The organism is Lacticaseibacillus thailandensis DSM 22698 = JCM 13996, from assembly GCF_001312865.1.
Taxonomy (GTDB): Bacteria; Bacillota; Bacilli; order Lactobacillales; family Lactobacillaceae; genus Lacticaseibacillus; species Lacticaseibacillus thailandensis.
In genome coordinates, this window is record NZ_BBER01000004.1 from 1 (window position 1) to 57,671 (window position 57,671).

The following is a 57,671-nucleotide window of genomic DNA, read 5'->3' on the forward strand; positions in this document are numbered from 1 at the left end:
CTTGAAGTACACAATCGTCGCCCCTGAGCCACCTGCATTCGCCGGGGCGTACCCAAAGCGCGCTACGTTACGGTTCTTCTTGAGGTACTCCGTAACCCCGTTGCGGATCGCACCCGTACCTAAACCATGAATAATCGTGACCGTCGGATAATTGGCCAGGAGTGCCGCGTCAATGTACTTATCAAGGTTGGTCATTGCCTCCGCGTACCGTTGTCCACGCAGATCCAGCGTGGTCGACGGGCCACTCCCCGCGCCCTGGACGTGCGTCCGGGCCGTGTGCGGCTGCTCCGTAGCCGGCGTGGCCACCTTTTCCAAGCCAGACTCAGGCACTGCCATCTTCATGATGCCGACCTGCACCTGCCATTCATGGTTACCCTGTTGCTTCAATAGGGTCCCCGTCTGGCCGTACTGCAGCACCTTCACCGTATCGCCAGCGCGTAACGTTGCATGGTTGCGCGCCTTTTTGAGTACCTTATTACGCGCCAACGGCGTATCCTGATGCAGCTGGTGCAGCCGCGTCTGGGCGTCAATCACTCCCGCGTCATTGACCGTCGCACCGCGCTGCATCTTGCGCAGCGACTTGATGATCTTGTCCGCCTCAGCCTGGGTGTCCGCAACCATCCGGTTAGCTTTGTCCCGGGCGGCCTGCAATTCCTTATCTTGCCGCATCTTCAAATCAGAGTACGCCGCCTGCAGCTGTGAGTGCAGCTTGGTGGCTTCATCCAGTTGCTTTTGCAGGTCCGAATCGGTCATCGCCGCCGCCTGCCGTTCCTTCTCCAGGTCCGCAATCATGTTGTTCAGGTCGTGCTCATCATCACTGATCAGCAGCTTGGCCCGGTCCACAATAGCCTGGTCTAAACCCAGCCGGGTAGAAATTTCAAAGGCGTTACTACGACCCGGAATACCGATCTGCAACCGGTACGTCGGCTGCAACGTGTCCATATCAAACGCCATCGATGCGTTCGTGGTACCAGGGGTGTTGTAACCGTACAATTTCAGCTCGGGGTAGTGCGTCGTGTCCACCACGTACGCCCCAATGCGCCCAACCTCGTCCAAAATGGAGATGGCCAAGGCCGCCCCTTCCTGGGGGTCGGTCCCTGCACCCAGTTCGTCAAATAGCGCCAGGCTATCCTTGTCAAGTTCACCGAGAATCGCCACAACGTTGGTCATGTGCGACGAAAAGGTACTGAGATTCTGTTCAATTGACTGCTCGTCACCGATGTCCGCAAAGACGTTACTGAAAACCTTCACCGTGCTGTGTTCAGCGGCCGGGATAAATAATCCCGCCTGCGCCATCAGGGACAGGAGCCCCAAAGTCTTCAGGGTAACGGTCTTCCCGCCAGTGTTGGGCCCGGTAATAACAATACTCTGATAGTCACCACCCAGCGTAATGTCGTTCGGCACGACTTTGTCCGCATCAATCAGTGGGTGTCGCGCCTGCCGCAAGTCCACAATGCCTTCATCGCTAATCGTGGGCTCCGTGGCCTTGATTAACGCAGCGTACTTCGCCTTAGCGTTGATGAGGTCCAAATGGCCCAACACGCTGGCATCAGCGCGTAAGCCGTCCGTCTCCGGCGCCACCTTAGCCGTTAAGTCAGTCAGAACGCGCATAACCTCTTGGCGTTCTGCCACCTGGGTTTCACGCATCCGGTTGTTCAAGTCCACAACTGCTTGCGGTTCAATGAACAACGTTTGGCCGGTGGCGCTTTGATCATGCACCACCCCACCAAAGCGACTGCGGTTCTCCGCTTTGACCGGAATCACGTACCGGTCATCACGAATCGTGATGATGGGCTCGCTGAGGTACTGCGCCGAATTACCACGGGTGTAGCCTCCATGCGTTCGCGAATATCGCGTTCCATGGCTTGCATTCGCCGCCGAATTCCGTGTAACTCCGGGCTGGCCTCGTCGGTTACATTACCATCTTCATCGATGGCCTGTTGCAAGTCACGCAACAATCCCGGCAATAACGTGAGTTGTTCCTGCATCTGATAGACACGACGTAACTCCACGTTTTCCCGTAAATCCGTCAAAAAAATCATCTAACGCCGTCACCGTTCGCAGCACGCGCACGATGCCAGCAAATTCGGAGCCGTCAAGGACGCCCCCAATTTCGGCGCGCTTTAACGCCGTCGTAATATCCGGGACGGCCGCGACCGGGAGGCCACCACGGAGCCGTAAAATGGTCGCCCCATCAGCGGTTTCGTCGAGGCGTTGTTGCACCTTGGCGGGATCACTACTGGGACGCATCCGTCCGGCTAGCTTTTGCCCAAGGGCAGTGACGGCCTCGGCCCGCACGGCTTCCTGGATGCGGTCAAATTCCAGTTGTCCTAATATTTTGTGCTTCATTACAAAACCTTTCTCTTCGTTAAACCATTAAATAATGTCATTGACCGATCCACCAACTGTGGAGCAACCACGAGAAAATTGGTGTGTGCGGCACCATGACTTTGGCCAGTAAGGAATGGCCCAGCGCGGCCTGCAAACCGTCAACCGGCACCATGGCCGCCAAGTACAGTACCATCACTACAAACAAGTAGGCGCCCACGCCGCCGAGAATGCCACCAATCCAGTGGCTACGCTTAGCTGACATTGGGTAATAAGCCAAATCTTGTACTAACAAGCAGGCAATACGCACCAACACCCAGCCAATCGCAAACACGAACATGAACGAAAAGGCTAGGTAGAACTTATCGTCCAGCCGGAGCCTAGTGCCTGGCTAAAGAAAGCAAAGTGGCTCGACATGGTCGCTGACGGGTACGGAATCCACAACTCGAAGGCCGGCTTAAATACCCCCGCTAATAGTTTGGCCAGTAGGAAAACCACCACGTAACCAATAAACATTACACCCTGGAGCATGGCCCCCTTGCGTGCGCCAGCATAAACGCTGTACGCGATAAACAGTAAAATTATCAGTGTTAACATATTTTCCCCATCCGTGATTGCCCGCAGGCATATAATATCGTTCCTAATTCTACCACACCGCCACGGGGTGCCTATGCAAAAGTGCGTGGTTAGTGCGCTGGGACGCTCCGGTTTGATGAAACTTCTGGGTGTTAGTACGGAACCCCCAGCTACCCGGGACATGCTAGCCACGCAGCGATGACAACCACACAAAACTGTACAGACAGACAAAGGCCGGAACGCGTTTGCGCTCCGGCCCGGTTAGTCGACAGACTACTACATGTCTTCATCAGCCAAGAAGGTGTTTAAAACCTCCTCGACCATGTTCCATTCGTCATCATCTTCGATGGGGAACAGGTCACCGGCACTGGCATCCCCGTTCTCATCTGGTGTGAAGGAAAACGCCTCAATCTGGACGTCATCGTCATCGTCGTCGATGCCTTCTGGGTACAGCAATACGTAGCTCTTCCCATAATCATCAGAATCAAACGTGAACAGCACGTTGTACAATTCTTCATTACCATTGTCATCAATCAGCGTAATCTGCTGGTCGTCCGCGCCTGGGCGAATGTCGTCTTTTTTTATCTGCCATTGTGGCCTCCATTCCGGCGTAAGCTAATCCTGTTGGGTTAACTTACCCCGTGCGTCAAGATAGTTCTGCAAAATAAATTGTGCCGCCATCTTGTCGATAACTTGCTTCTGTTCACGACGCGACACATCCGCCTCGTCGATCAACACCCGGTAAGCCGAAACTGTAGTCAAGCGCTCGTCGATAAAATCAACTGGTAGGTGAAACTTCTTGACCAACCGTTCCGCGTACGCCTTGGTCTGCGTGACCCGCGGGCCTGCGGTATTGTTCATGTTTTTGGGTAGTCCCAGCACAAAGCCGTCCGGCTGATACTTAGCCACCAGCTGTTTGAGCCGCCCCATGCCCAAATTACCGTGTTCCTCGTCGATGGGAATGATCTCTAACCCTTGGGCCGTCCAGCCCAACAGATCGGATACCGCTACCCCCACCGTTTTAGAACCGACATCTAAACCGAGTAACCGCATTATTTCTCCTTACCCAGGTAGTGACGGACTAACTCTTCAATAATCTCATCGCGTTCATGCTTACGAATCAAGTTCCGAGCGTCATTGTAGCGAGGAATATAGGCCGGGTCCCCCGAAAGCAGGTAGCCCACAATCTGATTAATCGGGTCGTAACCCTGTGCTTCCAGCGCATCGTAGACCGTCTTTAATGTGTCCTCGACGTTCTTCGGGTGGTTGTCCCGGAAGTTGAAGTGAACCGTTTCGTCTAATGAACTCATACCCAACACCTCTATTCGTTTCGTCTAACCCAATTCTACTTGATGGTTTGCCAAAGTACAAACCCTTTGCGCCAAAAAGTTTAGCGTTTTCAATCGCAACAGGTCAACTATTTGGCCGCAAGCCAATCATGCGCCTGCTTCAGTGCATCATCGATTCCCGCCGGCTTTTTCCCACCAGCTTGGGCCATATCGGGACGACCACCGCCGCCACCACCAACAGCCGGCGCAATGGCCTTAATCAGTCACCAGCTTCACGCCTTGGGCAATGGCGTCCTTGCTGGCCGCAGCCAGCAGGTTAACCTTTCCGCCAACCGTTGTGGCCAAAACCAGTACGTCGGAGCTACCCTTATCGTGCCACTGGTCGCCCAGCTCGCGCAGTTCCTTCATGCCCGCGACCTTCACGGCTTGAGCAATGATGGTGAAGTTGCCCGCCTGGTCGACCCGGTCAAAGATACCAGCGGCTGCTTGGCTGGCCAACTTACTCTGCAGGGATTCGATCTGCTTTTGCGCATCCTTGAGTTCCTGCTGCAAAGCGGACACTTTAGCAACCGTATCTCCATCCTTGGTGACTTTCAGTTGGTTGTTAATGGCACCCAACTGGTCAGCCTGGTGGGTCAGGTACTCAAACGCTTCTTTGGACGTGACCGCCTCCACCCGGCGGGTACCGGCACCGATGCCGCTTTCGCTGGTGATCTTAAACAGCCCCAACTCGGCGGTGTTCTGCGGGTGCGTCCCACCGTCAAATTCCTGGTTAAAGTCACCGATGGAAACGACCCGGACCACATCACCGTACTTATTATCAAAGACGGCAATGGCACCGAGTTTCTTCGCTTCCTCAATCGGCATTTGCTTGGCCGTAATTGGCAGGGCCCGCCAGATCTGTTCGTTGACCATCCGCTCAACCTGCCGCAACTGGTCCTGGGTCACTTCGCCAAAGTTGGTGAAGTCAAAGCGCAGGTAGTTAGGCTCCACCAGGGAACCGGCCTGGTGGGTGTGCTCACCCAACACGTTACGTAACGACTGGTCCAACAGGTGGGTCGCCGTGTGGTTTAGTGACACCTTGTGGCGTCGCTGGGTATCGACAGCCAACGTGTAACTGGCCCCCTGACGCAATTCACCCTCAACACGCACCCGGTGCAAGTTCTGCCCGTTCGGCGCGTGCTGAACGTCAGTAACACGACCAACTTCATTACCCTGGCGTCGCTGATGGTCCCCCAGTCGGCGACCTGGCCCCCCATTTCGGCGTAGAACGGCGTCTTATCAAAGACTAACTGGGCCACCCCAGAACCAACCACCTTCACGGCCTGGTCATCCTGGATAATATCCGTCAGTACCGCGTTGTCTTCGTGCACGCTAGTCCAACCGGTAAAGTGGGAATCAGTCTTGATGTCCATCAGTACCGTATCCTGGCTACCCATAGACTGGGCGTTACTCCGGGCCTTCCGGGCACGCTCCCGCTGCGCCTCCATGTTGGCCTTGAACCCATCCATGTCGACCGTCAAGCCGTTATCCGCCGCGATTTCACCCGTCATTTCTACGGGGAAACCATAGGTATCAAATAGCAAGAACGCGTCATCGCCACTGATCTGCTTACCGTGCGCAGCTTTGACTTTGGCCATCACACCGTCCAGCATGTTGATGCCGGCATCCAAACTCTGACGGAAACGGGCTTCCTCCGACCGGATCACTTTCTGAATGAAGTCCTTGTTCTGCAATACTTCCGGGTAGTACGACTGCATGATTTTACCCACCGTTGGTACCAGTAGGTACAGGAAGTCGTGGTCAATGCCCAACCGCTTGCCGTTCACCACGGCGCGGCGAATCAACCGCCGGAGCACGTAGCCACGACCTTCATTACTTGGCAACGCCCCGTCACCAATCGCAAAGGTGACCGCCCGGGCATGGTCCGCAATAATCTTGAACGCCACGTCGTCCGTAGCGTTAGCGCCGTAGTGTTTACCAGCAGACAACTCCTCCGTCTGCTTGATCAACGGCAAGAACAAGTCGGTTTCAAAGTTGGTCGGTGCGTTTTGCACCACGGACACAACCCGTTCCAGACCCATCCCCGTATCAATGTTCTTGTGGGGCTGGTCCACGATGCGACCGTCTGGTAAGTGGTTGAATTGAGAGAAGACGATGTTCCAAATTTCCAGGTAGCGTTCGTTTTCCCCACCAGGATAGTTTTCGGGGTCATCCTCGGACACGTTATTTAAGCTCTGTCCACGGTCGTAGAAAACTTCGGAATCGGGGCCACACGGACCACCACCAATATCCCAGAAGTTGTCTTCAACTTTGTAAATGTGGTCGGCAGGCACACCCGCCTTTTCCCACAGTTCGAGGGCATCAGTATCCTTAGGGTAAACCGTGATGTACAGCTTATCCTTGTCTAGTCCCAGCCATTTGTCGCTGGTCAAAAATTCCCACGCCCACGGGATGACTTCCTTCTTGAAGTAATCGCCCACGGAAAAGTTACCGAGCATTTCAAAGAACGTGTGGTGCCGGGCGGTTTTACCGACGTTTTCAATATCGTTGGTGCGAATAGACTTTTGCGCGTTGACGATCCGTGGGTTGGCCGGGATCACGGACCCGTCAAAGTATTTCTTCAGCGTGGCAACCCCGGAGTTGATCCACAGCAAGGTAGGATCATCCTTGGGGATCAGGCTCGCACTGGGCTCCACGTCGTGCCCCTTACTCTTAAAGAAATCAAGGAACATTTGCCGTACTTGTGCACTACTGAGTTGCTTCATGACTACTCTCCTGTCCCGCCGGCCTTTCTGGTCGACGTGCCGTATTGATATTACCCATTGCCAGCTGATTGGCAACAAAAAAAACATCCTTACAAATCCGAGGACGCCTACGCGCGGTACCACCTCGGTTGCAACGATGTTGTCGTTAACCACTTCATTAATTGATTATATTCAGCTCGCATCAGGGAGCACCACGGCGACGGGCTCGGGTCTTCGCAGTTACCGACCCTTCCTGAATGGGCACCATTCGTCCGTGGCATATCCTAACTGTTTCATTATAGTGACGCTATGGGGGCGTGTCAACGCTGGCTACTATGCCTTGTCCAAACCCTTGGCCTTATTCTTACGTTTAGCGTTCCGCCGAGCGTTACGCTTCTCTACCCGGTTGTTGAACCACGCTTCCTTCTCAGCCGCCTTGCGCACCTTCTTCTTGTAGCCAGGCATATGCTTCTTCTGCTCCTTCTTGAGCATGCCGTAGATGTTGCCAGAGAGCCGTTCGTTCTTCTTGGTGCGGGTAGCGCGCCGGTTCCACTCACGCCCGGGGACGATTTCACCCCGGACGATGGCTTTGGGTTCAAAGTGGATGCCCATGTGTTCCAGTTCGGCCAACTTGTGTTCTTCACCCGGTTTGTACAGCGTGATCGCAATCCCGCTCATCCCGTTACGTCCAGTCCGGCCAACGCGGTGAATGAAGAATTCATTGTCGGTCGGAATTTCGGCGTTGATGACGTGGGACACACCCTCAATATCAATACCACGGGCGGCCAAGTCCGTTGCTACCACAAACTGGTACTTCTGCTGGGCAACGGCCTTCATCACCCGCCGCCGCTCGCGGGGTTCAACGCCACCATGGATCTTGGCGGCCTTGATTCCTTGCGCCTTCAAGAACGCGTGAATTTCGTCCACCCGCTCCTTGGTGTTGGCAAAGATCAGGACCAAGTATGGTTCGCCAATTGTGAGCAACTGGTAAATGATCCGGTTGGGATCCTGACCCTTAGTACTGATCACCCAGTTGGACACAGAATCGGCAATTACCGTCTTGGGCTTCAACTCGATCATCAATGGATTGTGCATATATTTTTTTCAGGAATGGCTGTAGCTTTTGCGGAATCGTCGCCGAGAACACCATCATCTGGAGGTGTTCCGGGAAGGTACCCGCAATCTGGTCCACCACGTTCAAAAAGCCCATGTCCAAGGTCATGTCGGCTTCGTCCACAACGAACGTCTTGACCGTAAAGCCGGTCAACGCGCCGCTACGCAAGAGGTCCAAAATCCGGCCAGGCGTCCCGATTGCGAGGTGCACCGCGTGGTGTTCGAGTTTACGCAACTGCTTCTGCTTGTCGGTCCCACCGACAAACCGGCCGACCCGTACTGGACTGTCGTCCGCCAGTAGGTCCGTGGCCGTCTTGTAAATCTGGTTAGCCAGCTCCCGACTTGGCGCCGTGATCACAGCCTGTAGGGTATCTTCATCGGAATCAATGTTGTTGAGGATAGGCAACAAGAACGCCAACGTCTTGCCAGACCCGGTCTGGGATTGACCCACAATGGACTTACCCCGCAACGCCTTCGGAATCACTTGCTCCTGAATCGGCGTTGGTTGCACAAAACCATCCCGGTTCAGTGCGGCAATCAAATCATCTTTGATTGCGTATTGTTGAAATTTGTTTTCCATGCATTACTCACTTTCTGATGGTGCCTTGGGCGTTGCCGCCAGCAAGGCATCCAGTTCGTCATAAATCTGGTCAATTTCGGCCCGGTCGGCGGCTTTGGCCCCACTAGCCAGTGGGTGGCCACCCCCATTGTGGGCCCGCGCGATGTCGTTGATCACGGCACCCTTGGAGCGCAGACTAACGCGGTAGTTACCTTCGGGTTGTTCAGTACACATGGCCCAAGCCCGGACTTCGTTCAAGCGGCCGGCAGAACCAACGGCAGCCTGATACTGATCCGCAGCAATACCCAGGTGCTGCAGGTCGGCCTGACTGATGACCACCACGGCGGCGCCATGCGCACTGATGCGCATGTGCTGCTCATCAATGGCTAATCCCTGTAACCTGGCTTGGCCTAGCGTGACTTCATTCATCTTTTGGTTCACCGCGGATGGGTCAAAGTCGAAGCCATACAATAATGCTACGTCCCGCAACGTGTGGGCGGTGGTGTTGTTGTACATAAACCGGCCAGTGTCCCCAACAATGCCGGCGTATAGCAAGCGGGCCGCGGTATTGTCCAACTTGAGTTGCCCGTCACCGTGCGTGACTAGGTCCACCAATAACTCACTCGTACTGGAGGCGTCTGGTGCCACCCAGGCCAAGTCACCATAGGGATCGTCATTGGGATGATGATCAATTTTGATCAGCTGCTTGCCCTGGTTAAAGCGGTCGTCATCGATGCGCGGCGTATCCGCAGTGTCGACCACGATCACCAGTGCGTTCTGGTAATCGGCATCCTCGACATGGTCCATGGTTGCCAACCACGCCAAACTGGGACTGTCAGCCCCCGTCACCTGGACCCGCTTGTCGGGAAAGCTAGCCTTGATAATGGCCGCCAACCCACACTGGGAACCAAAAGCGTCCGGATCAGGCCGCTGGTGGCGATGGATAATAACGTGGTCTGCAGCCGCAATGGCCGCAACAATATCTTCTTGAATCATGATTGCCTCCGTACTCGTAAATTCACCACCTATGATTATACCATGCCCGCCGTGACGCCGCTCGTTTAGCGAATTATGGGCGGTTTCCGACTCACTAGTTATACCAGTAGCCATAAATCACTCACCACTAATGCAACGGTAAATCAACATTTTCAAACGACAACGGTGCCAGGCCCGTCACGGTAATCCCCACTAATCGCAATGACGCGCTGGTGTCAGTTTCTTCATTATAAAGTGTCCAGGCTGCCGCTAGGATGTCGTCAGCCTCCACGAAGTAACGTTCACGGGTGGTGCGCCGTGTCTGCGTATTGAAATCGACGTCGCGCACTTTCAACACAACCGTCGTTCCGTGCCGTTGCTTCTGGCGTAGCGTGGCACTCACCTTAGCTGCCAGCATCGTCAACTCCTGGCGTACCGCCGCCGCACTTTGTAACGGTGGGTTGTAGGTCCGCTCCTTGCCGATGGACTTCCGCTCTTTGACCTCGATGGGGTGGTTATCAATACCCCGAGCGTGCAGTGCCAACATGAAGCCAGCTTTACCTAACTCCCGCTGCAACATACCGGGATCCGCTGCCAACAAATCAGCGCCGTTCTCAATACCCAATGCCTCCAACCGCGGCAACGTCTTCTTGCCAACACCGCGGAACTTCCCAATCGGTTGCGGGGCCAAAAAGGCTTGCGCCATTCCCGGAGTAACGACCGTCCGCCCACCGGGCTTATTGAATTCCGACGCCATCTTGGCTAAAAACCGATTGTACGACACGCCAATAGCGCATGTAAGCCGCGTTTCACGCTCAATGGTCTGCTGCAACCACAAGGCCAAGGCGATGGTTGTCGGAAAGCGATGGTTATCCGTCACGTCGAGGTAAGCTTCGTCGAGGGCAATGGGTTCGATCCGGTCGGTGACCTGGTGGAAAATAGCATGGATCTGGTCGGACACCGCCCGGTATTTTTCAAAGTCGGGGTCCTTAAACACCAACAAACGGCGTGGTACTTTACGCACCGCTTCAATGGCGGGCATGGCCGAGTTGACCCCATACTGGCGCGCCACATAATTGGCCGTGGTGATGACCCCTTTGCCCCCTGTTTGCCGGGGGTCATGGGCAATCACCAGTGCACGGCTACGCAAAGACGGATCATCACGCATTTCGATGGACGCGTAGAAGGCGTCCATGTCGACGTGAATAATTTTGCGACTCGTATCGTTGGGTATTTGTAACCGAAATAATGGCGCCAACATGCACACCTCCCTTACCGAACATATTTTCGCACATGTCCCCGACACTGGCAATTACCGCCCGCTGTTCCTGGGCAATACTAGCACCAGTCAAGGGCTTGTCCCGTATCGGCATACCTGCTCGAGCAAACTACCATGGGCGCCTAAACACAAAAAAAAGCGCCGCTAACGACGCTCATTCGATACTATGCCAAACTATGCCAACATCACGCACGCTTTAGGCGCGTTCACGGTTGAAATGCCGCTCGCCCACGTGCAAAACCTGCGTCAAACCAAACGTCAGGACGAAGTAAATACATGCCGTCACGATCAGCGGTAGGAACGCCTCAAACGACGCGCCTTGCACCACCGAAGTCTGGAAGGTCAATTCGCCGACCCCAATCACCGAGACCACGGACCCTTCCTTAATGACGGACACAAACTCGTTGCCCAGTGCCGGCAGAATGGTCCGCAGCGCCTGGGGCAAAACCACTAGTTGCATCGTTAGCTGCCGCGATAACCCTAGGGAGCGTGCCGCTTCGCCTTGCCCAACCGGGACCGCGTTTAACCCCGACCGAATAATTTCGGCCACGTAAGCCCCGGAGTTGAGAAACATCGCAATGGCCCCCGAAACAAACCCCGATACGTTCAACCCAATAATTTGGGTGCCAAAATACACGATAAATACCTGGATCAGCAAAGGCGTACCGCGCACAAACTCTACGTAAATATTACCAATGGCTTTGATGATCCATACCCGTGACCGTTTCATCATGGCCAGTAAGGTACCCAAAACAAAGCCGACCGTTACGCCAATTACCGCGAGTGCCAAGGTGTATTCCGTCCCCTTGACAAAGTATGGCGCGTACTGCTGGTAAAATGATTTCTTTTGCACCATTTGCTTCATGGCCGCATTCCGCCACTTGGTGATTGGTTTGCCAATGACCTCGCGGTGCAAAATGCGGTTCAACTTGGCTTTCAGTACGGGTGAATTTTTCGGCAACACGATGGCCGACTCACCCCCACCACCAGGAATTTTAACCGGCGCAGTGGCGAACTTGTCGGACTGCATCTCGTACGACTTGGCCGTGGTGGTAGGCACCACGATGCCATCCAGTTTACCCTGACTCAACTGCGCGGCCTCATCCGTCACCTTTTTCAGTGACGTGACCGTGGCACCATGCAGATACTTTTTTTGCTTGGCCCTCCTGGATGGTGGTGATTTGGGCCCCAATCTTGGCCCCGTGAAAGTCATTGAGTGAGCGATACTTGTTGCGATCCTGCTTCTGCACCAGTACCACGTTGGGGTCATTGAAATAAACGTCCGTAAAGTCGACCTTTTTCTCCCGCTCAGCGGTTGGCGTGATGCCCGAAACCACCAAGTCAACTTTACCCGACTCCAACGCCGACAATAACGCATCGTTACTCATCTCCACCAGCTTCAACTTCACACCCAAGCGCTGCGCAAGCAGTTTATCCATGGTCACGTCAAAGCCAATGATGTGGTCCTTACCGCCAATGGTGGAATGAAATTCGTAGGGGGCATAATCGGGCGATAACCCGACCCGCATGACCCCTGTCCGTTTAATCTTGGCCCAAGTTGCGTCCGCCGTCGCTGCGTGTAGGTTGTGCACGGGCGCCATCCACGCGTCCACCACCACACACAGCGTAATGATGGCGGCCCACAGCCAGCCTTTGCCTTTAATCCACGGTTGTCCCTGCATACGCATCCCCCAATAGCTGTTTACCAGTCGCCACTTGTTGTCGCACAGAATCAAAACCAGTACCACCAAGTGACTGCCGTCGTTCCACGGCCATGACCGGATCGAGGTCGTGGTACACATCAGCGGTGATTAACGGGCTGGCCGCCTGCAATGTGGCGAGGGGCATGTCTTGCAAGGGTGTGTTGGTCTGAATACCCATGAGTACCAGTTGCCCAACGATGGCGTGCGCCTGGCGGAAGGGTAGCCCCTTAGCTGCCAAGTAATCGGCCAGCTCGGTAGCGTTACTAAAGTCAGCTTTGACCGCGTCGCCCATACGGTCCGCTTTAATGTGGAGAGTGGTCAACATCCCGGTCATCACGTGCAGTGAACCCATGATGGTGGTGGTAGCGTCGAACACACCCTCCTTGTCCTCCTGCATGTCCTTGTTGTAAGCCAGCGGCAACCCCTTCATCACCGTCAGCAACCCCGTCAGGTCACCGTACACGCGACCAACTTTGCCCCGGATCAGCTCGGCGTAGTCCGGATTCTTCTTCTGCGGCATGATCGATGATCCGGTCGCGTAAGCGTCGTCCATCTCTACATATTGATATTCATAGCTACTCCAAAGCACCAGCTCTTCACACAGCCGCGATAGGTGCATCATCAACATGCTCGCGTTGGCGAGGTACTCAATGGCAAAGTCGCGGTCGGACACCGCATCTAACGAATTGGTATAAACGTGCTGAAAGCCCAACAACTCCGCCGTTTCTTGCCGGTCAATGGGAAAAGTTGTCCCGGCTAACGCTGCCGCGCCTAATGGTGAAATGCTGGTGTGCTGTTGATTGAAGTCAAAGCGCTCCACGTCACGCTGCAACATATTGAAGTAAGCCATAAAATAATGTCCCAGGGAAATCGGCTGGGCGTGCTGCAAGTGTGTCGTGCCCGGAAGAATGGTCTCCACGTGTTGCTCGGCTTGGTGCACTAACACCACCTGGAGCTTCTTCAAACTGGCAATTACTTCTGGCAGCCGGTGCTGGACCCACAAATGGAAATCAGTCGCAACTTGGTCATTCCGCGACCGCGCGGTGTGCAACTTGCCGGCTAACGGACCAATTTTAGCCGTGAGGAGTGCCTCGATGTTCATGTGGATATCTTCGTTGGCCACGGTCAGTTCCAGTCCGCCTTGGGTTAGTTCCTCGCTGAGTTCCTGAAGGCCGTGCTTAATGGTTGCCGCCTCGTCCTGACTGAGGATACCCGTATCCCCCAGCATGGTGACGTGGGCGATGGAACCCTCAATATCCTCAGCGGCCATAGCCTGATCAAAGTCGATAGACGCACCAAATTCCTGTGCAAACTCAGGGCTCACGGCGTTAAACCGGCCACCCCACATTTTCTTAACGGCCATTTCTGGTCCTTCCCTTCAATAATGTCTGTGCGTGCACGCTATGCCATTACGCTTCCTGCGGTTTCTTGGCGGTTTTGCCGTTGACCTGGCTGTACACCGTGGTTGGTAGGCTCCACAACTTGATGAAACCAGCGGCGGCTGCTTGATCAAAGGAGTCAGCCGACGTGTATGTCGCCAGGTCCTCGTCATACAGCGAGTTGGCCGACTTACGGGCCACCGCTACGGCGGCACCCTTGTACAGCTTCATCTTGACCACGCCGTTCACCACCTGCTGCGAATTATCGATAAAGGCATTCAGGGCATCACATAGTGGTGAGAACCACAACCCGTTGTAAATCATGTTCGTCAGTTGCTGTTCAACAATCGGCTTAAAGTGAGCCAGGTCCCGTTCAAACGTCAGGTCCTCCAAGTCCTTGTGGGCGGTCATGATAACCGCTGCAGCCGGTGCTTCGTAAATTTCACGGGACTTAATGCCCACCAGACGGTTTTCAATGTGGTCGATGCGGCCGATTCCATGCGCCCCCGCAACCTTATTTAGTTGCAAAATCAACTTAAATAATGGTAATTCTTCACCGTTGATGGCAACTGGTAACCCGTGGGCAAAGGTTAGGTCCAAGTACTCCGCTTCGTTGGGCGCATCCTCCGGGGCCACCGTCAAGGCGTAGGCATCAGCTGGCGCCTGGTTCCACGGATTTTCCAGAATGCCACACTCGTTCGCACGCCCCCACAAGTTTTGGTCGATGGAGTACGGCGAATCCAAATCGATTGGAACCGGCACGTTGTGGGCTTTGGCGTAGTCGATTTCCTCTTCACGAGACCAGTGAAAATCCCGAATGGGTGCTTCGATTGCCATGTCGGGGTCCAACGCATGAATGGCGGCTTCAAAACGTACCTGATCATTACCCTTCCCGGTCGAACCATGTGCAATGGCCGTGGCGCCAGTTTCGTGAGCAATATCGACTAACTTTTTAATGATCAAAGGCCGCGACAAGGCAGACACCAGCGGATATTCTCCCTCATACAATGCGTTGGCCTTGATGACCGGCGCCACATACTCATCGGCAAATTCGGCCATCCCATCAATGGCGTAACTGGCAACGGCACCAACTTGTAAGGCCTTCGCCTTAATAAAGTCGATGTCCTTATCCATTTCACCAACGTTTAAGTTCACGGCAATGACCTCGTACCCCTTATCCTTCAGCCACGGAATCGCGACGGATGTATCCAAACCACCAGAATATGCCAACACAATTTTCTTCATGAGTAATACCTGCCTTTGTCTTTGTGTGTAAATATACGTTTATATGTGTGTCAGGATTAGCTGATGCATGTATCATAGCACGCCATATTCACAAAATAAACACCTAAAATACATTTTTTTGCCCTTTTTGGCCTTTTTTTTATGCGTTTCTATTGCACTTTATGCAAATAAATGTATACTAGCCATATGAATATTTAGCGCATAAACATGCGCACATGTGTTAATTAGCCTGACGACTGCACGCCAGTGTCAGGCGTACGCACTGAAACCAAATCAAGGAGTGATCCATATGTACAATCAATTTCATCAGCGGTCATTGTTAGCTGAGAAGGATTTTACCGGGGCTGAATTTTATACCCTCATTAAATTTGCCGAACACCTGAAGGACCTCAAGGCCCATAACATTGAACACCATTACTTGACCGGTAAAAACGTGGCCCTTCTCTTTGCCAAAACCTCAACCCGGACACGTTCGGCGTTCACAGTAGCCGCCACCGACCTCGGCGCCCACCCCGAATTTCTGGGCGCGCACGACATTCAATTAGGTAATAAGGAATCCCTGGCTGACACCGCTAAGGTGCTGGGGAGCATGTACGACGGCATTGAGTACCGCGGCTTTGCCCAAAGTACCGTGGCCGCCCTCGCCCAGTATTCCGGTATTCCCGTGTGGAACGGTTTGACTGATGACTGGCACCCCACGCAGATGCTCGCTGACTTTATGACCATTGACGAACTGTGTGGCCACGTCAAGGGGATCACACTGACCTACCTGGGTGACGCGCGCAACAACGTGGCCAACTCCTTATTGGTTACCGCCGCCATGCTGGGGGCCAACATCCACCTAGTGGGACCCCAGGCGCTGCAACCCGCTGCGCACGTTCAGACCATCGCCCAACAGTTTGCGGCGCAGTCCGGTAGTGACATCCTGATCACCGATGACCTAGTAACCGGGCTGGCAGGTAGTGATGTGCTCTATACCGACGTGTGGGCGTCAATGGGTGAAGAGGACGCCTGGGCGCAACGCATTAAACTCTTACAACCTTACCAACTGAACATGGACGCGGTCACCGCCACGCACAACCCAAACGTCATTGTGCTCCATGACCTGCCAGCGTTCCACGATCTCAACACCACGATGGGTCAACAGATTCACGAAGAGTTTGGTTTGGACGAGCTAGAAATCACCGATGAGGTATTCAACGCCCCCTTTGCTCACCAATTCCAGCAGGCGGCCAATCGACTCCACACCATTAAGGCGGTCATGGCGGCAACCCTTGGCAATCCGTTCATCCCCACCGTCATCGAACCACAATAGGAGGTCACCAACATGCAACGTTTTCTGGTTCTCGCTAACGGGTCCGTGTATCCTGGCACAGCGTTTGGGGGTACACAACCCGTTACTGGTGAAATTGTGTTTACGACCGGGATGACCGGGTACCAAGAAGCCATCACGGATGCGTCCTACCACCACCAAATTTTGACCTTCACCTACCCACTGATCGGCAACTACGGGATCAACCTCCACGACAACGAAGCCCACGGCCCTCAAGCCAGTGCCATCGTCGTCCACGAGGTGGCTCGTCGCCCCAGCAACTGGCGCTGCGACTGCAGCCTGGCGGACTGGGCAGCAACTAACGATCTACCCGGCATCACTGACGTGGATACGCGGGCCATAACCCGCGAGTTGCGCGAAGCTGGGGTAATGAATGCCACTATTGTCGATCAGGTGACACCGACCACCATCGAACAACTCCAGCAACCGCTACCCGTGACGCCACCCTCAACCGTGCCCACGATTACCACCAGCCAAGCAGTGCACCCATACCGCATTGGCGTGCTCGATTTTGGCCTCAAACGGTCCATCTTGCGCGCTTTGCAGGACCGCGGCGTTCAGACGGTCGTCTTTCCCCCAACTACCAACGCGGCCACCATTCTGGCGAGTGGCGTCGACGGGATTCTGCTCTCGAATGGACCTGGCGACCCAACCGCGCAAACTGCCGTGTTACCCACCATCCGCGCCTTACAAGCACGGTTACCACTAATGGCTATTTGTCTTGGCCATCAGCTCTTTGCGCTGGCCAACGGGGCGCGAACGTTTAAGCTCAAATTCGGCCACCGCGGTTTCAACCACGCCGTACGGGATCTGGCCCACGGAACCACGGCCTTTACCGCGCAAAACCACGGGTACGCCGTTGATCCGCAATCTTTGGCCCACACCAACCTCACGGTCACCCACGTGGAGATCACCGACCACACCATCGAGGGCCTTAAGTTACGAGATCACGCGGCGTTCTCCGTCCAGTTTCACCCGGACGCGACCCCCGGCCCGCACGATTATGGCTACTTATTCGACGATTTTATTGCCATGATCAGGTCACAACACGAAGCAAAGGAGGCGCTCCATGCCCAAGCGCAATGATATTCACAAAATTTTGATTATTGGTTCTGGCCCGATCATCATCGGTCAGGCGGCGGAGTTCGACTACTCTGGTTCCCAGGCGGCCATCTCCCTACGTGAAGAAGGTTACGACGTGGTGTTAGTCAATTCGAACCCGGCCACCATCATGACGGATGAAGCAATGGCGGACAAAGTCTACATCGAACCGCTGACCCTACCTAGCGTCAAGGCAATCCTCCACAAGGAACACCCAGACGCCATTTTGCCCACACTCGGCGGCCAAACAGGACTCAACCTAGCCCGCGAACTGGTGCACGATGGCATCCTGGATGAATTGGGGATTGAGCTCTTGGGTACCAAGATGACGGCTATCGCCACGGCCGAAGATCGAGAATTATTCAAAGACTGATGGGACGGCTGGGCGAACCCGTGCCCGCCTCACAAACGGTAACCACCGTGCAGGCCGCCGTCGCCTTTGCCAATGCCAACGGCTACCCGGTCATTGTCCGCCCCGCCTACACCATGGGTGGTACGGGTGGGGGCATTGCCCACGACGCTACCGAACTGACGCACATTGCGACCACCGGCCTGGAACTCAGTCCGGTGACCCAAGTGCTGATTGAGCAATCAATTGCCGGTTACAAAGAAATCGAATTTGAAGTCATGCGCGATGCCGCGGACAACGCGCTGGTGGTGTGTTCAATGGAAAACGTTGATCCGGTGGGCATTCATACCGGTGACTCCATTGTGGTCGCCCCCACCCAAACGTTGTCTGATCGTGAATACCAGATGCTGCGCGACGCGGCCCTGAAAATCATTCGGGCGCTACACATCGAGGGTGGCTGTAACGTCCAGATGGCCTTGGATCCCCACAGCTTTAACTACGACATCATCGAGGTCAACCCCCGGGTGTCCCGTTCCTCCGCGTTGGCTTCCAAAGCCACAGGCTACCCCATTGCCAAAATGGCCGCCAAAATTGCGGTGGGCCTCCACCTCGACGAAATCATGAACCCCGTGACTGGTACCACTACGGCCGAGTTTGAACCGGCACTGGATTACGCGGTGGTGAAAATTCCGCGGTGGCCATTCGATAAGTTCGCCAGCGCCGACCGGACCTTGGGCACCCAAATGAAGGCTACCGGTGAGGTCATGGCCATTGGGCGCAACATCGAAGAAGCCTTAAACAAAGCCGTGCGGTCCCTCGAAATCGGGGTCACCGGCTTGTACGACATGCGGTTTAGTCACCACACCACTACAGCTTTGCTTGATGCCCTAATGCCCGCCCGTGACGACCGGTTATTCATGCTGGCGGAACTGCTCCGGCGCGGCTGCACCATTGCCCAGCTCCACGACCGCACCGGCATCGACGCGTTTTTCCTGGACAAGTTGCTCCATATCGTTGAAATCGAGCGGGCGTTGAGCGCCGGACCCGTCACTAGCGACCTGTTGACCACGGCCAAGCAAAACGGCCTGGCGGACCAGACAATTGCCCAACTAACCCAACAATCAGCGGCCCAGGTGCACACCGACCGCGTTCAACAACACGTCACACCCGTCTACAAAATGGTCGACACGGTCGCAGCTGAGTTTGCTTCCAAGACACCATATTTTTACTCTACGTATGATCAGTACAACGAGTCCCAGCCGCTGTCCAAACCCGCCGTGCTAGTTTTAGGTTCCGGCCCGATTCGTATCGGCCAGGGCGTAGAGTTTGATTACGCCACGGTCCACGCCGCGGAGACTATTCGCCAAGCTGGGTACGCCGCCATCATCATCAACTCCAACCCCGAGACGGTGTCGACTGACTTTTCCGTCTCGGATAAACTCTACTTTGAACCCCTCACCTTTGAGGACGTAATGAACGTGATCGACCTGGAGCACCCCATTGGGGTCGTGGTGCAGTTTGGTGGCCAAACCGCCATCAATCTGGCCCAAGCGCTCCACGATGCGGGCGTGCACATTCTCGGTACGACCTTGACGGACCTGAACCGGGCCGAGGACCGCGAGGAGTTCAACCAGGTGATTCAAACACTCGGGTTACCCCAGCCGGCCGGCAAGACCGCACTCACCACTACGGACGCCATTGCGGCCGCCAACAGCTTGGGCTACCCCGTACTCATTCGGCCGTCATACGTCCTCGGTGGTCGGGGTATGGAGGTGGTGTACTCCGAACCAGAGTTGCGCGACTACATCGATCGCGCCGTGAAAATTTCTAACCACCACCCGTGCTGATCGATTCCTACCTGCAAGGGCAAGAAGCAGAACTGGACCTCATCAGTGACGGGACGACCGTTGTCATTCCGGGTATTATGCAACACATTGAGCGCGCGGGGGTACATTCGGGCGACTCGATGGCCGTCTACCCGCCACAGTCACTCAGCCCCACCGTTCAAGCCGCGATGGTGCATGACGCCGTCGCGTTGGCGCATGCACTGAGTACTGTCGGCATCATGAACGTGCAGTTCGTCATTCATGACAACGTACCGTACGTGATCGAGGTCAACCCGCGGGCGTCGCGGACCGTGCCGTTTATTTCCAAAGTTACGCACGTACCAATGACGCAATTGGCGACCCACGCAATGTTGGGCGACCACCTACCAGCACTGGGTTACAGTACTGGCCTGGTCACACCGACTACCGGTATTCACGTCAAAGCACCCGTCTTCTCGTTCACCAAGTTGCCAGGGGTCGATCCCCTGGTGGGTCCGGAAATGAAGTCCACCGGTGAGGTCATGGGCAGCGCCACTACCCTGCCGGCGGCCATCGCCCGCGCCTTTGCCGGAGCCAAAGTCGTGGTGCCCGACCACGGCACCATTGTTTTGAATGGTGACCCCCGGCAAGATGCAGAGCTGATCCCCCTTGCTCAAGAGTTGGCCCAACTACACTACCAATTAGCTGCCGATCTGCGGACTGCCACCGTCCTCGCCCGTCATGACATCACGGCCCGAGCCGTGGTGCGTCCGGACGTAGCTCTGCCACCCGGTACGGTGCTGGTGGTCAGCACCGCCCCAGTCACCGACCAAACAGCGGTGCAACTTCGGGCGACCACCCTGACGCAACAGCGGCCCCTGCTGACCGCACTAGATACGCTCCACGCCTGGATCCAAACCCAAGTCCCAGTCCAGGTATAATCACTAACGGGCACCATCATCCTTCCTGGGCGGAAAATGATGGTGCCCGTTTCCGTTGCATCAACACGGTTGACATGGCGGTGGAAGCGCTCTATTCTATAATATGTAATGACATATTTTAAAGGAGCATTTTATTATGACAGCATATTCACTTGACGACTTTGCCCGTTTAATTGACCATACTAACCTGCACGCCGACGCCACCCGCGCTGACATGATCAAGTTGTGCAACGAGGCGAAGAAATACCACTTCAAGATGGTAGCCATCAACCAGGTACAGTCCGCTCTGTGCGCCGAGCAGTTACAGGGCACTGACATTGACACGGGCGCGGCCATTGCCTTCCCACTGGGCCAGACCAGCATCGCCGCGAAGGTTTTTGAAGCCAAAGACGCCATGGATCACGGCGCCAACGAAATTGACTACGTCCTCAACATCACCGAACTCAAGGACGGCAACGACGATTACATTGAGGACGAAATGACCCAAATGGTTGCTGCTTGCCACGAACGGAACGTGCCGTGCAAAGTCATCTTTGAAAACTGCTACTTGACTAAGGAAGAAATTGTGCGGGCAGCGACCATCGCCAAGCGGGTCCGGCCAGACTTCATCAAGACGTCGACTGGCTTTGGTACCGGTGGCGCAACCGTGGCTGATGTCCGGTTGATGAAGCAGACGGTTGGCGACGCTGTCCACGTGAAGGCAGCGGGTGGTATCCGCAACTCCGACGACTTTCTGGCCATGATTGAGGCGGGAGCGGACCGCATCGGCACAAGTTCCGGCGTCAAGATCATCGAGGCTTTACGGCGGCGGATGGCGGACGACCACGTGGACAGCATTGCCATCAACCGCTAAACGGATTCGTGCTGGTGTGCGTTGGTTGATGTAGCAACTTTCTGCTGATCACCCTGATTTGCGCAGGCGGTGGGGCTCCGGCAGAAGGAGATGCTGCGCCATAGTTCACATAAGCCACAGGCACGGACTAGCCCCCAAATGCACATCACTTCCTCATCGCCCACTAGCCACTGTGCTACACTGATGACCGAGGAGGTGCGTTGATGACACAGCCAAAATACCAATTAATTGCTCAAACCCTGCGCACCCGCATCGAGGAAGGTACCTACCCGGAGGGACAATTATCCCCAAGGAAGTTGACCTCGCTGCCAGTTTCGGCGTTAGTCGCCCCACCATGCGCCAAGCCATCCAGTTGCTCGTCAACCAAGGTCTGCTGGAGCGCAGGCAACGCCGGGGTACGCTGGTACGGCAAAGCAAAATTGCACAACAATTTACCCACGTCATCCAAAGTTACAATCAAGAAATCGCCGCTAACGGCCGTTGTGGCCGGACCGACGTGCTCTCATTTTGTCAGGAACCTGCCACGGAAGAGATTCAGCAAGCTCTCCACCTGGATGCCGGCACCACGGTTTACCAACTGGTGCGGCTACGCTTTGCCGATGATGAACCCGTCGTCCTAGTGACGACCTACCTGCGTAGCACCATTGCCCGGACTAGATCAGGTCGACTTTGCCCACCAATCCCTATACGCTGAGCTAGAGCGCCGCCACCTAGCCATTACTAGCGTTAACCGTAAACTGGAGGTGGTAGCCGCCGATAACGAAACTGCCGCCCTGTTACAGGTGGCACCCGGTGCCCCGACGTTTTATTTCCACACCCGGGGTCAGGTTAGCGACGGCCACACATTAGAATATTCCATCGCACAGTACCGTGGGGACAACAACTACTTTACCTTTAACATTAATCGTTCCTGAAGACCCAAAAAGGCCGCTTCCACGAAGGAAGCGGCCCTTTTTTTATTATACGTGCATCCACATTGCTTGTTAGTAACGTGCCGCTACAAAGTCGTGCAGTGGTTTATTTAGCGGTACGAATTTCACCGCTTCTTTGAATGGTACTGACAGCATTGCGTCGTCCGCATCCTGAGCCAATTTAACCGCCCATGTTGGGTCAAAAAGCAACTGCTGACCCACCGCGACAACTTCCGCATTCTGGAGCACGTTCGTCACGTCCTGTCGTGTGCGGACACCACCAACCCCAATGAGTGGGAGTTTGCCCTGCAATGCTTCGTGGACGTATGCCAAAATTGACTGATCTTGGTAGTCATCTGCCCGCGCGACCCGATTATAGTCGTTTTGTGACAGGTGGATATAATCAAGCCGGGTCTCACGGAGCTGGGCCAATAGCCACAACGTATCGTCAAAGCGGATACCGGGAGTTTCAAATTCTTCTGGCGATACCCGGTAGCCGACCAGGAACGGCCGGTCAGCGTACTTATCGACCGCCGCAAAGACACTGTCGAGCAACTCACGAATGAACCGGTATCGCCGCTGTCGATCACCACCGTAATCGTCCGTCCGTCGGTTAGAGTGCTGGGAGAAGAATTGCTGGATCAAGTACGTATTCGCACCGTGTAGTTCAACCCCATCAAAGCCGGCCTGGATGGCTCGCCGGGTGGCCTCACCGAAGGCAACAACGGTGGCGTGAATTTCGTCAACAGTCATTGCCCGTGGCGTCTCCGCCCCGGGACGTGGCGCCGCGACGGCGCTAGCGGACACGGTCTGTTCCCCGGACAAGGTCGCCCGGTTGGTCATCCGCCCGGCGTGGAAGATCTGGACGAAGGCCTTCGCACCTTTGGCCTGAATGGCCCGCGCCAGGGCACCCAATTCTGGAATCATGTCATCATGGGCAATTGACAACTCCCCCGGCCAGCCCTTGCCGCCATCCTGGACGTTGGCTGCACCAGTAATAACCGCGCCCAGGCCACTAGCACGGTTAGCGTAATATTGAATCTCGTCACGCGTGACGGTCCCGTTATAAAAACTCTGTTGCGTGGTCATCGGTGACATTACGATACGGTTGCGCAGGGTCACCCCAGACTTAAACTTTAGTTGCTCGTCAAACTTAGTCATTGTTTGCCTCCTGTAACACCTGAATTGTTGCTTTACCCACACCACGAGCGGACTGCGGATTTTGGCCCGTGATCAGGCGCCCATCAACCACCACGTTCTCCGTATATGCAGCCGCCTTGCTGTAGTTGGCACCGGCCCTCTTCAGGGCGTCCTCAGCTAAAAACGGTACGGCGTCAGTTAACTGGTTGATTTTTTTCCTCTTCGTTCGTAAAGCCGGTAACGTGGCGACCGGCGATGAATGGTTGCCCCTCGGCATCCTGCATGGCCAGTAAGCCAACCACTCCGTGACAAACGGCAGTGACCAAGCCACCCCGTTGATAGATTGATTGCGCAATTGCCGCTACCGCCGTGCTGTCAGGAAAATCCCACATCACCCCGTGGCCACCGGCATAGTAGATAATGTCGTAATCATCGGCATTAACCTGATCGGGACGCAATGAGTGCGCCAACCGCCGCTCACGGTACTGAGCATCGCCATAGAACCGCCAGTTGGTGGCATCCATAGCATCGGGCGCTAATGATCCCGGATCCAACGGCACATATCCACCGGTTGGGCTAACGTAATCCACCGCGATGCCATGATTAGCCATCACCTCATGAAAATGCGTCGCTTCACTAAGCCACACACCCGTAGCACGGTTCATACCAGCAAAGCGTGCGGTATTGGTCACCACAATTAACGCCTTAGTCATTATTCAGGTCCCCTTCTTATACTAATTGTTAATACATATTTCAGTATGCATACTTACTAAAAGTATGTCAAGTGAATAACACGCTACCGGCTGGCTGTCGCGCACTGCCAGTATGCAAAAAGGTGCACCGACAACTGCCGGTACACCTTGACTCATTCTACTCAATATTAGCTAGTCGTTGGCCGAACCGTCCCAACTCCAGTGGTCACCATACTTGGCCAGCAGGGCAGCCGCGGCATCCGGACCCATCGAACCCGACTTGTACGTAGGCATGACATCACTGGCATCCCATGCCTGCCGAATCTTATCAACGTACTGCCAGGTCGCCTTCAGTTCGTGCCACCGGGTGAAGTTAGTCTGGTTACCCGCCAGCGCATCCTGCAACAGGTGCTCATAGGCTTCGGGCGCATTGGCAATGGCGTTCGCATCGTGCCGGAAGTTTAGTGGAAACTGGCCAATGTGAAAGTCCTGGCCCAATTGCTTGCCGTTGATTACCAAACGGTAGCCCTCCTCGGGTTCCACAAAGATGGTCAAGGAGTTGGCCGCCAGCTCATTACAGCCCACGGGCGCAAAAATGTTCTGCTTAGTGGGCTTGAAGTTCACCGTAATCTGCGTGGACTTGCGGGTCATGTGCTTGCCAGTACGGACGTAGAACGGCACCCCGGTCCACGCCGAGTCAGTCAACTCGATCCGCCCCGCCACAAACGTTTCGGTTTTGGAATCGGCTGCCACACCTTCTTCCTGAACGTAATCAGGCTGGTCTGGAGTATCACCTACGTACTGCCCACGAACAAAGTTCTCCGCCGCATCCTCTGGGGTCAAGGGTTTGAGCGATTCCAAAATACTGCGCTTAGCTTGGTGAACCGCGTTCGGCGTCAACGACTCTGGTTCCGGCATTGCCACGTAGGCAATGAGCTGCATGATGTGGTTTTGCACCATGTCACGCAACGCCCCGGCTGTTTCGTAGTACCCAGCGCGTTCTTCGACCCCGACAGCTTCCGCCAACGTAATTTGCACGTTGTCGATGTAGTCGTGGTTCCAAACGGCTTTGAACATCGGGTTCGCAAAGCGCACCGCCATGAGCGATTGCACCATTTCTTTGCCTAAGTAGTGGTCAATGCGGTAAATTTGGTCTTCATCAAACGCCGCGTTGATTGAATCGTTCAATTCCTTGGCGCTGGCAAAATCGCGACCAAACGGTTTCTCGATCACCAGCCGGTTATACCCGTTAGCGGACAACAGGTGCTCGGAGCGAATGTGACTGGCAATAATACCAAAGAACCGCGGTGCCATGGCCATGTAAAATAGGCGGTTACCCCCAACTTGATACCGGTCGTCCAACTCGGACGACAGTTTACGTAGCGTGACGTAGTGGTCGGCGTCGGTAACATCGTGACTCTGGTAGTAGAAATGACTAGCAAAGGCGTGCACCGCATCCGAGACCGCTCCGGCCTCACCCTCGAGGCTGGTCGCAATGATGTCGCGGTAATATTCATTACTCCACGGCCGCCGCGCAGTGCCAATGACGGCAAAGTGGTCACGCAAAATTCCGTGACGGTACAGCTGGAACAGTGCCGGATACAACTTGCGCCGCGCCAAATCCCCTGAGCCACCAAAAATTGTAATAACACTTGCTTGTTCTTGAGTCATTATGCATGCCTTTCTCTAATCGAATTACCTGTTAGCTGCAATAATCTCTGGGCTAGTAATAAAGATGCCCTGGGCAAACTCAGCCTTCACCATGACGACCTTACCGGTACGGGATACCCACATGGTAATGGCACCATTACTATTATCCACCGCGAGCACTTCGTCGCCCAGCTTAATATCAATCACGCTGAGAAAATCGAGCAACTTGGCTTCATCCATCACCCGCTCAATTGTCGCTTTGCCACCTGGTTGTAAGGATGCCAGCGGCGTGGTGCTCTGGTGCCGGAAATGCCCGTTCGCATCGGGAATTACCCCGCCGTGAGGACAGGTCTTGGGACGCTTCAAAAAGTAGTCCAGCCGGTTAGCCATGTCATCAGTGGTGGCGTGTTCCAATAGCTCTGCTTCACCATGGAGCGCGTCATAAGGATACAATAACTGGGTCATCAGGAAAACTTCCCACAGGCGGTGATTGCGCACCAATTTGGCCGCTGCTAGTGTACCACTGGCAGTCAATTGAATGCCATGATACGGCGTATGGGTCACTAAGTGGTCAGCTTCAAGTTTATCCACCATCTCCGTCACGGAAGCAGCCGCAACGCCAATAGCGGCGCCGACCTGCTTGTTGGCCACTTTGTGCTGATCGCCACCTAGTTCCAGGATGATCTTCAAATAATCTTCTTTGTTCGGCGTCATGCCCCGTCTATCTCCATTTTTGTCCATATTTTTATTATGCACGAATTGTAAGAAAAAAAACACGGCTAGTCAGTATTTTTTTCACACCGTGTGCTGTAGCAAGTACCTTAGCTTCCATACCAACAATGATTTGTCTGGTTGATACGCTGATTTGTTAAGGGCAATGTAGAAATCAGCGCTGACAGGCAAGCACGTTGGCATTAGTAATGACGCCGCAGCTGCGGAGTGTTGTGGGCAAAATCCGTCTGACGAGCGTGTAGGACTGCGGAGACGACCACACCGCAGCACTTTCGCACCCTCACCCATCAATTTTCAAATCATTCTTGACATTCGCCAAAACCGGCCGTATGATAATGCCAATTGATAGACGTTGAAGGGATGAGTAACCGGTACGTCGCGTGCAGAGAGCCAATGGTTGGTGCGAGTTGGTCGCGGTACGCCGGTGAAGATGGTCCTGGAGTCTGCCGGCTGGCGAGCATATACAAACCAGCCCCGGTTTCGTGCCCGTTAACGCACGCGAGTATCGTATTCCTATGGCGGATACCGTACTTACTAAGTGGGCCGTGGTGACACGACTCAGAACACGGGTGGTAACACGACCAGGTCGTCCCGGAATCCAATGGATTCTGGGGCGACCTTTTTGTTTACCCCCACTATTGACCGTTAATCATAATACCAGGGAGGAATTTCACCATGAGTACAAAATTACACTATAAGTTCGATCAGGTTGGCAGTTACTTGCGTCCAGCGACCCTTAAGCAGGCCCACGCCGACTTTGCGGCGGGCAAAATTTCGGAACAACAGCTCACTGACATCAAACACGATGCCATTGAGGACCTCGTTAAGCACGAAGTTGCCGCAGGCCTGCACGGCATTACCGATGGTGAATTCAACCGCTCATGGTGGCACCTGGACTTCCTCTGGAACCTCAACGGTGCCGAAAAGTACGACTACAACGAATCCTATAAATTTAAGGGCAGTAAGACGCGTACCGACAACGTACGCCTTGCCGGGCCCATTGCTGCTAACCCGAACCACCCGTTCTACGCGGACTTTGACTTCCTCAAGTCCACCCTCCCAGCCGGTGTCGAACCCAAAGTAACCATTCCGTCACCAACGATGTGGTTCCGCGACAACCGCAGTGATAACTGGCACAAGTTTTACGCGACCTGGGGCCAGTTCCTCGACGACCTCGCTAAGGCTTACCACGAAACTTTACTACAATTCTACCAACGGGGTGCCCGGTACATCCAGCTCGATGACACCACCTGGGCCTTCCTGATTGCCCGCCTGAACGCGGCCCAGGACGACCCCACTGAGTTCACCCACTACGCGCAGTTAGCCGAAGACGCAGTGTACGTCATCACGAAGTTGCTGGATGACCTGCCTGACGACCTGAAGGTGTCCACCCATATTTGCCGGGGCAACTTCAAGTCCACCTACCTGTTTGAAGGTAGCTACGCCCCGGTCGCACCCTACCTGGCCCAGTTACCGTATGATGCTTTCTTCCTTGAATACGACAGCGAACGCGACGGCGACTTTGCGCCACTTGCCCAAATCTGGAACGGACGGCGCAATGTCGAAATCGTTCTGGGTCTGGTCACCAGCAAGTTTCCTAAACTGGAGAACCCAGAAGACGTGAAGCGCCGCATTAACCAGGCGGCGCAACTCGTGCCACTAGCAAACCTGGCGCTGTCCACCCAGTGTGGTTTCTCTTCCACCGAGGAAGGTAACGTGCTGACCCCCGACGATGAATGGGCCAAGCTGAAGCTGATTCACAGCATCGCCGAGGATGTTTGGGGTAAATAACAATACGCATATTGATGTTGAAGTAGATGAGTAAGTGCCATTGTCGTGCACAGAGAGCCGGGGTAGCTGCGAGCCGGTCACGTCAAGGTACCGAAGATGGTCTACCGTAACAATGTTGGGTGAGCTATGGCCAGCCCGACCCGGGAACGCCCGTTATCGCGTCACGGTCTGCGGCTTTGCGCCGCGTACCGGATGAGTGGTTAGTAGTGATACTAATCAGAAAACGGGTGGTAACACGATTAAAGTCGTCCCGGGATGCCGACAACCATGATGGTTGTCCGTATCCCGGGGCGACTTTTTTTGACGTCTGGGCCCCACCCCGTGTTCAGTTACGGCCACAAACGTAGGCTGACCATGCGGCAACCACTAAACCAGACATCTGGGTGCGGATTAACTGCAGTAATTCGCGCCGTTCTGCATACCAACAAGTACCCTTGAAAGGAAGTTGCGCTATGACCAACCATAACTACCACTTTGAAACGTTACAACTACACGCCGGTCAGGAAGAACCTGATCCGGCTACCGGAGCCCGCGTGACGCCCATTTACCAAACGGCGGCCTTTGTATTCAAAGACGCTAAAGAGGCGGCAGACCGCTTTGGCCTCCGTGAACCCGGCAACATTTACGGCCGCCTCACTAACCCCACCAACGCGGCACTAGAAGCGCGCATTGCAGCACTCGAGAGCGGCACGAGCGCCATCTCCCTGGCTTCTGGCGCGGCGGCTATCACCGCTGCCGTCTTGAACGTGGCGGGGGCCGGGGACCACATCGTCAGTGCCAGCACCATCTATGGCGGTACCTACGAGCTCTTTAGCGGTACCCTAAAACATCTGGGCATTGAGACCACCTTTGTGGATCCGGATGACCCCCAGAACTTTGCCGATGCCATTCAGGACAACACCAAAGTCATCTTCTTTGAATCCCTTGGCAATCCAGCCATTAACATCGTTGACTTCGCAGCCGTCGTTAAGATTGCTCACGAGCACGGTATTCTGACCATCGTCGACTCCACCTTTGCCACCCCATACCTGATCCGCCCGTTTGACTACGGTGTGGACGTGGTTGTGCACTCCGCCACCAAGTTTATCGGGGGCCACGGGGCAACCTTGGGTGGTCTGGTCGTGGAAAAGGGCGACTTCGACTACGCGGCTTCCGGCCGGTATCCTGGGTTTACCACCCCAGCCGCAGCTTACGACGGCCTGGTTTGGGCCGATCTCAAAGGCAGTGCGTTCACGACCAAGATTCGGGCTGAACACCTACGGGACACCGGGGCCACCCTGGCACCGCAATCTGCTTGGTACTTACTCCAGGGGCTAGAAACGTTATCCCTGCGCATCGAACGGCACGTCGCCAACGCCCGCAAAGTAGTCGCGTTCTTGCAGCAACACCCCAAGGTGGCGTGGGTCTCATATCCAGAAACCGATGATTCACCTACAAGGCCTTGGCAACGAAGTACTTCCCCCGTGGGACGGGTTCCATCTTCACTTTTGGCCTCAAAGCCGGTGAGCAGGGTGCCGTCCAGTTGATCAACCACGTTGAGTTGTTCAGCCTGCTGGCTAACGTTGGTGACGCTAAATCACTGATTATCCACCCCAAGTCCACCACGCACGCCCAGCTAAACGACGAACAGTTGGCCACCGCCGGCATTACGCCGGACCTGATTCGGATCTCCGTCGGGATTGAAAACGTCGACGACCTCATCGCCGATTTGAGCCAAGCCCTCGACGCCGTGGACTAGAATTACACCAACCCAAAAACATCAGCCATGAAACAACGCGCCACCACTCGTACCTTGAGGTACGGATGGTGGCGCGTTGTTTTGCCGATGATAATTATATTACTGACGGTCTGCCCGGCGTTGCGCGGCTTCTAGCGTTTGGTAAATCAACATGTTGACCGTCATGGGCCCCACCCCACCCGGTACCGGGGTGATTGCGCTGGCAAGGTGCTGCACACTATCAAAGTCGACATCCCCAACCAGTTTGGTTTGTCCGTCACTAGTTGCCACGCGGTTCATCCCCACATCAATAATCACGGCCCCTGGTTTGACGTCGGCATCCGTGACCAGTCCGGCTGAACCGGTTGCGGCCACGATGATGTCCGCATCACCCAAAATTGCCTGCACGTTGGTCGTCCGCGAATGGGCAATCGTCACCGTCGCGTTGGCGTGCAATAACAGCGCCGCCATGGGCTTACCCACGATGTTGCTACGCCCTAAAATGACGGCGCGTTTGCCCGCCACCGACACGTTGTAGAAGGCCAGTAACTTCATGATGCCCCGTGGCGTGCACGGACGTAAAGTGGTGATGGGCCGGTCCTTAGGCGTGCTCCACAAGCGCCCCAAGTTAACGTCGGTAAACCCGTCCACATCTTTCTCGGGGTCAACCGCGTTACGAATGGCTTCTGTATCCACACCGGACGGTAACGGCAACTGGACGATCATACCGTCAACCGTGGGGTCCGCGTTCAACCGCCGCACTACCGCGAGCACGTCCGCGGTCCGAGCCGTCACTGGGAGGTGTTCCGTCACGGCGTCAATGCCGACCGTGTTGGCCCGGCGCTGCTTATTGCGAATGTAGATGGCACTGGCGGGATCATCACCCGCGGCCACGACCACCAACTTGGGCTTGCGCCCTAATTGGTTAGTCAAACTGGCTGCCTGCGTCTGCATCTCCGTCACCAACGCTGCGGTCACCGGTTTAGCTGCTAATATTTTCGTCATGATCGACACCCCTTAATTAATTGCTTCTATTAGTATACCGTATGGCCAGAACCACCCGCTAGCCAGCCGCCAGTACTTTAATCGCATTATTACTTCGCCGGCCCAAATTTGCACGTATCACCCACATTGTTTGGTGATACCATAGAGCCAAGATAAAATTCACAATCACACTGGGAGGCAACCATGGCTAAAGAACGACTCGATTGGGACCACTACTTTATGATTCAGGCAGTGTTACTCGCGTCACGGAGTACCTGTAACCGTCTGTCGGTGGGGGCCACGTTGGTGCGCGACAAGCGTATCATTGCTGGCGGCTACAACGGCTCCGTGGCCGGCGATGATCACTGTACGGACAAAGGTTGCTACCTAGTTGATGGTCACTGCGTTCGCACCATTCATGCCGAAATGAACGCCATTTTGCAGTGTGCCAAATTCGGCGTGTCCACTGACGGCGCCACGGTCTACGTCACCGATTTCCCGTGCCTGCAGTGCACCAAGATGCTGTTACAGGCCGGCATCAAGGAAATTGTCTACGAACGCAATTACCACAACGACGAGTACGCTATGCAACTACTCAAACGCATGCACACCATCGTCCGTCAGGTCAAACTGAGTCCCGAAGACTTGGAGCGGGCCAATTTTGCCGAATACATTGGTACCACAGATTCTGGAAACGCAACTGCTTAAGCTACGGCCAAAATGTGCACCGTATTAAGCGGTGGGGTACTTATCATCAGCGGTGTCTGGCAGTTGGTACGCACTCGCAGAGACGTGTACTACTAGCGAAGTTGGTGCGGACTGAGCCTTAATGACGTTCTACCGTGCCCAAGTTATGATTGCGGGCGGCAACTAGCGTCACCCTGATGGCACTAGCCGAACAATTACAACCACACTGATTTTTCCGCAAGTTACCTACCCCCTCGGATTGGCCACGCCAACCGGGGGATTTTTGGTACCATCACCACACCCATGCAAATGGCGCACCTACTACCAGTAAGTACGCCATTAATTACCGTCAAATTACTCTACGATCGTACTATCCACCGGGTGGGCATCCGTTAACGCGCGCACCGTCCGCTTGACCGTAGCGAGTACCCGCGGGTCATCGCGACCAGCGATTGCCTGCACGATTAGTTGCCCCACCTGGTAACACTCGTCCTCAGTAAAACCGCGCGTGGTGATAGCCGCCGTACCCAAACGAATCCCGCTGGTCTTAAACGGCCCGTTGGTTTCGTCAGGCAACTGGTTACTGTTGGTCGTGATCATGGCCCCGTCGAGCAAGTTCTGGACCTCACGTCCGGTCAGCCCGTACGGGCGGACGTCTACCAGTACCAGGTGATTGTCACTACCACCCGAGACTAGTTGCAGTTGGGAATCACCCGCCACTAGGCCCCGATTCATGGCCTGCATGTTACGCACTACCTGCTGGGCGTACTCCTTGAAGGCGGGCTGCTGGGCTTCACCCAACGCCACGGCTTTGGCCGCGATTACGTGGTCCAGTGGCCCACCCTGAATACCAGGAAACAACGCTTTGTTGATGGCCTTGAGGTACTGCTGTTTGCACAAAATGAGGCCACCACGTGGGCCCCGCAAGGTCTTGTGCGTCGTTGTGGTCACCACGTCAGCGTACGGTACCGGATTCGGGTGCACCCCACCAGCGACGAGACCCGCAATGTGCGCCATATCCACCATCAGTAACGCCCCGACGCTGTCAGCAATCGCGCGGAAACGGGCAAAGTCGATGATGCGGCTGTACGCAGAGGCACCAGCCACAATCAGGCGTGGCCGCACTGCTTGAGCCTCGGCACTGATAGCGTCGTAATCCAACCAGCCGTGCGCATCCACGCCATAGTGTTCGAAGTGGTACTCCTGCCCCGAAAAACTGATGGGCGCACCATGAGACAGGTGCCCACCGGCGGCCAAGTCCATGGCCAGCACCGTGTCGCCATCTTTCAGTAGCGCCCGGTACGCTGCCATGTTGGCTTGCGAACCCGAGTGCGGTTGCACGTTGGCTGCCTCGGCGCCAAATAAAGCTTTGGCCCGGTCAATGGCCAGCTGCTCCGTCACGTCGATATACTCGTTACCACCGTAGTAACGGTGCCCCGGATAGCCCTCCGAATACTTATTGGTCAGCACGCTACCTTGCGCTGCACGCACGCCTGGACTAACGATGTTTTCTGACGCAATCAGCTCGATGTTGTGCTGCTGCCGAGCCTCTTCCTGATGAATTGCTTGCCAAACCGCTGGGTCGGCCTGTTCGTAACTGTGAGTCATGAGCGGTGTCCTCCTCATCTCGACGACGTTATGACAACAAACTATCGGTGCCATTATCATAGCATGCGCACCACGAAAAAAAACTACGTACATTGATCGGCACCGTCAGGCACACCCACTTGCAGGTACCACGTGCAAAAAAATGTGCTGGACTTATATCGTAATGGCTACCTCCTTGAGAGACAAACAAGGACCAGTAACAATTCCATAACGGAAATCGTTACTGGTCCCTATTTTGACGTCAGGCGCCCGTTTCAACACACGCAACTAGCGCTGAACGTCATCACGTCAATTGACTGGCTCACAAAATCAGATTTCTTGACCAAACGGTTACTACTGCTGTGCCAAAACCAGGTGCTCGTTGACAAAGGCGTTGAGGCCCAGCTGGTACAGTTCACGACCGTAACCGGAGTTCTTCACACCACCAAATGGCAGTTCCGGCAGTGACAACCATGCCCGGTTGATGAAGGTCATCCCGGCTTCGAGCTGCCGTGCGACCCGGTCAGCCCGCTCAGCGTCCTGACTGAAGACCGAACTCCCCAGACCATAGCTGGAGTCGTTAGCCAACGCGATGGCTTCTTCTTCAGTGTCCACGTGGTAGATTGAAGCCACTGGCCCGAACAGTTCCTGGTTGAACGTTGGGTTGTCGTGATCAATGTCCGTCAAGACCGTAGGCTGGAAGAAAGCACCCTCGCTGTCGATTGGCGTGTTGCCGTACGCTACGTGCGCACCACCAGCAACGGCGCTGTCCACTTGCTCCTGCAACTTAGCCTTGGCCTTAGCAGAAGACAGCGGTGCTAACGTGGTAGCAGGGTCCAACGGATCGCCCGGCTGCACCTTGGCAAATGCTTGCGTCATGAAGTCCACAAAGTCATCATAACGGTCACCCACCACGATGAACCGCTTGGACGCCGTGCAAATCTGGCCGGCATTCATCAGGCGGGCCTGCGGTGCGGCTTGCTTGACCACATCCCAGTCAGCGTCAGGTAAAATGATGAAGGCATCATTACCGCCCAGTTCCAGGGTCGACTTTTTCAGGTGAGCACCCGCTTCCTGCGCCACGCTCGCACCGCCACGCTCAGAACCTGTCAGCGCCACACCAGCAACCCGTGGATCGGCAATGGCTTTGCCAACCTGATCGTAGTTAATAAACAGGTTGGTGAAGCTACCATCGGGCACGCCAGCACGCTTGAGAACGTCGACAAACGCCTCCGCACTTCCGGGCGTGATGGAAGAGTGCTTCAAAATCATGGTGTTACCGACCATGAAGTTCGGGGCAAAGACACGCATCAACTGGTAGTACGGGAAGTTCCATGGCTCCACCATGACCAGTACCCCTACGGCTTGCTTGGCGTAGTAGGCCGCGCCTGCATTCGTAGTCAGCGGTGTATCTGCCAGCATGTCCGCACCATGATCAGCAAAGTAATCGGCAATGTCAGCGCAAAGGGCTACTTCAGCTTCCGCCTCACCAATCAACTTACCCATATCGATCGTCAACACTTTGGCTAACTCGTGCTTTTCTTGACGCATCAGGGTCGCAACCTGGTGCAAAGCGGCCGACCGTGTGGCCGGAGCTTCATTCCGAAATTGTTGGTACCGGGCGTAACCCGCCGTCAGTGCTGCTTCCAAATCAGCGTCACTGGCATTCGGATAGGTGCGAACCAACTTGTTCGTGTACGGATTAATTGTTTGATAGGCCATAAATTAAATCCCCTTTGCTAATTTTTTTTGTTAGTGCACATTGTCATTGTAACCCAACTGCAAGCGCATGCACAAAAAAAATTTCAATCAACGTGCATCCGCTCATATTGTTTTAATTATGGATGCACACTAACCCTAAACATTGTGTCTGGAGCAAAACAGGGGTGCCGGCTTAACAACCGGCACCCCTGTTTAAATAGTATATATTAATCTACTTTATTTAGCTTCGTCGTTCGTTTCGCTAGCGGCGGCACTGCTGTCGGCCGCGTCGCTAACCGCTGCATCAGCGGTGTCCGCAGCTGCACTGTCAGCACCAGCTGGCGTAGTTGCTTTAGCTGCATCCGCGTGCTTCTCGACCCGCGAAATGGCCTGAGTAGCAAAGGTCAAGTATACGCCGTTGCAATCCAGCACGATCTGGCCGTGTTCTTGGTCCATAGAATCAATCACACCGTACAGACCACCAACCGTCACAACGCTGTCGCCCTTCTTCAGGCCGTTGAACATCTGCTGACGCTGTTGCTGCTGCTTCTTGGGCCCACGTACCATGGAAAAGTACATCAGCACTACCATCAGGATAATTAAAATAATCGTTACGGGACCCATGCCCGTACTTGCACCAAAAATCACTGGCCATACACCTCATTTTTATTTGTTAATACCACTATACCAAATCACGTCCACTTTTGAAACCGAGCGTACTACAAACCGCGGCCCGTGTCATCCTTGATTATTGGGATACGGAACCCCCAGGTGCGCATACCCAGCACGCGTGACCGTCCGCCCCTTAGGTGTGCGCTGAATAAATCCGACCTGCAATAGGTATGGTTCGTATACTTCCTCGATGGTCGTACTTTCCTCACCGATATTGGCCGCAATGGTATTCAACCCCACCGGGCCACCGTGATACTGCTCGACCATTAACCGCAAGATTTTCCGGTCGGTAGCATCCAGCCCTTTCCGATCAACCTGTAGCGCCGTCAGGGCCTCATCGACCAAGTCTGCGCCCACCTCCTGCACGCCGGCGACGTCAGCAAAGTCGCGGATACGCTTCAGCAAGCGGTTCGCGATCCGGGGGGTGCCCCGCGACCGCAAGGCAATTTCGTGAACCCCATCTGCGGCAATTCGTAGCTGGAAGATTTGCGCAGACCGCCGGACGATTTGGCTCAATTCGTCCGTATTGTAATAGGCCATGTGTGCGGTGATACCGAAGCGGTCCCGCAGCGGGGCCGAGAGTGCCCCGGCCCGCGTCGTCGCTCCAATCAGCGTGAATGGTGGCAATGGGAAGTGAATCGGGTGCACATCGGCGCCTTGGCCCACCACGATATCAATGAAGAAATCCTCCATGGCGGAGTACAACATTTCCTCCACCACTTTGGGCAGGCGGTGAATTTCGTCGATAAAAAGCACGTCCCCCGCTTCCAACTCGTTCAGGAGGGCGGCTAAATCACCAGGCTTTTCAATCGCCGGTCCGCTGGTGGTCCGCACATGCACCCCCAACTCGTTGGCAATTACGAGGGCCAGGGTAGTTTTACCTAACCCAGGCGGCCCATACAACAGCACGTGGTCCAAGGACTCTTCACGCATTTTGGCAGCCTGAATGTAAACTTCTAGCTGTTGCTTGACTTGCCGTTGCCCAATGTATTGGGCTAAGGTCTGGGGACGCAGCGACAATTCGCTGTCCGCGTCCTCCGCGGTAGCATCCTGGTCAAGTAACCGATCACTTTCATCTGGCATGAACACACCTCCTTGACGTGATTATAGTAAGGCTTTTAATCCTGCTTGTAAGTACGCTTGCGTCGAACTATCGGGCATGTCAACTAGTACACGACGCACCTTCTTAACCTGAGCATCCGTATAACCCAACGCGGTTAAAGCAGCCAGAGCATCGCGCAGTGCCGGGCTCAAATCGTCATCAGCACTGGCAGTCAAGTCCAGTGCAGGCTGGCCACCATTAACCGGGGCGGCCACTTTGCCTTGCAGATCCAAGACAATTTGGGACGCGGTCTTCTTGCCGACCCCCGGAAACTTAGTCAGGAACGCCACATCATTATTAGCGATGGCGCTGGCCAGGGCATCCCCATGCGCATTGGCTTGAATGGCCAGGGCACTCTTGCCCAATACCGGTGACGGACAACAACTGGTTGAACAGTTGCTTGTCCCGCTGACTAGCAAAGCCATACAGCGTTTGGTCGTTATCGCGAATGATCTGTTGCACGTAAACGGTGGCCGTTTGTCCTTCATTAAATGTGAATGGGTTCCCCATCAGGACGTGGTAACCCACGCCACCGACATCAACCACGATGTACGCCGGGGTCACGGCCACAATGGTGCCGCGCAAAAATTCATACATATCGGACTACTCCTTTAGTTGTGCCGTACGCACAAGTGTTCGGCTTCGATTATAGCATATCCACCCCGCTTGGTCTCCCGCCCTGAGCCGTTTAGTTACCGGTCGACTTGGTTGGTGCAGGGTGTTGCCAACACCATTGCTTGCCAGGCTGGTTTGCATGGACGGTCTAGCTCCTGCAGATGGGAACCCACATAACCAGTGCTACGTACCTTTCCCCGTGGTTGCGCGCTTTGCAGCCCACGGATGTGCACTCTCAACTGACCGTGACCAAACCACCAGCTGTATAAGCAAGGCCCGGGCGGTTTGCCCGGGCCTCTGCGTTATAAATCAACCGGATTACTTTCGTGGCTGTCCTGAATTCGCTTGAACATCCGGTTTAGGTCTTTGTTCGAGAACTCGACCACCACTGGCCGGCCGTGCGGACAATTAAACGGGTTTTCCGCCTGTTCCAGTTTGTCGAGCAACGCCTGCCCCTGCTGGGCGTCCAAATGGTGGTTGGCCTTAATGGCACGCTTGCAACTCATCATGATGGCCGCCGCCTCGCGGAATTTGGCGACAGTCAGGTGACCGTCGCGCAGCACCCAATCGATCATTTCACGTAGCGTGTCCTCTTCCTGACCAGCCGCAAACCACGTCGGGTGACTGTGCACCACAAAGCTGTTTTGACCAAAGTCCTCCAGATTAACGCCAACACTGTGCAGGACGTCCATCCGGTCACGAATCAACGCGGCATCGCTAGCTGGATAGTCCAGCACGATGGGTACCAACAAATTCTGCTGTCCCTGATCCACCTGGCCAATTTCCACGCGGTACTTCTCGTAGTTGACCCGTTCCTGGGCGGCGTGCTGGTCCACCAGGTAAAAACCGTCCGGCGTCTCGGCCAAAATAAACGTGCCGTGCATCTGCGCCAGGTAATGCAAGTGGGGAAACCGCTCCTGTGGTTGATCCGCAGCCGCAGCCGGGGCGGCGGTGCCCGCTACCGCCAACGCATCTTCCTGATCAACCGCCGCCATCTCGTCAGGCGCAATGTGGGCGTACCGTTGATCCCACGCCGCCAGTCGTTCGGGATGCTTCATGATGCTGTCCTGAGGAAGCTCCTCAATGTCCAACCCGTAATCATTGGCACTGGCCGCATCTGGTGTTGGCGCTGCTGCCGGGTCCGGTGCCGCAGCCGATGAGGTTCCTGCCTGCATTGCTTGGCGCACAGACCGGTCAGTCGCTTCAATCGGAGTGACCGTCTCGTGCACACGCGGCGCACCTTCAAAGTTGAGCGCTTGTTGCTCCCCTTGGGATCCCCGCCGGTGTGGTAAGTTGTGCAACGCATCCGGAATCAGGTTTTGGTCGGCCATCCGCGCATAAATCGTTTGTTCGATCAACTTGCTAGCGCCGGCTCCTTACTAATGCGCAGTTCCTGCTTGGTGGGGTGCACGTTCACGTCTACCAACTGCGGATCAATGGTAATGTTCACCACTGCCAACGGATACCGGCCCACCATTAGCTTGGAGCCATACCCGGCAATTACAGCCTTGGCTAAATTAAAGTTCTTAAAGTAGCGACCGTTTAATAGTAACGTCATGTGCGTCCGCGTGGCCCGGGTCGTGTCCGGTAAACTCACGTAGCCGGACACCTTAAAGTCCAGGTCTTCACCGCTGAACGCCAGCATCGCCTTGGCAGTCGCCACCCCATAAATACCCGCGATGGTCTGTTGCAAATCACCATTACCAGCCGTGCGCAATAAAAGCTTATCGCCACTGCGCAACGTCATGGCAATATCGGGGTGCCCGAGCGCTAACCGGTTCACAATATCGGTAATGTGACTCAACTCGGTTGCCTGGGATTTTACGTACTTCAGGCGGGCCGGAGTGTTGTAAAAGAGGTTGTGCACCGCGATGGTCGTACCCTGCCGGAAGGCCTGCTGGTGGGCATCCACAATTTGGCCACCAGTGAGGTGAGCGGTGGTGCCGACGCCTCACTCGTCGCCGTTTCGATGGTCACGTCCGCAACCGCAGCGATACTGGCTAAAGCCTCACCGCGAAAACCCAGCGAATGAATCGCAAACAGGTCCCGCGTGGTCGCAATCTTACTGGTAGCGTGACGCTTGAACGCGGCGGGTACATCGTCAGGCTCGATGCCGGCCCCGTTGTCCGCAACCTCCATGAGCCGCAATCCGGCATCGGCCACCCGAATGTCGATTTGGCTAGCACCAGCATCAATGCTGTTTTCCACTAATTCCTTAATGACCGAAGCGGGACGTTCGACCACTTCCCCGGCGGCAATCTGGTTGGCCAGTGCCTCTGGTAATTCATGAATTTGACTCATCGTGGTCACCCCCATACTGACAAAGACGATATGTGCCAACGCACTAGGACGTTACGGCACTAACAACGCAAGCAATGTTAACTAATGCTTGAGTTCTTGTTTAAGTTGATACAACAAATTCATCGCGGCCATGGGCGTAGCTTGCAACAAATCAAACTGCTTGAGTTGCTGCAATACTTTGTGGTCCACGGTACTTAATTCCGGGACGGCCGTCGTGGGCGCAAACAGTTCCAGCTGCTCATCGGCTGGCTGCGCGCCGGTATCGGTCGAGGTACCGTCATCGCTGTCAGCATGCGGTTTGTCCGCAGCAGTCTCCGCCGTAGCGGGGGCTGATTCCGCCGCACTAGCCGGGGCTGCTGCCACCGGTGTGCCGGCCGACGAACTGTTCGCGGCCACGGCGGTCCGACTAGGCGCGTCCGACACATCAAGCGTGCCACCCTGTTCTTCCAAGTGCCGCAACACCTGGTCAGCGCGCCGTAACAACTCATCTGGCAAACCAGCCAGCTTGGCAACGTGGATTCCGTAAGACTTGTCAGCCGGACCCGCCATCATTTTGTGCAGGAACACTAGGTTCCCGTGGTCCAACGTGGCCCCAACGTGTACGTTGCGCAACCGGTCCAGGTGATCCGCCAACGCCGTGAGTTCATGATAGTGCGTAGAGAACAGCGTCTTGGCGTGCACGTGGTCGTGCAGATACTCGATAATCGCCTGTGCCAATGCCATCCCATCATAGGTGGCGGTACCACGCCCAATTTCATCAAAGAGAATCAGGCTGCGACTCGTCGCGTGGCTCAACGCCGCGTTAGCTCCAACATTTCGACCATGAAGGTACTTTGACCGTTGGCCAAGTCATCTGCAGCCCCGATGCGGGTGAAGATTTTGTCAAAGACCGGCAAAGTGGCACGGTCGGCCGGCACGAAGCCCCCGGCTTGCGCATGATCACAATCAGGGCCAGTTGCCGCATGTAGGTACTCTTCCCCGACATGTTCGGCCCGGTAATCAGCAGCATGTCCGTGTTGGCATCCATGTTGACGTTGTTGGGAATGTACTCCGTGGCGCCCATCACCTTTTCTACCACTGGGTGCCGGCCGTTCACGATATCGATGTCATGGCCCAGAGCGGTCATCGTCGGACGCACAAAGTGTTGGTCCTCGGCCACCTGAGCGTAACTTTGCAACACGTCCAGACCAGCAACTTTGGCAGCCAGCGCCTGAAGCCGCGTGATGTTGTCCTTAATTTGTTCGCGAATCTGCGTGAAGACATCGTACTCCAGTGAGGTGGAATTGCTTTCCGCCTCAAGGATGGTATCCTCCTTGGCCTTCAGTTCGGGCGTGGTGAAACGTTCCGCGTTCGTCAGCGTCTGTTTCCGGTCGTAACGGTCCGTTGGCACTTTGTCTAAGTTCGACTTGGTCACCTCAATGAAGTAGCCAAAGACGGTCGTGTACCGGACCTTGAGGTTGTGGATCCCCGTCGCTGCGCGTTCCTGGGTCTCGTACTCAGCTAGCCACTGCTTGCTGTTTTTCAGCGTCGCCCGGTAGGCATCCAGCTGGGCGTTGTAACCATCCTTGATGATGCCCCCGTCCTTCACGGAAATCGGTGGCTCATCCACGATACTAGCGTGGATCAAGTCGGCCACATCCCCCACCGTATCGAGATGCCGGTAGTCGTCCAAGCTGTCATCACCGATGCGGTCCAAGGTATCCAAAATGGCGGGGAGCTGGTCCAGACTAGTGGCCAATTGCTGCAAGTCGCGCCCGTTCACGTTGCCGAACGCCACGCGCCCGGCTAGTCGCTCGAGGTCGTACACCTGGTTGAGGTTGTCAGCCAGTTCGGTGCGCTCAAAGAAGTGGTCCAGGAAGGCTTGCACCTGTTGCTGCCGGTGCGTAATGGCACGGTAATCAAGCAACGGCCGCTCTAACCAGTTCCGCAACATCCGTCCACCCATGGCCGTCTTGGTTTTATCCAGTAGCCAAAGCAAACTATCCGCCTTTTTGCCGGTCCGGCTGTTACTGAGAATGTCCAGGTTGCGCCGAGCATCACTATCCATCTCCAGGAAGGCCGAGGGTGTGTACGGGACTGCACGCTGAATGTGGGCCAGACTGCGCTTTTGCGTGTTGAGCAGGTACTGCATTAACATGCTGACGACGCGGGCTTCAGTTTGATCCTGCAGGTCCTGGATCACAAAGCTGACCTCCGCACTCGGCTGGTCACTGATGGCTTGCTGCGACAAAATGCGGTCATTCACCTTGAGCTTGTCCGCCACGTCATCATCGAGTTGCCCGGGCACGACAACTTCGAGGCTACTCAACGCGTCCAACTCGTTGGTGACGTCCGCCAAACTATTTAGGTGCGTCACCTTCATCTCACCAGTTGACAGGTCGGTATACGCAAAGCCAAATCCATCGTCCACCGGTAAGACGGCGGTCAGATAGTTATTTTGCTTCGCTGCGCCGGGTGTCACGTTCATGGTTGTGCCGGGCGTCACCAACTGGATTACTTCACGCTTGACCATGCCCACGGCTTTTTTTCGGGTCCTCCATTTGCTCACAAATGGCAACTTTGTACCCGTGGTCAATCATCACGTTGAGGTAATTTTCCACCGCGTGGTGGGGCACCCCACACATAGGAATAGGGTTATCGGCACTCTTATTACGAGCCGTCAGGGTCAGTTCCAAAATCTGCGAGCCCTTGATGGCATCATCATAGAACATTTCATAAAAATCCCCGATGCGGTAAAACAAAAAGGCGTCAGGATACTGCGCCTTAATTGCGAGGTATTGCTGCATCATCGGGGTAGTAGTGGTTGTTTTCGACATAATTTTGACTCTCCGTTCCAACTTCCAATCACCCCAATTTTAGCAGACCACTAGCTGAAAACAAAGCTACGTAGCCCGTCGTCATGGGGGCTGTTTAGCAAGTGGGCCTACCGTCTTCATTCAAGACATCACTGCCGGTCCGCATAAGTTTTTTTTGCGTGAGTTTCATACTTTTGACACATTTCACCAGCATAATATCTGTATTGAAGCCATTTTAACCATATAATGAAAAATGTAGCAGTAAAGATTAATCATTTTCAAACGGGGAGGTCTCTATGACCCAACTCACTAAAACTATCGAACAACAACTAACCAACCACGCCCACAACCATATGATCAAGGATCTGGCCACCAACACTTGGCTAACCGGGACCGACGTGCGCAGCCAACGTGACGCCTCGTGGCAGCACTTCAACACGCCGGCGTCCATGCGGGTGACATCGTCCTCATCAGTTTGCCCAATGGTGCCAACAACATCATCGCGCTATATGCAACCCTAGCGCTACACGCAGTGGCCTACACGGTCAACCCGACCATGCCACTCCCGGAACTCGCCACTTTAATCGGACGCCACCACTATGGCGCGCTCATCCTGGGACCAGATCACGCTGAAAATAGCGCCGAGTTAGCGACGCGTGCGCACGTGCAACTCAGTACTAGCATCGATGACAGCACCGCCGCAACGCCGGTATTGGCCATCAGTCACCAACCGGTGCCTACTAACACCCTGCTGCACGACTTTGCTCAACATAATCCGAGCCCCGTGGGTGTGCTCATGTATACCAGTGGCACGACGGGCGATCCCAAAGCGGTCGTATTAACACACGGCCAGCTCTTTGCCGCCGCTCAGGACGTCGCCACCTCCCAGCAACTGACAGCGCTGGACCGCACACTCGTGGTGTTACCACTATTTCACATCAACGCTCAGGTCATCTCCGTGTTGGCGACGACGATTTCCGGCGGTAAGCTGGTCGTCGCGCAAAAGTTTAGTGCCCACCGCTTCTGGCGTTGGGTGCAAGATGAACGCATTACGTGGTTATCAGGCGCCCCGGCAATCATCGCCATCCTTCTCAAAACACGACCGGCACAACAGCCAGCCGTACCGACTCTCCGGTTCATCCGGTCGGCCAGTGCGCCATTATTGCCGCACATCCAGCAGGACTTTGAGGATTACTTCCACGTCCCAATTATTCAGGGTTACGGGATGACGGAGGCGGCCAGCCAGATTACGGTCAACCCGCTGGCTCACCCGCAAGTGGGCTCGGTGGGGCGCCCCACGGACACTGATTTGGTGATTCTGGACGACAACGATGCGCCGCAGCCAGCCGGGGTCACCGGCGAGATTGCCCTCCATGGCGACCATGTTATTACCAGTTACCTTGACCCCAAGTACCAGGCGGACTTCCGGCACGGCTGGTTCCACACGGGCGATGTGGGTTATCTCAACGATGAAGGTTATCTGTTCATCGTGGGCCGCAAAAAGGAACTCATTAACCACGGTGGCAATAAGATCAGCCCCGCAGAAATCGAGAACGTGCTCACTCAACACCCAGCCGTTAACCAGGTCGCAGTTGTCGGCTTGCCCGACGACATTTACGGTGAAGCGGTCACCGCCGCCGTGGTACTCAATCCTGGCTTTACTGGCGAGGATACATCGACCGAACAATTGCGCACCTTTGCCACTAGCCGGCTATCAAAATTCAAGGTGCCTAGCCGCTTCGTGTACGTGGACTCACTAGCCGCCGGACCCACCGGGAAGATTCAGCATACCCGCGTCAAGCGCGCCCTCATGGCGGCAACTGCACACTAACGCGCACGGTAAGGAGTGTTTAATTTATGGAAATGCAAAATATCAGCGTGAACCGGACAACCAATACCCATACCGGGTGGGGTAAAGGCCTCCGCCAGCGACTATTACCCTGGACCATCCCGGTACTGCTTATCCTACTTTGGCAGTTGGGCTCGAGTGTCGGCTGGATTGACGCCAAAATCTTACCCAGTCCCTGGGGTGTCGTCCAAACTACGGTGAAAAGCCTGCAAGCTGGCACCCTGGAGAAAAACCTAGCGATTAGTTTATACCGGGCCCTAACCGGCTTTATTATCGGTGGTATCATCGGTTTCATCCTGGCACTCTGCACCGGCTTATCCAAGACCATGAACTTGCTGTTGGATTCTTCGGTGCAAATGCTACGCAACATCCCCCACTTGGCCTTGATCCCGCTCGTCATCCTGTGGTTCGGCGTGGGCGAATCATCCAAAATTTTCCTAGTAGCCATCGGGGTATTGTTTCCCATTTACATTAATACGTACCACGGTCTGCGCAGCGTGGACCCCAAACTCATCGAGATGGGCCGGTCCTACCAACTCAGTAAGACGCAACTGTTCTTCAAGATCTTGCTCCCAGGAGCCCTACCTACCATCCTAATGGGCGTCCGCTACGCTCTCGGGGTCATGTGGACGACACTGATTGTGGCCGAAACGTTGGCTGCCAGCTCCGGTATTGGCTACATGTCGACCAACGCGCAAAACTTTATGGACATGTCGACCATCTTGATGTGTATCGTCATTTACGCACTGTTGGGCAAGGCATCCGACCTGACCGCCAAGTCACTTGAAAATTCAATGCTGCAATGGCAGCAAGCCGGGGGGGCCGCACACAATGCTGATAACCTATTAACAATTCAACACGTCAACAAGTATTACGGTGATGCTCACGTTCTGCGGGACATCAATCTCGATATTCGGGCTGGCGAGTTTGTCGCCCTAGTTGGCCAGAGTGGTGGTGGTAAAAGCACCCTGCTCCGGTTAATTGCGGGCCTAGAAGCAGCCAGTGACGGCGTGATTGCCCAGGCGGGGCACACCATTGATGGTCTCAATGGTAACAGCCGCGTCATGTTTCAGGACGACCGGCTACTTCCATGGATGTCCGTGCAGGACAACCTCACCTTTGGTCGCACCAACAACAAGCAACGCCGAGCCGAAGCTCAGCGTTTATTGCACGAGGTCGAACTCGACGAATTTACAGACGCCTATCCCGCCTCGCTATCTGGTGGGCAACGCCAACGTGTCGCCCTGGCCCGGGCGCTGATGGCCAATCCACAACTCTTGCTGCTGGACGAACCGCTTGGCGCCCTCGATGCGCTCACCCGACGCAAGATGCAGGAACTCATCCTCAAATTGTGGCAGGAACGGCAGATGACCACTATTTTGGTCACCCATGACGTCAACGAAGCGGTGCGCATGGCCACCAAGATTTACGTGGTCAAGAACCACGAAATCGCTTGGTCTGGTACCAACAACGTGGCCTATCCGCGTACTGACGATGCCATTGCACCCATGGCCAGTGAGATCATGAACGTAATTCTTGACGGGCACGTGGACCAGTAAGGCACGGTAGCCCCTTTGAATACCAATACAAAGCGCCCCAACAGTGACACACGATTGTCATCGTGTCACTACTGGGGCGCTTTTTTTGACGAGTAATTCCGAACCGTGTAGCACGAACCGAGACTGGAACTACCCTACTTGTACAGCAACGTACCTACATACCAAGTTAGCACCCTCAGCACTAATCCCGGTAAAATAGCCAATACATCTTGTTTAAAATTAGCTTTTTTTTCCCTGGTGGCCAGACCCAACCGTCATAGGCCAGGCAACCAACGGGGCGCGCTTACGCACAACTGTTGCTAACAAATTTTTGTACCCGTACAGCGGCTAAATTGGTTACCACGCCCACAATAAAAGTGTTGACGTCCAGCTTGACGGCGCCCAAATGTGTAAACGCGGGCTGACTAACGCATAAGGTACGCCCACCAAAAGGGCCATAACCGGTCCTTTCAGCGGGCGTACCTGATACTACCACTTTTAATGCGCGCATTATTTCTTTAAATGGTAACTGTAAGTCGCCATGATAATATTCTCACGCCGCGCGAACGCCGCCCGGAGCCGGACGTTCGTCTGGTTGTGCAGAATATTCTGCCATCCCTTCCGCGGCACAAACTGCGGAATCAGGACCGTCGTCGTAAAGTTACGCTTGGCGGCGTTGCGCGCAATCGTATCCACGAACCGAATCACCGGCCCCTGTACTGACCGATAACTCGAGTGCACGTCCACAAAGCGTACGTCCGGGAAGTCTGCCCGGAATTCCGTCTGCGTCTCGTGTTCCTTCGTCGGGTTTTCATCCATCGACACGTGCATCGCAATTACGTAATCGCCAATCGTCTGGGCATAATTGAGCGCCCCCCGCGTCACACGAGTCACGTTACCAACCAGCACGATAACCGTGCTCCCACTGTATTCGTGGAGCTTGGCGTTGTCACGCTCCAGCCGCAATTGCTCCGCCACGTTTGTATAGTGGTGCTTGATCTTGTAAAACAAGAACAACAACGCCGGCATGATGATGAAAAATGGCCAAATATCTGGCAAACGGTAAACAAACAGAATGACCAGAATAGCAAAGGAAATCAACGCCCCCGAGAAGTTAGCCAGGGTTTTACCAAACAAGCCCTTTTCCGTGCCCCGGCGCTTGAGCCAGTGACGAATCATGCCACTTTGGCTCAACGTAAACGGAATGAACACGCCAACCGCGTACAAGGGAATCAGCCGCTCAGTGCTACCATGGAAAATCGCAATCAGGATGGCCGACCCCACCGCCAGGGTAATGATCCCGTTGGAAAAGCCGAGCCGGTCCCCACGGTCCATGTACATGTGCGGCATGTACTTGTCCTTGGCCAGGTTAAAGGCCAAGACGGGGAAGGCCGAAAAACCAGTGTTAGCGGCCACCGCCAAAATCAGGGCCGTTGCAAACTGAATCACGTAGTACATAATGCTACCGTTACCAAAGGTGTGGCCGGCCACCTGTGACAGCACCGTCACTTTGGCTTCCGGCACAATGCCGTACCAGTAGTTGAGAAACGTAATACCAGCAAAGAAGAACCCCAGAATCGTTGCCATGATGGCTAACGTTCCGGCCGCGTTTTTAGCCCGGGGTTTCTTGAAGAACGGTACCGCGTTACTGATGGCTTCCACCCCAGTTAAGGAACTAGAACCACTACTAAACGCCCGAAATATTAATGCCGCCGTAATACCTGGTACGACGGAACCCACCGCTGCGTGCGCGGCGTACGGAATCGAGCCGTTGACAATGCGGTACAAGCCCCAGAGAATCATGATGACAATGGACACCACGAATAAGTAGACCGGTACCATCAGGAAGGACGCCGACTCGCTCATCCCGCGCAGGTTCATTACCATTAATATGAAGATGATGACCAGTGAGATGGTGACTTCATGACCATACAAAGCCGGGATCGCTGACGTAATGGCTTCAGCCCCTGACGAGACCGAAACCGCCACCGTCAACATGTAGTCAATCAACAGTGACCCGCCGGCGAGCAGCCCCGCGTTACGGCCCAGGTTTTGGCTGGACACCACGTAGGCGCCACCCCCACCGGGATAAGCGTGAATAATTTGACGATACGACAGGGTCAAACTGAGTAATAGCACCAGGACGAACGCCGCAATTGGTAACGAATACCAAATCGCCGCCGCCGACAAAGTGGTCAGCACCAGCACAATTTGCTCGGTACCATACGCCACTGACGACAGCGCATCAGAACTCAGCATTGCCAGTGCTTTTAACTTACCCAGCTTCTGCCCGCCTTCTTCGGACGACTTCAGTGGTCGTCCGATGAAGAACCGTTTCAGTGAATGCATCGCTTTATGTACTCCTATTCAGAAATGCAGGGCACGGCAACGTATCTGGTCGCCTGCCCCCCAACTGTACCCGGCCTACCGGGCACGACATAAGCATTAATATACCACTAACAAACCGCATTGGCACCAAAATTTGGTGTCTCTATCCTTACAATACGCAAAAGAGGCGGCAAATGCCACCTCTTTGGTAAAAATTATTTGACTGCAACCGCCGCATCCAACGCCTGCCGGTCGGCGTCCAGCGATTGAACAAGTTCTTCAAAATTATCGGAAACGTGAATGTGGGACATGATGTCAGTGGCAAAGCCCTGATCCACAAATACCTGGAGTTGGGCCACTAACGGATCATAGAACTTATCCATGTTGAAGATCCCAATCGGTTTGATTTCCACCAGGCCGATGGTCATCCAGGAGATGGCCTGCGAAATTTCTTCCAGCGTGCCAAAGCCGCCAGGAAAGACTAAGAACGCGTCGGGCTCCTCAATCAACAGCTTTTTGCGCTCATCGATGGTGCTGGTCCGAATCGCGTGGGTGGTGTTACGGCGGGGCAGCTCGGAATCAAAGAGGCCATCGGGATAGATACCCGTGACGTCGCCGCCCGCTGCTAGGGTGGCACCACTAATGGTACCCATGATGCCAGATACGGATCCGCCGTATACCAACTCAATGTGGTGGCTGCCTAGATACCACCCCAATGCGTGGGCCACCTGTTCATAACTCTTTTTAACGCCGTAGCGCGAGCCGCAAAAGACTGATAACTTCACAACCATCATCTCCGTTCAATAAACTCATACCGTGAGCTTCAATTATAGCGGGTTTAGCCCCGCAATTCAATTTCGCACGATATGTCAACGTATACTTAGTGTGGGTGCAACACCAACACCCATTTCCGTAACCAATCTAGTGGTGGTGCAGGTTGCGATGACTACGGTCCCACCCCAGCTATTGGCAGGACACCCGAGCCGCAGACCGCGGCTACACAACAAAAGGGCGGCCACGCGGTGGCCGCCCTTCGTCAATCGTGTTGGAAATGGATTACATCATACCGCCCATGCCGGCACCGGCTGCACCGGCACCAGCTGCGGCGTTGTTATTAGCGTTCTTGTCCGGAATATCAGCCACAACGGCTTCAGTCGTTAACATCAATGCGGCAACGGAAGCGGCGTTCTGAAGTGCGGAACGGGTAACCTTAGTTGGGTCGATGATCCCGCTCTTAGCCAAGTCTTCCCAAGCACCAGTAGCAGCGTTGAAACCAACACCGACCTTCTGGCTCTTCAGGTGCTCAACAATGACGGAACCGTCAAGGCCAGCGTTCTCGGCAATCTGACGCACTGGTTCTTCCAGGGCCCGCTGCACAATGTTGATACCAGTCTGGACGTCGCCGCTTTCCTTCAAGGCAGCAACTGCCGGGATGGCGTTAGCAAAGCAGTACCACCACCGGCCACGTAACCTTCCTCAACGGCGGCACGGGTCGCGTTCAAAGCGTCTTCGATCCGGTACTTACGTTCCTTCAATTCGGTTTCAGTAGCGGCACCAACATTGATGACAGCCACACCACCAGCTAACTTAGCCAGACGTTCCTGCAACTTCTCACGGTCAAAGTCGCTGGTCGTGTCCGCAATCTGAGACTTGATGGTAGCAACCCGCTCGTCGATGGCGTCCTTAGTACCAGCGCCTTCAACAATCGTCGTATCATCCTTAGTTACCGTCACCTTGCCAGCCTGACCTAACTGTTCCAGGGTCGTGTCCTTCAGTTCCATACCAATGTCAGAACTAATGACCTGGGCACCAGTCAGTACGGCAATATCCTGCAGCTGGGCCTTACGCCGGTCACCAAAACCAGGGCCTTAACGGCAACCACGTTGAAGGTACCACGAATCTTGTTCAGTACCAGTGTTGGCAGTGCTTCGCCGTCAACATCATCGGCAATAATGAGGAGGGACTTACCTTGCTGAACGATTTGCTGCAGTAGTGGCAGGATGTCCTGGATGTTACTGATCTTCTTGTCAGTAATCAGGATGTACGGGTTGTCCAAGTCGGCTTCCATCTTGTCGTTGTCAGTAACCATGTACTGGGATAGGTAGCCACGGTCGAACTGCATCCCTTCAACAACGGACAGCTCGGTCTTGATCCCCTTACCTTCTTCGATGGTGATGACACCGTCGTGACCAACCTTTTCCATTGCGTCGGCGATCAACTTACCAACTTCTTCACTCGCGGAAGAAACGGCACCAACTTGCGCAACTTCGTCCTTGTTGGAAACCTTGTGGGAGTTTTTGTGCAGGGCATCAACAGCAGCGTCAGTGGCTTCTTCGATACCTTTGCGGATACCAACAGGGTTGGCACCAGCAGTGACGTTCTTCATGCCTTCACGGATGATGGCCTGTGCCAAAACCGTAGCAGTAGTCGTACCATCACCGGCGATGTCGTTAGTCTTGGAAGCAACTTCGGCCACCAACTTGGCACCCATGTTTTCGTAACGGTCTTCCAGGTCAATAGACTTGGCAATCGTGACACCGTCATTAGTAATTTCGGGTGCACCATATTCCTTATCCAAAACCACGTTACGACCCTTAGGCCCAATGGTGGTCTTAACGGTATTTGCTAACTTATCTACACCACGAAGCATTGCTGCCCGTGCATCTTCAGAGAATTTAATGTCTTTAGCCATGTTTGTTATTCACCTCAGTAATTAGTTGGTCACGAATTAATCTTCAACGATTGCCATGATATCTTTGTCGTGCAGAATCAGGTAATCCTCGCCATCAAACTTCACTTGGGAGCCGGCGTACTTGTCATACATGATCACGTCGCCTTCCTTAACGGACATTGGTAGCCGCTTACCTTCTGGTGTCGTCGCGCCGGCACCGACAGCAATTACCTTACCAGTCGTTGGCTTTTCCTTCGCGTTGTTAGCAAGAACAATCCCACCAACGGTTTGTTCCTTTTCTTCCTCGACCTGAACGACAACACGATCTCCTAATGGTTTCAGCAAGATAATCCCTCCAAGAATTTTTTTGATTGATTTTTAGCACTCGTTTACACTAAGTGCTAACACAATTCTTACTATACCATGTTGTTAGCAAAATGCAACAGGGAGTGCTAACTTTTTCTGTAGTGTGGCCACAAAACCCCACCAGCAACCGTTTTGCTGGTGGGGCACTCATTGACAAATATTTAGTTAGTGCGCTCTTCGCGGTTCGCGACAAAGAAGATGAGCGACTGCAATTCGTTGGCCAGGTCGATGTACTTAACGTCCACCGTGTCGGGCACGTTGACGCGGGTAGCGGAAAAGTTCATCAGGCCCTCAACACCGGCCTCCACGAGCGCGTCCGTAATTTCCTGCGCAGCACTGACGGGGGTGGCCAAAATGGCGATTTTAATTTGTTGGTCCTTGATCTGTTGCTCCAGGTCCGTCATGGAATACACTGGCACCCCGTTCTGGATGGTACCAGTAATGGCCGGGTCGGTATCAAACGCCGCACTAATACGAATGTTGTTGGTCTGCTGAAAGTTGTACTTCAATAAGGCACGGCCGAGGTTACCGACCCCAATCAGGGCAACGTGCGTCAAGTGATCTTGATACAGAGCCTTCCGGAAGAACCGCAGTAAACTTTGCACGTTATAACCAAAGCCACGCGTCCCCAGCTGACCAAAGTACGCAAAGTCCCGGCGAATGGTGGTGGCATCAATATTGATTCGCTCCGCAAAGTCGCGTGACGATATCCGCTCAACGCCTTCATCCGCCAAGATATTCAGATAACGATAGTAAATCGGCAACCGTTTCGCGGTTGCGTGTGGAATCTTGCCTGTAGCCATGCCTTAACCCCCCATACGTAATTTCCTATGCTCATGTTAACTGCTTTAACAACTAAATACAAGCGTTTTCATGAACATTACCTGACTTTTGTTGGTTATTCATACTGCTGCTAGCCCACCCGTCACCACCATTAGCCCCGCGACCGCCTTTATCTATTCACAGTTGTACGAATCGCCAAACGAAAGTTTACAGCCACTTTGTTTAACTTATCACGTTAATCACCAGGCCAATACGAACCACTGCGCTCACTATCAGCGCAACGTTGGCCCAGCGCACCATGCCCACTGGTGGCACGGTGACCAGACAACAGCCCGCTAGATTATGCTATATTGGAAGTAACTATTTTTACGGAGACACTGGTGCCAGCACCCACGACACCACGCAAGGAGATAAACATGATTTTATTGCAGGCACAGGGAGTTGGCCGCAGTTTCGACGGCATCGACCTCTTTACAAACGTCAACCTTCAAATTCAGGACAACAGCCGCGTCGGCCTGGTTGGTCCTAACGGGATCGGCAAGACCACGCTACTCGAAATTATTGCCGGCATTGCCACACCGGACTACGGAGCGGTCACCACGCGCAAGAACCTCAGCATTGGTTACCTGGCCCAAAATTCCGGACTCGATTCCAGCAAGGAAATTTATGCCGAAATGCTGGATGGTTTCAAGGAACTGCGCGCCATGGAACAACAAATGCACGCGCTAGAAGCCAAGATTGCCGACCCGGCCACGGCCAAGGATGACGCGACCTACGCAGCCACCCTCAAGCAGTATGACCAACTCAGCAACGACTTCCGTGAGCAAAATGGTTACGGCTACGAAGCCGAAATTCGGAACGTTTTAGCGGGGTTCAACTTTGCCCCCGAACGCTACCACGACCAAATCAGCACCCTCTCCGGCGGTGAACGTAGCGTCTAGCGTTGGCAAAAATGCTGCTGTCACGCCACGACCTAATCATCCTGGATGAACCTACCAACCATTTGGACATCGACACGCTGGGATGGTTGGAAGGATACCTGCGCGGCTATAAGGGCGCCATTTTGATTGTCAGCCATGACCAGTACTTCCTCGACCACACAATCAACGAAGTCTACGAGCTCAGTCCGCGGGGTGCCACGCACTACACCGGCAACTACTCCCAGTATCGGCAGCAGCGGGCCGCCAACCTGGACCAAGCGTGGAAGGCTTACAACAAACAGCAAGAAGAAATTGCTAAACTCCAGGAATTCGTCGACAAAAACATCGTGCGCGCCAGCTCCACTAAGCAGGCGCAAAGTCGGCGCAAGCAGCTCGAAAAAAAATGGACCGTTTGAAGCGGCCAAGTGGCGAGCAGTCCGCGCACTTCCACTTTACTGCTGCTAAAAGTAGCGGTAATGAGGTCCTCAAGGTGCGTAACGCCACCATTGGCTACGCACCCGATGAGCCCATGGCCGGCCCCATCGACTTTACCGTCAACAAGGGGGAGCGTATCGGCATTGTCGGGCCCAACGGGGTGGGCAAATCCACATTACTCAAGAGTATTCTGGGCCGCATCCCCTTCCTGCAGGGCGACGCCGTACTCGGTGCCAACGTGCAACCAGGTTACTACGATCAAGACCAAGCCTCGTTGAACCCGAAAAACACGGTCCTGGAAGAAGTGTGGCAGGAACACCCCACCACGCCAGAAAAAGATATTCGCTCGGCGCTCGCGGCGTTCTTGTTGGGCGCCGGCGACGTGGAGAAGACGGTTGCCTCACTATCAGGGGGGCAAAAAGCGCGCCTGTTGATGACTAAGCTCGCCATGGATCACGATAACTTCCTCATCTTGGACGAACCGACCAATCACTTGGATATCAACAGCAAAGAGGTCCTGGAACAAGCCCTGGAAGATTTTAACGGGACGGTACTCTTCGTCAGCCATGACCGCTACTTTATCAACAGCCTGGCGGACCGCCTAGTGGTACTCAGTCCGGCCGGCAGTGAAATCGTGTTAGGTAACTGGGATTACTACCAGGAAAAGCAACAGGAGGCCACCAACCCCGAGCAAGCCAACAACACAGGTGTCTTTGGTACCACGACCACGCAGAAGCAAACCACCAATAGCCAGGGGGCGGCGGACTACGCCGCAGCTAAAGCCGACCAGAAGGCGCAGCGCAAATTGCAGCGACGCGTCGATGCTGCCGAGAAAACGATTGAAGACCTGGAGGCCCAAAAACAAGCGATTCTCGACGAAATGGCCCTCCCGGAAAACGCTACGGCCGCGGTCAAACTGCAGGACATGCAAAAGGATGTCGATGCGATCGACGCCAAGTTAACCGACGCCGAGGCGGAATGGGAAGCAGCCGGCATTGCGCTGGAGGACAGTGAGCAATAAGGTGCTAATGACCAAGAGCCCCGCCGTAAAATGTTCCATTCACTTTCACTACATTAGCACCAAAAAGGCAGGTCGCCATGACCTGCCTTTTTGGTCGTGATTTATCTGGATCTCCGCTACAACTCACTGCAACAACCCATCCAGAAAGGTTAATACTCCCTGAGCGTTATTATCATCACTGATCGTAGCCGCGGCCACCCGCTGCACCGGTGCGGTTGCGTTCGCCATCGCGACGCCCAGGCCAACTTCAGCAATCATTTCGACGTCGTTGCCGCCGTCGCCAAACGCACACATCTGTGCCAGGTCAATGCCCAGCACCTGGCCAAGCCGCCGTAACCCCGCCGCTTTATGCACCCCGGGCTGAATGATGTCGATGTCGCCGTGCCCGCTCGATGTCGGTACCGCCAACCCGGCGAGCAAGTGCCGCAACCGGTCAACCAGCGCCTGCGTTTGGTCGGGCACGCAGGTCACGCTGATTTTGAGCAACTGGTCCTGCAATTCGTCAAAGCTGGGCACCAGTTGCATACGCGGACAGTAAAAGCGCATCTGCGCGATCCAGTCAGGATCATCATCAACCAATGCGTACGCACTACGAGCTCCACTAACTTCCACGTGGATGTCTGGAATTGTGGCTAACCGTGCCAGAATGGTGGCCGCCACAGCCGGAGAATAACTGTTCACAGCGTACTCCGTGTGGTCATCGCGGATGTACGCACCGTTCTCGGCCACATACACGGTGTCTGGGTAATCCGGGAAGAATGACCGTAGTTGGTAATACTGGTTGCCACTAGCCACCACGAAGCGGATACCCTGTTTGTCTAACTCGTGGTGGATGCGGGCAAAGTGGGCCCGGTCGTAGTCCTTGGCGTCATTGAGAAACGTCCCATCCATATCCACTGCCACTAATTTAATTGCCGTCATTCGTTGCGCCCCCGAGATACTTGTTCACCGCCACGGCCACACCATCATGCGCGTTATCAGCTGTGACCCAATCGGCTGCGGCCCGCACTTGTGCCCGGCCATTACCCATGGCGACAGCGTCCCCACAAAGTCGAACATTGGCAGGTCGTTAAACTCATCCCCAATGCCCATCACCTCACTGGGTTGGAAGCCAAGGTGTGCACAAAGTGCTGCTAACGCGGTCCCTTTATCCACACCTGGTTGTAACGCCTCAAAAAAAGATCGGGGTCGACCGCACGGTGGCAAAGCGGTCACCAAAACGCTCCTTGAACGGTGTCACGATCTGATCCAGGTGTGCGGCCTGACCGACGAAGAGAAACTTGGGGATGACGGTATCCTCGGCAACTTCCTGTGGGTTCACCACTGACAAGCCGGCATGATTTTCCCAGGCCTGTAACACGGTCACGGCGCCCACATCCGTATTGCCGGTAAATATCCGCCCACCAAGATCGAGCGCATTGTAGTGGGTCCGGTGCTCATCAGCAAACGCGGCCAGGTCCAGGTAGTCGGTGCGCGTCAGGGTATTGCTGACCACAATTTGCCCCGTCACACTTTGGACCACCGCACCGTTATACGTCACCACGTACTGGTCGTCGCCCTGAATACCGATCGCGTCCAGAAAGTCTTGCACGCCCACCAGTGGGCGGCCGGTGCACAAAACAATTTTCACTCCCTGTTGTACGGCCCACCGTAACGCTTGAGCATTACCTGCGCTTAACTTCGATGTGGGATCAAGAAGCGTATCATCAACATCAATCGCAATTAGTTTAATCATCTTTGTCCCTCCGTAATGGCTGTATACCCAATTTACCATGCAACCGTTAACATTGGGGGACATTTTTAAAAGTGTTGGGTCTCGTTTTGGTGGTAGCGGGCGTAGCGGTCCCGATAAACCGACGGGGTGACCCCCTTCCACTGCTTAAAGTTACGCATGAGGGTCTTCTCACTACTAAAGCCACAGGCGGTGGCAATCAATGTCACCGGCTGGTTGGTCGATAACAGTAATTTACGCGCGTTGAGTAATCGGACCAGCCGAATGTACCGGCTGACCGGCATTTGAATGGCGTCATTAAACTGCGAGTTTACGGTAGTCAAGGACGTATGAAACTCCGCCGCCAAACTACGGCCGGTGATGGGTTCGGCGTAACGCTGCATAATGGCACCCATCATGCGGTCAACGAGGCCAGCATTGTTACTGACCTTGGGTGCCACTTTGGCGTGGGCAAAATGCCCAAAGAGGATGCCGAGCACCGCATAAAAATGCCCCAGCACCACAAAGCGGGTGGCTGGGTCGCTGGTGCCATCGGTTAACTCCATCATTTCCTGCATGTGGTGCACCAGTTCCCGGTATGGAGTACCCGCCACGAATCCCTGTAGCTGCAGTTCCAAATTAGCAAGGTCGGGATAATTCCGTGCCATAAAGTCCGCATCGATAATAAAGCCGAATTCCCGCCAGCCCCCATGATCGATGCCACTGGCGCTGTGCACCGCCCGCGAATTGACCGCCCACACATCACCGGGGACGTACTGGTGTGTTACCCCGTCCGTGACAAACTTCAGCGGCATCCCTTCAACCAACATGTTCACCTCAATACCTTGATGCCAATGTGGGACAACATCAATGCGGCTATCTTCATTGTGCAAATAATACATAAAGGGTAAATTTGCGTTCGTCTGCACAATCTCGTGAACAATCTTCATAATTGCGTCCTCCATCAACAATCTACACCAAAACGTTACCAAAGCGGTGCCGGGTACGCAAGCGCATTCAACCCGGTAAATTCCGCTTCTGTACAAAATTTGTGCACTTTTAATCATACGCAGCGACGTCGGACCTGCTCCATAGCCCGCACAATGCCGAATGTCGTTGCCGACACCGAAGTTGGCCACCAGTCACACGCTGGGGTCGCCCGTGGCATGATAAAAAAATCCCCTTACCGCGCTGGGTAAGGGGGACAAACAGAATAAATCATCGCTTAATCAGCTGTAAAAGTAACCCAAGTCACTCGCAACACTCGGGTAAACCGGAATCCACTGCTTTAATGCACTGGCCGGCAAGCCCCGTGTAATTATGCTCGTGCAGTAATTAATGAGTTCCTCCGCGTTGGTCGCCAAGGCCACCGCACCGACCAACAAACCCGTCTGACG

33 protein-coding genes, 15 pseudogenes and 1 other annotated feature (1 of these 49 running past the window's edge) are annotated in these 57,671 nt (G+C 54.7%); of the genes and pseudogenes, 12 read left to right on the top strand and 36 right to left on the bottom strand.

Translation table 11 applies throughout. The features are described 5' to 3' along the window. The 14 genes and pseudogenes from JCM13996_RS06510 to JCM13996_RS06570 all read right to left on the bottom strand — a co-directional run. Positions 1-2,349 (bottom strand): annotated as a pseudogene (locus tag JCM13996_RS06510) (endonuclease MutS2); the annotation flags it as partial. Positions 2,350-2,386: 37 nt separating this feature from the next. After that, a complete protein-coding gene (locus JCM13996_RS12440; protein WP_054750522.1) occupies positions 2,387-2,668 on the bottom strand; it encodes a CvpA family protein in 282 nt (93 codons plus the stop codon). Positions 2,669-2,679: 11 nt separating this feature from the next. Further along, complete coding sequence (locus tag JCM13996_RS12445) at positions 2,680-2,925, bottom strand: CvpA family protein (protein WP_054750523.1); 246 nt, start codon at positions 2,923-2,925, stop codon at positions 2,680-2,682. A gap of 255 nt (positions 2,926-3,180) precedes the next feature. Further along, positions 3,181-3,489, bottom strand: a complete 309-nt coding sequence (locus JCM13996_RS06525; protein ID WP_054750524.1) for a DUF1292 domain-containing protein — start codon at positions 3,487-3,489, stop codon at positions 3,181-3,183. Between the two features lie 30 nt (positions 3,490-3,519). Then, positions 3,520-3,957 (bottom strand): Holliday junction resolvase RuvX, encoded by a 438-nt coding sequence (gene ruvX / locus JCM13996_RS06530; RefSeq protein WP_054750525.1) that lies wholly within the window; start codon positions 3,955-3,957, stop codon positions 3,520-3,522. Continuing rightward, entirely contained in the window at positions 3,957-4,214 is a 258-nt protein-coding gene (locus JCM13996_RS06535) for an IreB family regulatory phosphoprotein (protein WP_054750526.1), read from the bottom strand. Before JCM13996_RS06535 ends, ruvX begins: the two co-directional genes overlap by 1 nt. A 107-nt stretch (positions 4,215-4,321) precedes the next feature. Continuing rightward, a pseudogene (alaS, locus tag JCM13996_RS06540) lies at positions 4,322-6,961 on the bottom strand (alanine--tRNA ligase). A 312-nt stretch (positions 6,962-7,273) separates the two neighbouring features. Further along, positions 7,274-8,633, bottom strand: a pseudogene (locus JCM13996_RS06545) (DEAD/DEAH box helicase). Positions 8,634-8,636: 3 nt separating this feature from the next. Further along, complete coding sequence (locus tag JCM13996_RS06550; protein WP_054750527.1) at positions 8,637-9,608, bottom strand: DHH family phosphoesterase; 972 nt, start codon at positions 9,606-9,608, stop codon at positions 8,637-8,639. Positions 9,609-9,735: 127 nt separating this feature from the next. Beyond that, a complete protein-coding gene (dinB, locus tag JCM13996_RS06555; RefSeq protein WP_054750528.1) occupies positions 9,736-10,848 on the bottom strand; it encodes a DNA polymerase IV in 1,113 nt (370 codons plus the stop codon). Between the two features lie 214 nt (positions 10,849-11,062). Further along, positions 11,063-11,956 (bottom strand): ABC transporter substrate-binding protein/permease, encoded by an 894-nt coding sequence (locus JCM13996_RS11790; RefSeq protein ID WP_225353513.1) that lies wholly within the window; start codon positions 11,954-11,956, stop codon positions 11,063-11,065. Positions 11,957-11,966: 10 nt separating this feature from the next. Beyond that, positions 11,967-12,548 (bottom strand): transporter substrate-binding domain-containing protein, encoded by a 582-nt coding sequence (locus JCM13996_RS11795; protein ID WP_225353514.1) that lies wholly within the window; start codon positions 12,546-12,548, stop codon positions 11,967-11,969. Then, positions 12,526-13,932 carry an argininosuccinate lyase gene (gene argH, locus JCM13996_RS06565; protein ID WP_054750529.1) on the bottom strand — a complete coding sequence of 469 codons (1,407 nt, stop codon included), beginning with the start codon at positions 13,930-13,932 and terminating at the stop codon, positions 12,526-12,528. Before argH ends, JCM13996_RS11795 begins: the two co-directional genes overlap by 23 nt. Before the next feature lie 46 nt (positions 13,933-13,978). Then, a complete protein-coding gene (locus JCM13996_RS06570; protein WP_054750530.1) occupies positions 13,979-15,193 on the bottom strand; it encodes an argininosuccinate synthase in 1,215 nt (404 codons plus the stop codon). A 289-nt stretch (positions 15,194-15,482) separates the two neighbouring features. Here JCM13996_RS06570 and argF point away from each other — a divergent pair, with 289 nt between their 5' ends. From argF to JCM13996_RS12620, 5 genes and pseudogenes are all read left to right on the top strand, one after another. Continuing rightward, the gene (gene argF, locus JCM13996_RS06575) at positions 15,483-16,508 is read left to right on the top strand and encodes an ornithine carbamoyltransferase (protein ID WP_054750531.1); all 1,026 of its coding nucleotides are present in this window, start codon (positions 15,483-15,485) and stop codon (positions 16,506-16,508) included. A 12-nt stretch (positions 16,509-16,520) separates the two neighbouring features. Beyond that, positions 16,521-17,612, top strand: a complete 1,092-nt coding sequence (locus JCM13996_RS06580; RefSeq protein ID WP_054750532.1) for a carbamoyl phosphate synthase small subunit — start codon at positions 16,521-16,523, stop codon at positions 17,610-17,612. Continuing rightward, positions 17,596-20,722: pseudogene (gene carB, locus JCM13996_RS06585) on the top strand (carbamoyl-phosphate synthase large subunit). The gene JCM13996_RS06580 and the pseudogene carB overlap by 17 nt, the downstream one beginning before the upstream one ends. Before the next feature lie 136 nt (positions 20,723-20,858). Continuing rightward, positions 20,859-21,575, top strand: coding sequence for a deoxyribose-phosphate aldolase (gene deoC / locus JCM13996_RS06590; RefSeq protein ID WP_054750533.1), 717 nt, complete (start codon positions 20,859-20,861; stop codon positions 21,573-21,575). A 283-nt stretch (positions 21,576-21,858) separates the two neighbouring features. Beyond that, positions 21,859-22,489 (top strand): annotated as a pseudogene (locus tag JCM13996_RS12620) (GntR family transcriptional regulator). 69 nt (positions 22,490-22,558) lie between these two features. Here the strand turns inward: JCM13996_RS12620 and JCM13996_RS06600 are convergent. From JCM13996_RS06600 to JCM13996_RS06615, 4 genes and pseudogenes are all read right to left on the bottom strand, one after another. Continuing rightward, positions 22,559-23,647 carry an NADH-dependent flavin oxidoreductase gene (locus JCM13996_RS06600; RefSeq protein ID WP_054750534.1) on the bottom strand — a complete coding sequence of 363 codons (1,089 nt, stop codon included), beginning with the start codon at positions 23,645-23,647 and terminating at the stop codon, positions 22,559-22,561. Then, positions 23,640-24,339 (bottom strand): annotated as a pseudogene (locus JCM13996_RS06605) (type 1 glutamine amidotransferase domain-containing protein). Before JCM13996_RS06605 ends, JCM13996_RS06600 begins: the two are co-directional and overlap by 8 nt. A gap of 171 nt (positions 24,340-24,510) precedes the next feature. Continuing rightward, positions 24,511-25,989: a glucose-6-phosphate dehydrogenase gene (gene zwf / locus JCM13996_RS06610; protein ID WP_054750535.1), complete on the bottom strand. Its 1,479-nt coding sequence runs from the start codon at positions 25,987-25,989 to the stop codon at positions 24,511-24,513. A gap of 24 nt (positions 25,990-26,013) precedes the next feature. After that, positions 26,014-26,682: a metal-dependent transcriptional regulator gene (locus tag JCM13996_RS06615; RefSeq protein ID WP_054750536.1), complete on the bottom strand. Its 669-nt coding sequence runs from the start codon at positions 26,680-26,682 to the stop codon at positions 26,014-26,016. Positions 26,683-27,043: 361 nt separating this feature from the next. Continuing rightward, positions 27,044-27,297: a binding site (T-box leader), on the top strand. Between the two features lie 78 nt (positions 27,298-27,375). On the opposite strand from JCM13996_RS06615, the gene JCM13996_RS06620 reads away from it, so the two are divergent. After that, positions 27,376-28,491 carry a vitamin B12 independent methionine synthase gene (locus JCM13996_RS06620; RefSeq protein WP_054750537.1) on the top strand — a complete coding sequence of 372 codons (1,116 nt, stop codon included), beginning with the start codon at positions 27,376-27,378 and terminating at the stop codon, positions 28,489-28,491. 452 nt (positions 28,492-28,943) lie between these two features. Beyond that, a pseudogene (locus JCM13996_RS06625) lies at positions 28,944-30,229 on the top strand (O-acetylhomoserine aminocarboxypropyltransferase/cysteine synthase family protein). A 99-nt stretch (positions 30,230-30,328) separates the two neighbouring features. On the opposite strand, the gene folD reads toward JCM13996_RS06625, so the two are convergent. Beyond that, entirely contained in the window at positions 30,329-31,213 is an 885-nt protein-coding gene (folD, locus tag JCM13996_RS06630; RefSeq protein WP_054750538.1) for a bifunctional methylenetetrahydrofolate dehydrogenase/methenyltetrahydrofolate cyclohydrolase FolD, read from the bottom strand. A gap of 183 nt (positions 31,214-31,396) precedes the next feature. Here folD and JCM13996_RS06635 point away from each other — a divergent pair, with 183 nt between their 5' ends. Next, the gene (locus JCM13996_RS06635) at positions 31,397-31,900 is read left to right on the top strand and encodes a ComE operon protein 2 (RefSeq protein WP_054750539.1); all 504 of its coding nucleotides are present in this window, start codon (positions 31,397-31,399) and stop codon (positions 31,898-31,900) included. Positions 31,901-32,233: 333 nt separating this feature from the next. Here JCM13996_RS06635 and glyA read toward each other — a convergent pair whose 3' ends face one another. The 7 genes and pseudogenes from glyA to mutS all read right to left on the bottom strand — a co-directional run bounded on the left by glyA (position 32,234) and on the right by mutS (position 42,673). Next, positions 32,234-33,487, bottom strand: coding sequence for a serine hydroxymethyltransferase (glyA, locus tag JCM13996_RS06640; RefSeq protein ID WP_054750540.1), 1,254 nt, complete (start codon positions 33,485-33,487; stop codon positions 32,234-32,236). A 333-nt stretch (positions 33,488-33,820) separates the two neighbouring features. After that, on the bottom strand, positions 33,821-35,188 hold the full coding sequence (locus tag JCM13996_RS06645) for an NAD-dependent succinate-semialdehyde dehydrogenase (RefSeq protein WP_054750541.1): 1,368 nt from the start codon (positions 35,186-35,188) through the stop codon (positions 33,821-33,823). 216 nt (positions 35,189-35,404) lie between these two features. Then, positions 35,405-35,815: a preprotein translocase subunit YajC gene (yajC, locus tag JCM13996_RS06650; RefSeq protein ID WP_225353515.1), complete on the bottom strand. Its 411-nt coding sequence runs from the start codon at positions 35,813-35,815 to the stop codon at positions 35,405-35,407. A 90-nt stretch (positions 35,816-35,905) separates the two neighbouring features. Beyond that, positions 35,906-36,922 (bottom strand): Holliday junction branch migration DNA helicase RuvB, encoded by a 1,017-nt coding sequence (ruvB, locus tag JCM13996_RS06655; protein ID WP_054750542.1) that lies wholly within the window; start codon positions 36,920-36,922, stop codon positions 35,906-35,908. A 21-nt stretch (positions 36,923-36,943) separates the two neighbouring features. After that, a pseudogene (gene ruvA / locus JCM13996_RS06660) lies at positions 36,944-37,538 on the bottom strand (Holliday junction branch migration protein RuvA). Between the two features lie 320 nt (positions 37,539-37,858). Then, positions 37,859-39,857: pseudogene (gene mutL, locus JCM13996_RS11220) on the bottom strand (DNA mismatch repair endonuclease MutL). Positions 39,858-39,938: 81 nt separating this feature from the next. Continuing rightward, a pseudogene (mutS, locus tag JCM13996_RS06670) lies at positions 39,939-42,673 on the bottom strand (DNA mismatch repair protein MutS). A 400-nt stretch (positions 42,674-43,073) separates the two neighbouring features. On the opposite strand from mutS, the gene JCM13996_RS06675 reads away from it, so the two are divergent. The 3 genes and pseudogenes from JCM13996_RS06675 to JCM13996_RS11815 all read left to right on the top strand — a co-directional run bounded on the left by JCM13996_RS06675 (position 43,074) and on the right by JCM13996_RS11815 (position 46,060). Beyond that, positions 43,074-44,483, top strand: coding sequence for an AMP-binding protein (locus JCM13996_RS06675; protein ID WP_054750543.1), 1,410 nt, complete (start codon positions 43,074-43,076; stop codon positions 44,481-44,483). Between the two features lie 32 nt (positions 44,484-44,515). Then, positions 44,516-45,319, top strand: a pseudogene (locus JCM13996_RS11810) (ABC transporter permease subunit); the annotation flags it as partial. Further along, positions 45,296-46,060, top strand: a complete 765-nt coding sequence (locus tag JCM13996_RS11815) for an ABC transporter ATP-binding protein (RefSeq protein ID WP_175577028.1) — start codon at positions 45,296-45,298, stop codon at positions 46,058-46,060. The pseudogene JCM13996_RS11810 and the gene JCM13996_RS11815, both read left to right, overlap by 24 nt. Before the next feature lie 489 nt (positions 46,061-46,549). Here JCM13996_RS11815 and kimA read toward each other — a convergent pair whose 3' ends face one another. From kimA to JCM13996_RS06705, 5 genes and pseudogenes are all read right to left on the bottom strand, one after another. Beyond that, positions 46,550-48,388 (bottom strand): potassium transporter KimA, encoded by a 1,839-nt coding sequence (gene kimA / locus JCM13996_RS06685; RefSeq protein ID WP_054750544.1) that lies wholly within the window; start codon positions 48,386-48,388, stop codon positions 46,550-46,552. Between the two features lie 194 nt (positions 48,389-48,582). Continuing rightward, complete coding sequence (locus JCM13996_RS06690; RefSeq protein WP_054750545.1) at positions 48,583-49,152, bottom strand: LOG family protein; 570 nt, start codon at positions 49,150-49,152, stop codon at positions 48,583-48,585. A gap of 271 nt (positions 49,153-49,423) precedes the next feature. After that, a pseudogene (gene groL, locus JCM13996_RS06695) lies at positions 49,424-51,059 on the bottom strand (chaperonin GroEL). A gap of 36 nt (positions 51,060-51,095) precedes the next feature. Beyond that, entirely contained in the window at positions 51,096-51,383 is a 288-nt protein-coding gene (gene groES, locus JCM13996_RS06700; RefSeq protein ID WP_054651334.1) for a co-chaperone GroES, read from the bottom strand. Between the two features lie 182 nt (positions 51,384-51,565). Beyond that, entirely contained in the window at positions 51,566-52,207 is a 642-nt protein-coding gene (locus tag JCM13996_RS06705) for a redox-sensing transcriptional repressor Rex (protein ID WP_054750546.1), read from the bottom strand. A gap of 396 nt (positions 52,208-52,603) precedes the next feature. On the opposite strand from JCM13996_RS06705, the pseudogene JCM13996_RS06710 reads away from it, so the two are divergent. Further along, a pseudogene (locus JCM13996_RS06710) lies at positions 52,604-54,563 on the top strand (ABC-F family ATP-binding cassette domain-containing protein). A gap of 123 nt (positions 54,564-54,686) precedes the next feature. Here the strand turns inward: JCM13996_RS06710 and JCM13996_RS06715 are convergent. From JCM13996_RS06715 to JCM13996_RS13195, 5 genes and pseudogenes are all read right to left on the bottom strand, one after another. Next, positions 54,687-55,484 carry a Cof-type HAD-IIB family hydrolase gene (locus JCM13996_RS06715; protein WP_054750547.1) on the bottom strand — a complete coding sequence of 266 codons (798 nt, stop codon included), beginning with the start codon at positions 55,482-55,484 and terminating at the stop codon, positions 54,687-54,689. Then, positions 55,471-55,778, bottom strand: a pseudogene (locus tag JCM13996_RS12925) (HAD hydrolase family protein). The gene JCM13996_RS06715 and the pseudogene JCM13996_RS12925 overlap by 14 nt, the downstream one beginning before the upstream one ends. Beyond that, positions 55,735-56,298 carry an HAD-IIB family hydrolase gene (locus JCM13996_RS06720; protein ID WP_054750548.1) on the bottom strand — a complete coding sequence of 188 codons (564 nt, stop codon included), beginning with the start codon at positions 56,296-56,298 and terminating at the stop codon, positions 55,735-55,737. The pseudogene JCM13996_RS12925 and the gene JCM13996_RS06720 overlap by 44 nt, the downstream one beginning before the upstream one ends. A 65-nt stretch (positions 56,299-56,363) precedes the next feature. After that, the gene (locus JCM13996_RS06725; protein WP_054750549.1) at positions 56,364-57,224 is read right to left on the bottom strand and encodes a helix-turn-helix domain-containing protein; all 861 of its coding nucleotides are present in this window, start codon (positions 57,222-57,224) and stop codon (positions 56,364-56,366) included. Between the two features lie 279 nt (positions 57,225-57,503). Continuing rightward, positions 57,504-57,671, bottom strand: a pseudogene (locus JCM13996_RS13195) (dihydrolipoyl dehydrogenase family protein); it runs 1,174 nt beyond the window's last position.

Coding starts and splice junctions, on each gene's coding strand:
- ruvX (WP_054750525.1), bottom strand. CDS start 3,957: ATGCGGTTACTCGGTTTAGATGTCGGTTCTAAAACGGTGGGGGTAGCG.
- JCM13996_RS06615 (WP_054750536.1), bottom strand. CDS start 26,682: ATGACGCCGAACAAAGAAGATTATTTGAAGATCATCCTGGAACTAGGT.
- JCM13996_RS06550 (WP_054750527.1), bottom strand. CDS start 9,608: ATGATTCAAGAAGATATTGTTGCGGCCATTGCGGCTGCAGACCACGTT.
- JCM13996_RS06620 (WP_054750537.1), top strand. CDS start 27,376: ATGAGTACAAAATTACACTATAAGTTCGATCAGGTTGGCAGTTACTTG.
- dinB (WP_054750528.1), bottom strand. CDS start 10,848: ATGTTGGCGCCATTATTTCGGTTACAAATACCCAACGATACGAGTCGC.
- JCM13996_RS11795 (WP_225353514.1), bottom strand. CDS start 12,548: ATGCAGGGACAACCGTGGATTAAAGGCAAAGGCTGGCTGTGGGCCGCC.
- argF (WP_054750531.1), top strand. CDS start 15,483: ATGTACAATCAATTTCATCAGCGGTCATTGTTAGCTGAGAAGGATTTT.
- JCM13996_RS06645 (WP_054750541.1), bottom strand. CDS start 35,188: ATGGCCTATCAAACAATTAATCCGTACACGAACAAGTTGGTTCGCACC.
- JCM13996_RS06715 (WP_054750547.1), bottom strand. CDS start 55,484: ATGACGGCAATTAAATTAGTGGCAGTGGATATGGATGGGACGTTTCTC.
- JCM13996_RS12445 (WP_054750523.1), bottom strand. CDS start 2,925: ATGTTAACACTGATAATTTTACTGTTTATCGCGTACAGCGTTTATGCT.
- JCM13996_RS06635 (WP_054750539.1), top strand. CDS start 31,397: ATGGCTAAAGAACGACTCGATTGGGACCACTACTTTATGATTCAGGCA.
- JCM13996_RS06725 (WP_054750549.1), bottom strand. CDS start 57,224: ATGAAGATTGTTCACGAGATTGTGCAGACGAACGCAAATTTACCCTTT.
- glyA (WP_054750540.1), bottom strand. CDS start 33,487: ATGACTCACAGTTACGAACAGGCCGACCCAGCGGTTTGGCAAGCAATT.
- ruvB (WP_054750542.1), bottom strand. CDS start 36,922: ATGCCAGATGAAAGTGATCGGTTACTTGACCAGGATGCTACCGCGGAG.
- JCM13996_RS06535 (WP_054750526.1), bottom strand. CDS start 4,214: ATGAGTTCATTAGACGAAACGGTTCACTTCAACTTCCGGGACAACCAC.
- zwf (WP_054750535.1), bottom strand. CDS start 25,989: ATGACTCAAGAACAAGCAAGTGTTATTACAATTTTTGGTGGCTCAGGG.
- JCM13996_RS11815 (WP_175577028.1), top strand. CDS start 45,296: ATGCTGCAATGGCAGCAAGCCGGGGGGGCCGCACACAATGCTGATAAC.
- JCM13996_RS06705 (WP_054750546.1), bottom strand. CDS start 52,207: ATGGCTACAGGCAAGATTCCACACGCAACCGCGAAACGGTTGCCGATT.
- JCM13996_RS06580 (WP_054750532.1), top strand. CDS start 16,521: ATGCAACGTTTTCTGGTTCTCGCTAACGGGTCCGTGTATCCTGGCACA.
- JCM13996_RS06570 (WP_054750530.1), bottom strand. CDS start 15,193: ATGAAGAAAATTGTGTTGGCATATTCTGGTGGTTTGGATACATCCGTC.
- folD (WP_054750538.1), bottom strand. CDS start 31,213: ATGACGAAAATATTAGCAGCTAAACCGGTGACCGCAGCGTTGGTGACG.
- deoC (WP_054750533.1), top strand. CDS start 20,859: ATGACAGCATATTCACTTGACGACTTTGCCCGTTTAATTGACCATACT.
- JCM13996_RS06720 (WP_054750548.1), bottom strand. CDS start 56,298: ATGATTAAACTAATTGCGATTGATGTTGATGATACGCTTCTTGATCCC.
- kimA (WP_054750544.1), bottom strand. CDS start 48,388: ATGCATTCACTGAAACGGTTCTTCATCGGACGACCACTGAAGTCGTCC.
- argH (WP_054750529.1), bottom strand. CDS start 13,932: ATGGCCGTTAAGAAAATGTGGGGTGGCCGGTTTAACGCCGTGAGCCCT.
- JCM13996_RS12440 (WP_054750522.1), bottom strand. CDS start 2,668: ATGTTCGTGTTTGCGATTGGCTGGGTGTTGGTGCGTATTGCCTGCTTG.
- JCM13996_RS06600 (WP_054750534.1), bottom strand. CDS start 23,647: ATGACTAAGTTTGACGAGCAACTAAAGTTTAAGTCTGGGGTGACCCTG.